This window comes from Kineococcus rugosus, from assembly GCF_050871975.1.
Lineage (GTDB): Bacteria > Actinomycetota > Actinomycetes > Actinomycetales > Kineococcaceae > Kineococcus.
The window spans coordinates 57672-102418 of record NZ_JBJLSJ010000017.1; the positions used below are offsets into that span (position 1 = coordinate 57672).

The window sequence follows — 44747 nt, forward strand, 5'->3', positions numbered from 1 at the left end:
CTACACGCCGGAACCGCCGTTGGCGCACGCAGCGCCGTGCTGCAGGAGAGCACCGCAGCCTGGAGTGAGTAAGCAGGCCGACGTCGTCCTACACGACCTCAATACCCTTGCCTTCACTCTGCGGCAGGACCCGTCGCTGCAGCTGGCGTACTCCGAGAACGGCTCCTCCGTCGACACCGTCGTCGCCGAGCAGGTTGTCGTGCACGGCGGGCAGCTCACAACGCTGGACGAGGCGGCGTTGCGCGCGGAGCTGGCCGAGCGAATGGCGTAGATCACCGCGAGACAGGAACACCTGGACAGCGTCACGGCGTCTTCACGGAGGCGTTCACGGCGATGTACTGGCGGGCGATGGCGGAGGAGGCGAGCGTCAACCGGTTCAACGGGGAAGGTTGGCTGGTGTGATCCGTGCGGTACCGCGGTGGTGAAGCACCGCGGCACCATGCTGGTCCCCAACCCTTAACGGACTGCAATAGGTCTCCTATTAAGATCGACGCTCTAGGGCCGCTGAGCGCTGGTGCTCCCAAGAACCGGAAACAAGAGAGTTCAACTTATCTTTGTCCACGGCAACCCCCAGGGCCTCGGCGAGGATGTGATAGCCGAGGCGCGGCGGAATCGCGTTTCCAATCTGTTGAGCGATATCCTTACCAGACCACGGGAAGTCAAGCGGGAATGTCTGCAGCTGGCCGGCCTCAGATGAATCAAATCTGCGAATCTCCACGCCACTCTCATCAACGATTCGATTCCTAAGAATCTTACCTGTAACAGTTGCGGCCGGCTCATCGTGCCTGCGTCGACCTCTAGCCTTCGGATCACCCCCTGTTCCATAATTAGATACCACAAAAAAGGGCGTCGCAATTTTCAAGCTATCTTCCATCGACACGCAATCAAGCAGATCTTCATCAAAGGTACCCTGGATATTGCCTAGGTCCCTTGACGAGCGAGTTCGATACTGTTTGTGAGTACGCTTTGGAAGGCAGGGCTGTCGTTCGAGGTGAGCCACCAAGACGGCCCGGCGCCTGGTTTGAGGAACGCCAAATTCTTCGGCCTTGAGCACACCCGCAGCTACCTTGTACCCGATCGAGGCCAGCGCCTCTCCCGTCGCATCCCAGATCGGAAGGACGGCTGGAACCTGCTCCAGCACGATGGCTTTGTAAGGGCGACCTTCTTTGTGAGCCTTCAACGCCCACCTAAGTGGCTCCAGCACCAATCCAGTCCGGTCGTCGTCCAGTGCCTTGAGAGCGCCGCTCACGTCATTGTCGGCCGCCATCTCCTTGACGAGTTGAAGTATGTGCTCGAGAACTCGGCGACCTGCACCGCCGCCGGCCACAGTGAACGTCTGGCACGGAGGGCCGCCCGCGAGAATCGTTGCGTCTTCCCATAGATGATGATTGACCCCCTCGCTGGGGCCATACTTTCTGACGTCTCCTTGCTCGGTCGTCAAACCCGCTTCACTGCGGGTCTTGCAGGCGTTCTTATCCCATTCAATGCCGACTACTGGCACACCTAGCCACTGTGCGGCAACATCAAGTCCACCCGGTCCAGCGAAAAGATCAATGATCTTCTCCTGACCGGCCTCGAGGGCGCTCACGTGCTCAGTGGCCATAGGAGGGGATCCTAGAACGCCGCTCCGACATCTCGGACACTCACACGCCCACGAAGGCCGCCGCAACAGACCGTCCCAGCGCGGCAGCGAGCGGTGGGGGTGTCGCCTCCACCACTTGAAGGTAGCGGGCGGTCTTGAGCCCGGCGATCATCCAGTCGTCCGGGAAGCCCGGGAGTCGCGCGATCCGCTCAACCGTGAGCTTCACGAGACCGGCGCGGTCGAGCGCAGGGTTCCGGAGAAAGTTCAGCCCGGGCGGCTCGTCGGCCATGGTCCCGCTGTCGACGCCCAGCCGGGACCACACCCGCTTGGACCCCGGTCAGTCCGAGGTCCGTCCCTCCTCGATCCCACGACCCGCCGGCGAGCGTCGATGCAAGGCTGGAGGCCGCCAGCACCCATTCCTCCACCTGGCTGCAGCCGCGCGCACCCATCGACTCGCGCAAAGCCGCCCCACCGCCGGAAGACGCTGCAGTGACGGCGCCGGCGCCTTGAGCCGGCGCGTCGCCTCCGGCTCGGCGGCTAAGAAGCCGTTGCAGAAGTTGGTCCAGAGCTCTGGCGCGTCGCACTGCGGCAGGCGCAGCCTGGACGCCATGGTCACCACGACCGGCAGGCCACCGCGTGAGCTGATCAGCGACGAGCTCTGACAGCTGCTGGCCCCGCTGATCCCACTCCCACCGCCGGCGGTCCACGGGCGCACCGGCCGGCCCCGCCGCGATGACCATGCGGCGCTTGAAGGCATCGTCTTCGTGCTGAGCACCGGCATCAGCTGGGCGAGTCCCCCCGCACGCGGGAGGTGCCCTCAGCCGCCCAACCTGGGCCACGGATCGGGCTGGACGTGCTGGCGGCGCCTGCGGGTGCGGCAGAAGGCGGGCGTGTGGGACGACCTGCACGCAGCCGTGCTGGATCGGCTGAGCCAGCAGGGGCTGCTGGACTGGTCTCGCGCCAGCGCCGACTCTGTCAGCGTCCGGGCGAAAAAGAGCGAGCTGACGGGTCCGAACACCATGGACAGAGCGAAACTGAGCGCGAGGTACCACCTGCTCGTCACCCCTGACGGACTGCCGCTGAACATCGTGCTCTCCGGCACCAACCGGCACGACACGATGTTCCTGGCCCCGCTGCTGGACGGCCAGCGCGCCGTCAAGGGCACCGGGCGGGGCGGGCCGCGGCGTCGACCGGTCAAGCTGCACGCGGATAAGGACTACGACAACTGGCCCTGTCGCGCCTACCTGCGCTGGCGCGGGATCGCCGCGCGCATCGCCTGCATTGGCATCGACTCCAGCCAGCGCCCTGGCCGGCGCCGCTGGGTCGTCGAACGCACCATCGGCTGACTGCTGTCCCACAAGCGCCTCACGCTTCACTACGACCGCACAACGACCACGACCACCGCGCTGGTACGGTTGGCGGTCGCGCTGACCTGCGCCCGGCGACCACCCCTAGCGGACTAATGCAACGGCTTCTAAGCCCGAGAAGGGCCGCTACATCCACCCCGAGTGGTCGACAAACGAGAATCAGGCCCACCGTGCGCTCACGCATGCCGAGGTTGCCGCGGTCCGGGGTTCCCACGAGTTCCACACCTGGGTGGCACCGAGGTCGAGATGGCTCGCCAGATCGGCGATGCGGTCCCGCCGCCGTTGTCCCGAGCCGTCGCTCTCCCGGTCAGACGACGCCTGCGCGCTGGATAGCCGCGTCGATCGCCTGCTGAATCGCCTCGACCGCGTCCAAGACGTGCTCGTGCTCCCAGACGCGAACTGCGGTCCAGCTCTCTGCTTCGAGCGCCGACACGATCTCCGCGTCTCGTACACGCGCCGACTCCGCACGGCGCCCCCAGTAGCCCACATCATTGCGTGGCGTGGCGCCGTGCTCTGGGCACCCGTGCCAGAAGCAGCCATCGATGAAAACCGCGACCCGCTGCTCCGGGAACAGCACGTCCGCAATGATGCGCCGACCAGCAAGCGGACGAGACTCCACCTCGAACCGCATCTTTTTCTCTTTCAGGGCTTGCCTAAGGCGGCGCTCCGGCTGGGTGCCGGACGCCGCAGCGTCCAGCCCCGGCGTCTTCTGAGGTTTCACGTCGTCTCACCGCCGGCAGGGCGGGACCGATCACGACGAGGCGTCTCGGCGAGCAGTTCGGTCAGGAGCCGTTCCATGGCGTCGATCGACTCCTGCGGGATGTCGCCGTCATCAGGACCGTCGGGGAGGTTGTCGACGACGGTCAGCGGGTCGAAGTCCCGGATGGCGTGCTGCCAGCCTCGCAGGGCCTCGACGTCCTGGGTCTCGTCAGGCGCCATCAGATCGAGCACAAGGGTGCTCGCTGCTGCGTTGGTCGCCTTGCTGAGCGCATTGGCCGCGTCACCGGGGCGGTCCCTGATGGCGTGGATCACCTTGATGAACGCCTGAGCAGTCGGGCGGTGGTGGGAAGGGGCGATCCGGATGAAGTTGTTAGGGATGTCCTGGACGGCCATGGCGCGCCCGACCGGGTCGTAGTCGGGGCCGTTGCGGAAGATCTCCGCGGCCCACCAGAGCCTTGCGAGCGCGTGCTTGTCGTCACGGCCAGCGAAGCGCTCCAACCGCACGGGCTTGGGGTCCTCCCCCGCGACGACGGGCTTGCTGAACCGCCACCGGACGAAGTCTGGCGCCCAGACGAGACCCATCCAGCGCCACAGGCCCTGGTCGGCCGCCTGGTGCCGATCCAACCGAAGGGCAGCGTGCAAGCACGGGGCGAGCCAGGAGTCGGCCGCCGAGGGGTTGGCGTCGTACTTCACCATGGCCTTGTCCAGCAGGATCCGGACGGCGTCGAGATCGACACAGAGGTCGGGGCTCGTGGGCACGAGGTACGGCGTGAAATCGACACTCTCGAGGCCGAGGAGGAATGAAGGAGTGGCCTTGCGGAGAGCCTCGTAGGCGAGGCGGTGAGGCTGGGTGGTCATGCCGGGTCACCTTCCACGGTCGGCAAGTCGGACAGGAGGTCGAAGCCCATGCGCATCAACTTGGGCATCTGCGCCTGGGCGGAGGCGGCGCGAACGAGATCCGCGTGGAGCCCGGCCGCTGCGTCGGGGGACGACATGGCGGCGAGCGCCTCGACAAGCGCGTCGTTGACGCCGCGCCCCGGGTACAGGCGGGGCAGCAGCAACTGGAGAACCGTGACCATCCACTCCGGAACGGGCCACGAAATCTCTCCCGTGTCCTCGTCGATCTCGGCGTGGGCCAGGCTGGCGAGGAACAGCGCCTGCCAAACGCGGCTGGCGATGTCGCTGCGGGTGAGGTTGTAGACTGAGCGCACGGCACCGCTCCGGCGGCGAGCGTCGCTCAAGACCGGGTAAAGGCCGTCAAACCCCTTGTTGAGGTAAAGGATCGGACCGTTCTCCTCGATGACGAGGTAGATCGGCTCCTTGGAAAAAGCGCGGAGATCAGGTTCGCCGTCGGTAGGGTTGGCGAAGTCCACCCAAGCCATGCTGAGAGCGTCGTAGGCCTGACTGCGCGGCTTGTCCTCGAATCGGAGCGTCCACGGGTCGGAGGCGCCGATTCGGCGAAACGGGACACCGTCCACTGTCGCCGTGGCGATCGCGGTCATGGTGGCGACCCCGGCGAACGACGCCCGCTCGAGCCGGATCGAGGCGTGCCAGACACCGTCGGTGTCGGGATCGGCCTCCATCGTGACTGCGAGGCGCGCATTGCTGGAGCCGGACTGGATCATGATCGAGAGAGCGGGGTCGCTCCAGGGACTGTCGGGCGCGTTGATCTCCACCGCGGGAGCCGTCGCTGTGACATGCATAGTGACCGATGACCAGGGCGAATCGTCGAGCGGCGCGAGGCTGACTTCCTGCCGCGCGGTGTCGAAGTAGCCGGCGGCCATCTCGCGTCCGTCGATGGACGCCTCGTCGATGGCGAGTGCGATGAAGCCGGTAAGGGTCCGGTAAGGGTAGATGAACTTCATCACGCACCGACCCGGTACGTGCGGACGTCGACGATGACCTTGGCGCGCTTGGATCCCACGGGGTGCGAGGCGGTCTTGGTGCGCCCGTTGAACGAAGCGGTCCGCGCATTAGGCGTCGAGGACAGCCGGCCGTCCGCCCCCAGCGTGCAGTTGGACATAGGCTTGATCTCCTCCCATTCGACGGGAATCGGGGTACCGCTCTCCGTACCGAACTTTAGAACCGGGTCGAAGACCCACGGCTCAGCACGACGCGGGAGCGTGACGGTCACTTCGACTTGCCAGGCGCCGTGCTCGTCCAGCGAGCCGCTGGCGTCTCGGACGCGCGGCCGGGGATCGGGTCCGAGCTTCGGGGGTGTGATGCGGAGAAGCTCCTTCAGGCCCTCCGGGCCATCGTCGGTGACGCTGACGGGCTGCCGAACGACGTCCTTGACGGTCTTTCCGACCGCGGCGAGGAAGTCGTTGATCCTGGTCTTCGCGCCGCGTGCGTAGACGCTGGAGAAGTCACCGGTCGGCTTCGTCCAACTGTTGTGCTCCGGGTTCTCGGCTGCGCGGAGGAAGCGCTCGGCTGCGCGGTCGCCGGCCGACTCACCAGCCGCGTGGCCAGCGAGCACGACTGCCCGGAAGGGCACGGCGCCCAGCGGCAGCCCGTGCAGGGGCTGATCAAAGATGGTCATGAGGCTGCCGCGCATGTACTGGATGCGGTTGGCGTCCTTGTCGCCCGAGTTGGCGGGTCCGACGAGGAGGACGGCCTCATGCTCGATCGCGTCGTGCCCGCCTCGCGGGTCCTTGCGCTTCGGGACGGTGAGGGACACCATCTTGAGCGTGGCGGTCTCGCTGTCCTCGAAGTCGTCAGAGACGTCCCCCGAGCGGTACTTCTTCAGCATCTCGACGCGGGCGGCGAGGTGCTCGTGGGCACTGGGATCGACGACGCTGTCGCGCACCAGTTCGTCGTTTCGCATGGCCGCCACGGAAGCGCGGAGGGAAGCTGGCTCGGCGTCGGTTTCCACCATGGCCGCCCAGAAGTTGTCAGCGAGCGCGTCTACGAGGACCTGGTGCATGTCTTCGATGGAGGACCCCTTGTCCTCGGGGTCGTAGGCGCCAACGATGAGGAAGGACGTTCCAGGCCGGGCGTCGCTGCGGTCGAGGTTGAGGTCTTTGAGGAGCGCCTCGTTGTTCCAGTAAGACACGGCTACTGCGCCGGGATCCTCCTGCTTTCCAAACCACGCGGGCCCAGCGAACTCGGATCCGTTGTCCTCGTGCCACGGCAGTTCCATGCGACCGATGAACCGACCGACGCGGTTGCCGTCCTCGGCTGAGGAGAGCGTGCTGTTGATCAGCACCAGTCCGAACTGGGAGACCGCCCACATGGTCGCCTTGCCGAGGCCGAAGGAGCCGCCGGCAACCTCGCTCTTGTTGCTGTCGAGCGTGTTGCGGGCGACGGCCGCGAAGTTCCCCCGGCCGGACTCCGGCCCGACCAGACCGACGGCGTTGTAGTCGTCCACCCGAATGAGCACGAGCCGGTTCCGCTCACGGAGGTCCTCCAAGCCCTGACGGATGACGGTCCCCGCCTTCTGGTCCATGTCCACCGCCGCTTCGAGGTGCCCCTCGAGTTTCGACCACTGCAGCGCGGAGAGGAAGCGGTCGAGGTGGTCGCCAGTCAGTTCGATGATCGTGAACTTCAGGAAGACAGTGCTCTCACCGGGCAGCCTCGCGTCGCATGTGTTCTGGCCGACCTCTCGCCCGAGGGCCACGAGGGAGGGCGCGAAGGCAAAGACCGCGGCGTTGCCGAGTTCGCGCCCGCCATCCTCAGGCGCCGGCCGGAAGTACCAGCCGGTCTCCAGCGCGTACTTATCACGCAGGAAGACGTACTTCGCCTCATCGAGGAGGGGGGAGCGGAGGAGGTCCCCGTACTCGAGGTACGAAGGGCCCACCCCCAGAACGCTCGCGATCTTACCGGTGTTCTCGCGCGACGGGGTCTTCGTATTCGTGCACCAGGCGTTTACCGTGGCTCGTGATACGCCCACAGCCTCAGCGAGTCGACCTTGTGTCAGCCCCATGCTGCTCATGCCGCGGGAGATCCGCTCGCCCATCGTGTCCGTCATCCCGAAGTTCACCTTTCTGCCTTCTAGTCCCCCGCACCACGCGGCTTGTCAACTTCTAGACGACATGTTGCCAGCCGACAAGAATGGTGTCAACTCTTAGGCGAATCCAGGCGCCTGGCCTGCCTGGTGTCGTCGGAGAGTTGACACCACGGGGCAGTCCGCAGCGGGCGGGGTCCATGGCTCGCTGTAAGACCGCCGCCGCACCAGCGCCCCAGAGGACGGGCCTTGACCCACTACAGCGAGCGCTGTGGTCGGCGCGCGCTACTAGGCCTTTTCCATCCCGGTGACGCGTAGGGTGGTGGCCAAGATGAGCGAAGCTCCTGGTAAGACGGGGGTTGTCGAGAACATCCGCATCACCAGGGGTTTCCTGTGCTGTCCACCCGCCCGGGCTGCCGGTGTCCACCCGCTTCCTGAACCTGCTGGTCGAGGCGCTTCGCCAGCGTCGAGAGCGCCTCGCCCCACCTTGGCGTCGCCTGAGCGCGGGGCATCAGGCGCTGCTGGTGCTTGGCGCACCTGCGCAAAGGAGAGCGTTACGTGGGCCTGGCCGCCGGCTTCGAGGTCGGCATCGCCACCGTGCGCCGTGACGTGCACGAGGCACTGGACGTCCTGGCCGGGCCGACGCCGCCCCTGGCACAGGCCGCGGCGATGGCCGCGGCCAAGGCCTACGTCGTCTTGGTCCCCCACTGCGCGGGAAGTGCCCCCAGGCACCTTGCTGCACATCTACCGGGTCACGATGGCCAGCAAGGGCGATCGCACCTACGACTCCGGCAAGCCTCCCCCGGAGGGAGGACTCCTAGACGGACGGTTGAACGTGCAGACCGTGGCCGATCCGGCCGGGTGGCTGATCTGGGCTTCAATGGCGACGCCGGGCTCACGCCACGACATCGCCTGCGCCCGCGACCACGGCCTGCTCACCGCACTAGCTGGCACCGGGGTGTAGGTCCTGGCCGATTGCGGCGACCAAGGCGCCGAGCGCGAGTGCCCCAGCGTGCGGGTGACGCAGCCCTCACGCCGCAAGGACCGCACCAGCGGCAGGCTGCGGGCGCTGTCGGTGAACCAACGCGCGGTCAACCGCGCCCACGCCGCGCTGCCGACGCCGAGCGAACGGGCCAACGCCCAGCTGAAGAACTGGCGCATCCTGACCAAGATCTGCAGTAACCCCAGCGCCGCGAGCAATCTGGTCGCCGCCGTGCAGACCCTCATCCTCGCCGGCTGACTCAAATGGAAAGGCTCACGCTTCCGTCCGCAGGCCACCACCACACGTCGAGCAGCGGCTCACCGTACCGGTACCTCGCCCCGACACCGCAGGCGCTGGCGGTTCAAGACTCTGCCCAGAGACGCCACCCATACGGTGGCGCCGGCGACGCGCCGAACCGTCCGATCCAGGAAAGTGCCCACTTCGACCTCGACGCGTCGCAGGACCGCAGCACCCGGCGCGCTCGGGGAGACTGTCCCGTCCGGCCCGACCTCGTTGGCGGAGGCGGTGCTCGCCCAGGTGCGGCGCGCACCGCTCTCCACCGCCCGCGAGATTGCCCGCAGCCTGGCGGGTACCGCGTGGGCGGCCGATAAGAGCACGGTCAACTCGGTGCTGTACCGGGGCCTGGGCAGCACGTTCGTCAAGGACGAGTCCACCCGTCCCCGCTGGTCGGCCGCCGGAGGCGAGCAGGGCTCCGCCCCGAAGACGGCTTCGACGCCCCCGAAGCCACCCCGACACCGCACGGACGCCCGTGGAACCAACCCTGCGCCGCAGCCGACCGCCGCGCCAGCGGTGTCGGCGATGGAGGAGCTGATCGCCTCGCTCCGAGAGCGGTGCTCGACGGACGATCTACCCGCTCCGGCTCCGCGCGTCACACGCACGAGGGCCGTCGAAGCACCGGCTACCTGGGGCCTGTCCCTGCACCCTTGGCAGGACGAAGCGATGCGCGCCTGGTACGGCCAGGGGTGCCGGGGCGTCGTCGAAGCAGTGACCGGTTCGGGGAAGACGCACCTGGGCCTGGCGGCCGCGGCTCGTGCCACGGCAGACGGCATGGCCACCACGGTGCTGGTTCCCTCCGTGGAGCTGCAGCGGCAGTGGGTCCGCCGCTTCGCCTCCCACCTCCCCTGCCTGACCGTCGCCACCGTCGGCGGGGAGGTCACGGGTGACAGCTCGCGCGCGGACGTCGTCGTCGCCGTCGTCAACAGCGCGGCACGACGTCCGCTGCTGCGCGGCGCGGCGGGGGACCTGATCATCGCCGACGAGGTGCACCGGTACGGCGCAGGCACGTGGTCTACCGCGCTGCGCGAGGCTTACACCCGACGTCTGGGCCTGACGGCCACGCTCGAACGCAGCGACGACGCCGTCGACACCGTGATCCGCCCCTACTTCGGGGCGAGCGCGTACGAGTACACCTTCGAGCGGGCGATCCGGGACGAGGTCGTCTCTCCCTTCCGCCTGGTCCTGGCCCCGGTCGGCATGACGGACGAGGAACTGGCCGAGTACGACGTCCTGAGCGCGAAGATCGGTGACTGCCTGCGCCGGCTCAGGAGCCAGGGGGCGCTCGCGGGAACCTCGGGAGCGTCGCTGAGTCAGAGCTTGCGGCGGATCGCGGGAACCGGCGGCGTCCTCGGACGGACAGCGCAGGCGGCGGAGACGGCGATGCGCGCCCGGCGCCACCTGCTCGCCGAGCTCGAGGGCAAGGTCGACGCGCTCGGCGAGCTCTCGCCCCTGGTCGACGTCTCCGAAGGCACCGTGGTGTTCACGCAGAGCAAGTCCAGTGCGGAGGCGGTCGCGGACCGCCTGCGCGAGGAGGGCGTTCCCGCAGCGGCGCTGCACGCCGACATGGACGCGAGGGAGCGGCACGAGAACCTCGAGGCGCTGGAGCGTCAACGCCTCCTCGCACTGGCCGCCCCCAAGCTGTTGGACGAGGGCATCGACGTCCCCACGGTGGACCTCGGCATCGTCACCACCGCGAGCCGCAGTCGGCGCCAGATGGTTCAGCGCCTGGGACGGGTCATCCGACGGAAGCCGGGAGGTCGGGTGGTGACGTTCGTCATCCTCTTCGCCGAGGGAACGGTGGAGGACCCCACCGACGGTGCGCACGAGGGGTTCTTCGACATGGTGATGGACGTCGCGGCCGACGTCCGCCTGCTGGACGACGACTGGACGGCCGAAGACTTCCTGGGTGCGTGACGAGCGGGCGCGGCCCGCTCGTCACGCTCACCGGGAGGCGCGCCTTCCAGTGGAACGGATGCGATCGCCGAACCACTCGGTGGCTCCGACCGTGGTCACGTACACGGTACGGCCGTCGACGAAGCTGCTCACCGTGCCGGTCTCGTCGACCCAGACGCGCCCAGCGGCTCGCACCGCACGGATGCGGTCGAGCACGGCCGCAGCGGTCGGGCGCCCGACCACGTCCGCCAGGACGCGTTCGGTGGTCATGTGGACGATGTGTCCGTCGGCTGTCACGCGAGCGCGATCACCTCTCGGGTAGCCGGGAAGCACTGTGCCGGGTGCGAACGCGGCATCGGGCGCCCATCGCGTCACCGCCAGCTCCCCGGCCGTCGCGTCGACGAGGCTTCGGACCGACCGGAGGTCGACGGGTCGAATCGCTTCCAGAGCGCCCACGGCACGGATCAACTCCGACGAGGACTCCGAGGTGTCGGCACGACGCCGCAGGACCTGCTCGAGCTGCCGCAGCGGAAGGGGTCGCTCATGAGACCCGAGCTCCTCGAGCAGCGAGGCCATCGCCGCCACGATGTCCCGAGCCCGTCCGACACCGGCATCGTCGAACTGCTCGTACCGCGCGCACTCGAAGCGGAGGTGCAGCACGTCGTCGACCGCGTCGACCCCCATGATCTCCCGGAGCGCGTCATCCGACAGCACGTCACCGAGGAGCGCCGACGCTCGCCGCGGGTCGATCCCCGGGCGTCGTCGGAAGACGCTGTCCCCCACACGTCCCCACCACGGAGAGGCGTGGCCGCAGCGCTCGTCCAACTCCTCGAAGACAGCGTGACCGAAGTACGCGACCGCCACGCGCACGGCACAGGTGATCGGATCACCGCCCGAGCGCGGAGGTACCGCGACCAGCTGACGACGTCGATGCGACACGGCTCCTCCCACGGTCCGACCCATGAGAGAACGGCGCGTCGAGGTAGCTACACGATCTTCCGCTCGGGTGACGTCCCTTCGGGTGACGGACCCGTGGTGGACGCCGCGGGCTCCCGTCCACGCACTGCGGCCTCGACCTGCTCGGCGGCTTCTTGAGGGTCCTCGTGCTCCCAGATGCGGATCACTCGCCAGCCGGCGTCGCGGAGGCGTGCCGTCGTCTCGAGGTCCCTGCGACGGTTCCCGTCGACCTTCCCCGCCCAGAAGTCGGCGTTGCGCTTGGCAACGGTGTGATGGACGGGACACCCGTGCCAGAAGCAACCGTCCAGGAAGACCGCCACCTTGACCCGGGGAAACACGAGGTCAGCCGTCCGCCGCAGTTCCTTCAACGGTCGCCGCGACACGAAGTAGCGGAGCCCGCGTGCGTGCACCGCTCGGCGCAACGCCAGCTCCGGCGAGGTGTCCCTGCCCTTGTTGCTCCGCATGCTCGCGGCCACCTGCGGAGAGGACGCCCACGACGCTCCAGACACGGTACGAGCGTAAGCGCGTTGCTGAGTCATCACCCGACGAGCTCGGTTCAGAGGAGCCGATCGACGAGGTGCTCGGCGATCGCCCGCGCCAACGGCGGCGGCACCGCGTTGCCGATCTGCCGCGCGATGGACGCCTTGCTACCGCACCACCGGAAGTCCGCCGGGAAGCCCTGAAGGAGCGCTGCCTCGTAGTGGGTGATGGCGCGATGCTCCTCGGGGTGCAGGTAGCGACCCTTCTCCGGCTTGAAGAACTCGGTGCGCACGGTGACGGACGGCTTGGTCCAGTGCAGCCGACCCATGACGTCACCGGCTCCGGCGAAGTCGCCCTGCCAGCACGGCAGCCGCAGCTCGTGCGGCAGGTCGTGCCGGTTACCCCCCGGCGGGACGGCCTCGAAGCGGCGGCGCCAGACGTCGGAGACCGGGCGGGTGACGTGCAGCTCATCCATGGCGTAGCTGCCTGCGACGACGGCGCCGTTGACGGTGCGTGAGCGTCGCGGCAGCTCCGCCGGCTCCACCTGTACGGGGACACCGACGAGGGCAGTGGCCAGGTCGATGGGCGGGGTCTCCAACGCGGGCGGGGGTCCGAGCTCGTCCAGTCCCCGGCGCCGGCCGACGACCACGGCACGCCGGCGGGACTGCGGGACGCCGTAGTCGGCGGCGTTGAGCAGGTGCGCCTCGAGGTGGAAGCCCGCCAGCCGACCACCGGGTCGTGTCTCGTCCTGAAGGAGGCCGAACTGCCCAGACCGCAGGAAGGGGGGCACGTTCTCCAGGACGAAGAAGGCCGGCCGTACGCTCTGGAGCACGCGCACGTACTCCTGCCAGAGCACGTTGCGCGGGTCGCGCGGGTTGCGAAGACCGAGCCCGGAGAATCCTTGGCACGGCGGGCCGCCCACCACCACGTCGACCGGTGGTCCTCCGCACCACCTCCAATCGGCGATGTCACCGACGTGCACGTGCTCACCGAAGTTGACCGCGTAGGTGGCCGCGGCGTGCGGGTGCAGCTCCACCGCCCCGACGGGCTCAAAGGCACCCGAGGCGACGAACCCGCTCGTGAGGCCTCCGCACCCGGCGAACAGGTCGAGCACGCGGAAGGTGCGGCTCCGACCACCTCGTGCGCGGGGGGCGGGGACCGCGAGTGCCACCGTGGTCACGCGAGGAGTCGTCCTCCGAAGTAGCCGATCGACGGGTCGTCCAGGGTGCCGACGAGCGCAGCCCGGTCCAGGTGCACGTTCTGGCGCTCACAGCTGGTCTCCGGCAGGACGACGCAGGCGTGGCAGGCGGCCATGTTGAGGCCGTCGGCGCCGGTGGACGTCGCCTCGATGCACACGGGGTCGGAGGAGCACCAGGAGGCGCGGCGCACCGCGGAGGTGATGACGCCCTCGATGCGCTCCGGTGCGCTCTGCGCGGCGAGACCGCCGAGGCTTCCCGCGGAGTCCGACGACGCGGTGTACAGGAGCACACCCGCCTGGTCGTCGGCGGCGTACACGCGTTCGCGCAGCGAGGCCACCGGGTAGCCGGCGTCGAGGCTCAGCTCGTTCAGGAGCACGTGCGCGAAGGTGTGCAGCAGCAGCTCCCGAGCGCGCACGACGACGACCTCGCGGAGCTTCCATTCCTTCGCCCGACGCTCCTCGGCCTGCTGGACGACGGCGGTACGGCGGCGGGCGAAGTCACTCTTCTCCCACTGCGCCAGGCGCTGCGGGTCGAAGCGGAGGAAGATCCCCTCCCCCAGCACCTCCATGGCAGGCAGCCAGTCGGCGGTCGCCAGCGAGAGCCGGGCCCTGCGATCCCGCTCCTCCTGCGGGTCGTGCGGCTTCACCCGCGTGAAGCCGTCGAGCGCCCGGACCTCCCGCAGCCGCGCCACCTCGGAGACGAGCTCGAAGTCCTCGACCGTCTCGGGCTGCGCCCTGACGGGGCGTACGACGAACTGCTGGTGGACGGATGCGTCGGGCTGGCCGGCCGACAGCGCCTTGTACTCGTCGCGGCGCAGGTCCTCCTCGGTGGGTGTCTCGGCGGCCTCGCCCGAGCGGCGCGCCTTGACGGCCGCGACGAGGTCGTCGACGTCGATACCGGGCAGCGCCAAGTCCTGCACCAGGGCCGGCAGGGAGTCATCGCCCGCGTTGCGCAGGATCTTCCAGTGCCTGTCCACCAGGCGCTGGACGGTGTGCGACCACGGCGGGATCGACAGCGCCGAGCGGAGCGAGGAGAACCACACGTTGGACGACCCGCGCTGCAGGGTCCGCAGCGTCTCCGAGCAGTCCTCGTCGGTCGCGCCGTTGAGCCAGGGCCGCTGCCCGCGGCAGGGCGCGAGCTTCTGCAGCGCGTCGAAGTCGAAGGAGCCGGCCATGGAGACGTCCTGGACCCCGCAGCTGCAGGAGACGGAGATCGCCGCCAGCGAGGAGCTGCCGCCACTGCTGCGCAGGCGCATGCGGTGATCACCCGGGCGCTGCTGATCGCGCTGGCCGGCGTGCACCCAGGCGAAGTAGGGGAAGTCCTCGATGTGACCGCGGGGGCAGCAGGCGACGAAGCGGGAGGGTACGAGGGTGCTGTGGCAATCCGGGCACTCGTGCTCGTCCCAGGAGCAGAACCGCTGCAGCTCGTCCAGACGGTGACACTGCGGGCAGGAGTACCACCGGGGGAACCGGATGACGGGCACGCTCGGCCCCTTGGTGCCACCGTTGGGCGGGGTGCGGAAGCCATGAACGCCGAGGGCGCGCGCCAGGCGCGGTTCGGCGATCTCGGTGCCGTCCTGGTCGGGCCACTCGCTCAACCCGAGGACCATGAAGCTCTCGTCCAGGGCGGGGAACAGCGCACCGACGCCGTACGTGGAGACCAACTGGGTGGTCCTGGCCGATGCGACCTTCTTACTCGCCACGGGCGCGGTTCCTCTTCTCTCGGCGCAGCTGCAGGGTGGTTTCGGTGTCGACGTCGCGCAGGCTCGTCAAGGTGGACCAGGGCGGCAGGTCGACCGGAAAGAGGGTCCTCTCCCGATCTGTGGCGGAACCCGACGGGGCGAGCAGGGCCTTGCGGGCATCGCGCCACCCCGCGTAGTGCTCGACCTGCTCGTCGTCGGCAGCCTGCTGCCACATCTCGACGAGCTTCTCAAGTTGATCCTCGACGTCGTCCGCCTCGGTCTCGTCCACGCGTCGCGCCCGCTCCACCAGCACTTCGACCGCAGCGTCCAGGTCGTCCCTCCAGCCGTCGACGGCGCCGGCGCTGTGGTCGTCGGAGGCGTCCGCCACGAGCAGGCGCACCAGGGCGACCAACACGCCGTGCAGACCGCGGTCACGGGCGCGTGCGGCGAACGGCGTGGCACCCGTGGCCTCCACCTGCCGGTAGAGGCTGCGGTGGTAGGTGGCGAAACTCTCGTAGTGGGACAGGTCCCGGGTGCGGGAGCCGTTGTAGAGCACGCACACCAGGCCGGGGTGCTTGCGACCCACCCGGCTCGTGGCCTGGATGTACTCGGCGGTGGTCTGCGGCTGCCCGACGACGGCCATGAGCCCGAGCCGATCGACGTCCACGCCGACGGAGATCATGTTCGTGGCGAGGACGACGGGTGGGCTCGCCTCGTCGGGGTGGGCGGTGCCGAGGGTTTCCAGCTCCCGGGGGATCTGGCTCGACGGTACGCGCGAGGTCATCTCCCGCGGCGTGGTGATGCGGCGGGACTCGACGCCGTGCCGTTCGGCGAGGACCTTCAACCGGTCGGGAACGTCGTCGATGACCTGCATGTAGGCGCCGCCGAGCACGCGCAGGCTGTTGAAGTAGCCGAGCAGCGTCCAGTAGGCGTCGCGCACCTCGTCGGTGGTGTCGAGCTCTTCCGCGGCCTGCAGCAGCGCAGCGAAGGAGCGGATGAGCAACGTCGCCTGGCTGACGCCGGGGGCGAGGACGCCGACGTACTGCCGGGTGCCCTTCTCCTGCGGGGATGCCTGGACCGCGAAGAACGAGTCGTCCGCGCCGATGCCCGAGGGCGGGAACTGTTGAGCCTCGCGGGCGAACACGGCCCGCACCTGGCGGCCGGCGCGGCGGATGGTCGCGGTGGAGGCGACGACCTTGGGCTTGTGACCGGTGCGGGCGCAGGCGGCGTCCACGGCCGTCTCGTAGAGGCCGACCATGGTGCCGAGCGGACCGCTGATGAGGTGCAGCTCGTCCTGGACGATGAGGTCGGGCGGGGAGTTCTGCCCATCCGTCGAGAACAGGGCGCCGGCCTCCTCCTTCCACGCGAGCATGGCGAACTTGTCGACCGTCCCGATGACCAGGGACGGACGTTCCCGGTAGACGTCCTCGTCGACGACGAACACGGGCAGGGCGTCGGCGAAGGCGCACTCGGCGTTCGAACACCGCACGGTCAGCCGGCTGTCACCGGTCTCCACGACGTACTGCTCACGGCCCAGTCGGCCGCCGCACCACGGGCAGCGCAGCAGCTGCACGGGACTGCCTTCGTCGTCCTCGGGGGCACGCCGGTTGGACTCCCGCAGGGCGAGCCGGGCCTCCTTGACGGTGTTCGGCGTCGCCGCCCGTCCGACCCACAGCCCGAGGCTGATGCCCCGCGAGGCGGGGATGGACTCGCGGCGCACCTGCTCGAGGGCGCAGATCAACCCGGCGGCCCGCTCGAACTGCTGGATGGTCAGCAGCCGCAGCGTGTAGCGCATGAGGACGGACACCCCGGCGTCCTGCGAGTCGCGCAGCCGGCGGAGCAGGACGGTGTAGCCGACGAGACCGAGGTAGGCCTCGGTCTTGCCGCCGCCGGTGGGGAACCACAGCAGGTCGGCCGTCTCGCGCTCCGGGGACTCCGGATCGGTGAGGCCGACGAGGTTGAGCAGGATGAAGGCCATCTGGAAGGGGCGCCAGGTGTGTTGCTTGGCGCTCGGCGTCGAGGCGCCGGAGCGGATCATGTCCTGGCGACTGCGCTGCAGCTGCATGGCGGCGTTCATGCCGCGGAAGGCGCTCATCGCCTGGGGGTCGCGCTCCAGCAGGTCGATGCCCCGCTCGATGCGGTCGGCGGCCTGGCGGGCGGCGGTCAGGTGGCGGACCGCGGTTTCGAGGAGCGCCTCCGGCAGGCCGCGCGCCTCTTCCTGCTCGTCGTCGATCCACGAGCGGTAGGCGGCCAGCAGAGCGCGCAGGCCCGCGGTGTCACCGGTGTCGGCGAGGTGCTGCATGCGCAGGCCCTCGGCGTCCGGCCCACCGGCCTGGGACAGCGGGACGTCGTGGCGGGGGATGAAGGTGGTGGTCACCTCAGTGACGACGGGGGCGTCGTGCCACTCCACGGCGCAACCGTGGCCGACGGCGACGTTGCGCACGTCGCGAAACAGCAGGTCGTAGGACTTCAGATCCTCGTCCTCGACACCGGTGGGTCGCGGCCTGGGCCGTTCTGCGAAGCCGCCGGAGACGGTCCGCACCCGCAGTCGTGGTTGGAACCAACTCGCCCCGTCCTGTCGCTCGGGGTCCGCGGGCAGCGTGTTGACGAGGACGACGGTGAGGTTGACGACGTGGTCGGCCGGGGGGCGGGCCACGACGTGCAGGTCCAGTCCGGGGGCGACGGGAACCGGCTCGCTGCGGGGCGGATTGATCGGTACGTCGAGGTCCGCGACCGTCAAGGGCACTCGGCGCCAGCGTTCGTCGCGGCGGCGCGGTGAACGGCCGCGCTCGATGGCGGCGGGTTCCGCGACCGCGTCGCCGGCGTCCTCCTGCACTCCCTCCTCGAGCCGGTAGCGGGCGGCCTCGACGGAGACGGTGACGGAGTCGGTCTCCCGGACGTCCACCGCGAACGTCAAGCCCATGGACGAGGGGTAGCGGGTGCGGGTGAGCGCGACGGCCGGGTCGTACACGGCGTCGGCGCCGCCGACCCCGTCCTCCGGGGTGTCCTGCTCCTCGGCCGACACCTCCCCGGCGGACCGGGGACGCAGGATGCCGACGATGAAGCGGTCCAGTGGCGCCTCGGTGAGGAGCTCGTCCTCGGGTCCACCGAGGAGGTCGGCCTCCAGCGCCCGCACCACCTCGGCGCGCGCCTCGTACCACGGGTCCAACCGGCTCACTTGCCCTCCTTCGGCCACTGCAGGTCCACCAGTCCGCTGACCCTGATCCCCGTCCACAGCCCCCACCGCCCGACCGCGGGAGCCTGAGGCGTCACCGCCAGCTGTGGCGTACCCGCGACGGTGACGACGCCGTCGACCGCGGCGACGCCCAGGTCCGGCCAGGGGCGCCCCGTCCTGCGCGGGCGGATCCGCCGCGTGAAGGTGTCGGCGAACGACTCGCCGGTCCTGCCCACGAGCAGTCCGTCGTGGTGGATCGAGTACGCCGGCCGTTCGGCGGTCGATCGGCGCGGGTCGAGCGTGAACGTCAGCTCGTCGCCGACGTGCACGCGCGTGCGCAGGTGCGTCTGGACGGCCTGGAGGTCCCCGAGGTCCTCGCCGGGCGGCACCTCGGTGGAGACGTCGGACCCGGCCAGCTCGAGACCGAGGGTCATGAACTTCTCCCGGCCACCCACGTACCAGCGGTCGATCCGACCGTCGTGGCGCAGGCGCCAGTTCCACGGCAACGACAGGACGGCGAGCCTGCTGCGCGCACGGCTCACCGCGACGAAGGTCGTCCGCACGCGCTCGCCGGGGTCCTGCCCCTCGGCGGCGATCCAGCTCTCCGGGCTGATGAGGACGACGTTGTCGAATTCCAGGCCCTTGGCCCGGTGGACGGTGGAGACCACCACGGACGAGGTGGGTACGGCCTGCAGCTCCACGGGCACGATGCCGGCAGCGAGCCGGCGCGCCAAGGTGGGTACGTCGAGCTCGGCGCCCCTCCCACCGGCCGAGGACTTCATCCAGCCCCACGCGGCGGGGTCGACCCCCAGGCGTTCGAGGTCGGGCAACACCTCGTCGCGGGAAACCGTCGGTCGTGCCCGTTCCGCCAGCGCGTCGGCGATCCACCGCGCCGGTGCCTGCTCCTGTGCGGACCGTTGCTGCACGACGTCGACGCCCAGGCCGCGCAGCGACCGCGCCACCTCCAGGGCCTCACCGTTGGTCGCGGACAGCACGGCCGTGCGCCCCTCCCAGCGCGGCAGCAGACGGCGCAGCTCGTCGAGGGAACCGATGAGCGGAAGGCGGTCGACGAAGCCCTCGACGATCGCGGGCTGCTCGGCGACCGGCGCGGTGTCGAGCCGACGTCCGAGCGCGGTGGCCTCGACGGCTTCGGAGCTCGCGGCGCGGTACTGCCCGCGCAGGACCACTCGGCGCACTCCCCGCCCGGCGAGGACCCGGTCGAGCAGCTGCGCCGACGTCGTGTCCGCCGCACCGCGGAGCTGGAAGTCGTAGATGGCCTGCTGCGGGTCGCCGAGGAGGGTGAACCCGGCGTCGTCCTCGAGCACCTCGAGGATCGCCAGCAGGAACTCCGCGCGCACCCCGACGACGTCCTGGACCTCGTCGACGACGACGTGCCGCAGCGCCTCGAGCTCGTCCGACCCGTCCTCGCGCAGGACCTCGGTGGCACGCTGGATCCTCCTGTCGAAGGACCAGCGGCGCCACTCCTCCGGCTCTCCCGACTCGTCGAGCAGTGAGGAGGCCAACGAGTCCAGGGTCCGCACCGTGACGAGGCGGGAACGCCCGGACTCCTTGCGGGACCTGGCCTGGACCGCGGCGACCGCCGCCCGGGAGAAGCTGATGACGAGCAGCTCGTCGGTCGCCTCGACGTCCTCCTCCTCGACGAGGTGGCGCAGCAGGCTCGCCACGACCTCGGTCTTGCCGGCCCCGGGACCGGCGGTGACCACCTGCCGCACCTCGGGCTCGACCTCCGCGGCGAGCCGCTGCTCGGCGTCCAGCTCCACGGTGCCCGTCACCGTCCGTTCCACAGGTAGTCGAAGTCGTCGAACGCCAGCCGGTCGCCGTACTGCTGCAGGTTGTCCCGCACGTTGACGATGAGCACCTCCTCCGAGCCGCCGTTGAGCGGTCCGCGCAGGCCTCGACCGATCATCTGCTGGTAGAGGTTGGTGCTGAACGTCGGCCGGGTGACGTAGACGGCACGGACGGCGGGCGCGTCGAAGCCCTGGGAGAGCACGTTGTAGTTCGTGATGACGCGGATGCGGCCGGCGCGGAAGTCGTCGATGCTCTGCCGACGCACCGCGGCGTCGGTGTCGCCGGAGACGGCGACTGAGGGTACTCCGCCCAACGTCAGCTGAGCCGCCAGGACCCGGGCGTTCTCCACCGAGGTGGCGAACAGCAGTGCGGTCCAGTCCTCCGGCAGGGCGGTGATGGACTCGACGATGCGGCGGTTGCGGTCCCGGTCCTCACCGAGTCGGGTCTCGACGCTGCGGGGCAGCGTCCCCGCGCTGAGCGGCCCGAGCCGGTCGATCTCGGCCAGTTCGGCGGCCGAGAACGAGACGGTCGCGCCGGGGAGCTCCTGCTGGCGGACCCGAGCCAGGACACCGCGTTGCTGGAGCACCGCGTAGGGATCCCCGTCGAAGGCTCCGTCGTCGAGGCGGTGCCGGTCGTAACGACCGACCAGGCGTTCGGTCTCCTTCTCGTTGGTGTTGCGGAAGGGCGTGGCGGTCAGGCCGATGAGCGGTCGGCGGTCGGCGCGTGAGCGGCTCTGGCGGCCGAGCCACTCGAGGGTCTTCGTGTAGGTGGGGCTGATGGAGGTGTGGGCCTCGTCGATCACCACGACCTCGGCCTGCGTGATCCACTCGTAGACGGCACGTCCCACGGCCCCACGGAGCTTGTCCTCGGTGGCCACCACGAGCTGGAAGGAGGACGGGTCCTCGGAGACGTCGTTGCTCCCCCAGAACCGGCTGATCGACAGCTTCGCCCCGGGACCGAGCGCGCGCCACACGTACGCCCACGTCTGGACCGCCTGCTCACACAGCTCGGCGCTCTGAGCGATCCAGATGACGGGACCTCGCAGGCGCCCTTCGCGGACCACCTCCACCAAGGCCTGCACCGCGACACGCGTCTTGCCTGCGCCCGTCGGCAAGGAGACGATGCCGCGAGCCGGGCCCTCCCCGTCGAGGAGGCGCCGAATGCGTTGCAGAATGGTCTGCTGGTAGTCGTGCAGGGGGCCGAGCGATGCCGGCCCCTGGACCTCGAAGACGGCAGGAGGTTGAGCGGACGGCAAGCCGGCGTACTCGATGGGAAATCCCAGGTCCATGACGAATTGGCGAGCCTTGTTCAACCCCGCCCAACGCACAGGCGGTACCAGGCCTTGGTCGTCGAGGACGCGTTGGAAGTGCTGGAGCGTACCCGTTCCGTGAACGGCGCGGACCATCGCCGCCAGCTCCTGCTCGGTGAGTGGTCGCCCGGAGGACTCCTCAGCCTCCTGCAGCGCGAGCTGCGGAACGGCACGGCGCAGGGCGTCCTCGCCGACGGCCACGGCCAGTCGGGTGTCGTCGTCCTGGGCGGCACGGATGCGGGCACGCAGCTGCCTCGTCTTCAACTGCTCCTGGGTGTCGAGGACGTGGCGGACGTCGGCGGCCTGGAGACCGAGGTCCAGGACGTCGGAGACCCTTCGCAACACGTCCACGGGATCCGTCGCGGTGAGGACCACCCGCCCTTCGTGCAGCAGGGACGGGATGGAGGTGACCACCTGCCCCTTGGGCGTCGGCGTGATCTGGCTGATGGCCGTGCACGTCTGCAGTTCGACGTCCGCGTGCTCCGGGCGCAGGTAGTTGCGCAGCGTGGGGAACGCGTCGGCGAGAGCGACGGGTTCCCCCGTCGGTTCGACGACGAGTTCGCGCTGCAGGAGGCGAGCCCCGCGGACGAGCCCCCACCGCTCGACGAGGGCCTCGAGGTCTCCCTCGTCCTCCACGTGCAGCGCCGGGCTGCCCTGCGCCAGGAGCGACTGGTAAGTCAGGGCATCACCCACGACGGCCACCTCGTCGGGAGACGTGTCGACCGGCCGGGAGCCGTCGTTGACGCGGATGGTCGCCGGTCCGTCGATGAAGTGCACCGCCCACGTGTAGAGGGTGGTGCGGCGCGCTTCGTCCGACCACGACCGAGCGACCTGCAGGAGCGCGTTCCACACCTCGGGCGGGAAGGCGCTCGGTTCCTCGACGAGCCCGAGCCGCTTGGCCATGCGATCGCTGACGTCAGGTACCGGGAAGACCTCGCTCGGCCACTGGTCGGAGGCGACGAGGCACCGGTTGACGGGCCACGGTCCGACAGGGGTCCGGAGCATGCCGTGCTGCAGCAACCACCAGGTGGCCGGGCTCTTGTAGCTCTTCTTCCCGTAGCCGCTGTTCGTGAGGTGGCGGACCGTCCACGACTCCCCGCCGTCGAGCATGAGGACCTGCTCGGTGACGACGACCCGGCCCTCGGGGCTGAGGTCGGGGAGCGCCTGGAGGGGCCACGGCGGGCGCGGGCCGTCGGCGTGCAGGCGATCGAGCGCGGGCTTGCTCCCGGTCGCCGACTTGGCGAAGGACTTGGTCACCGTCTCGCGGTACTCCCGCAGCCACTCCTCCTCGGGGGAGTCGTGCTTGAGGACGGGCTGGTTGACGGCGCCGAGGCGGGTGAGCAGCTCGACGTCCTGCTGGTGGTGCTGCGGATCGACCAGGAACTCCCTGTCGCGCCGGCCGTCGACCGGCACGACCGTCCCGCCCAGGAAGGTCGACGACGCCGGACGCCACCTGCCCATAGCGGTGCGCACCTGCACCCAGCGCAGAACAGGGTGAGGTACGCACTCGCGGAAGATCTCCTCGGCCAGAGCGGTCGGAACCTGCCGGCTGCGGCGCCACACATCCGCCCAGTCGGTGCCGGCCCGGGTCGCCACCCCCTTCAAGGCGTGCCGGAGCTCCCCGCTGCGGTCGAGCACCTTAATGCCCAACCGGTTGAGCGCTGCGACCACTCCAGGGAGCTCGGCGAGCCGCTGGTCGATGAAGGAGTACCCCGTCTCCTCCGGGCTCGCCCGCAGGAAGACGGCTCCGGGCTTCGGCGCCACGAGGCTGCCGTCCTCCAGCCGCAGCACACGGGCCCGCACAGCCTCGATACCCAGTTCAGGACGCTCACGGACGATGCGGGCGACCAGGCGCACCGCCGCGGCGGAGGCGTCGACCGTTCCTGGTGTACACAGGGATTCGATCCACTCGACGACGTCGGCGGCTCCCCGATCATCGGCGGTGAGCAGGCGCTCGGCCTTGAGTCGGCGCTCGGACGTGCGGTCGACGTCGTGGTGCACCCATCGGTGCTCCTCCGCGGTCGCCTCGCGCCAGTCCTCCAACCACGCCTCGTCCAGACCTCTGGGATGCAGCCGGACCTCGTTGGGGGCACGCAACGTCCCGGTCTGATCGGGGACGCAGGGGCCGGTGCGCAGCTTGGCGAAGAGCGGCTCGTTGACGGCTCCGTCCGCCCAGCTGCGGATCTCACCCCTGCCGCGCGCAGGCAGCAGGTCGAGGAAGGCCGCCGGGTCCTGCTGGTCGAGGAGGCCGGCGAGGGAGCGGGCCAGCAGGTTCGGCAGTACCTCCGTCAAGAGCTCCTCGTTGAATGCGCCGGGCAGGAGGTTGAGCCGGTCGTCGCTCACCTTCCACGAAGCGTTGACGATGCCCGAGAGCGTGGTGCGCGACTCGGTGGGGAAGAAGGCCCAGAACTGGCCCAGCGAGCTGACCCCCTTCAAGGGGACCGCCCACTGCAGCTCGACCTGCTCGCGTCGTGCGAGTTCCCCGGCGTCCTTGAGGGCCGCCGCACTCGGCCGGTGCTTGGTCCGCAGGATCCTCCACCGGCTGACGTCACCACCGTCGCGCAGCTCGAGGGAGCCATCGGGCAGCGTGTTCAACCGGAGGTCCTTCGACGTCTCCTCGGCCAGGTTGGTCAGACGGAGCCGACGCACCTGCGGGACGAACAACATGAACTGCTCGGGGAAGTTCGCGATGTCCTCGGCGACGCGCGCGGCGCCGTGCTTGAGAGGCAGCCGCACCACGGTGGTCGCCCACCCCATGAGACGGGCCAGGATCGGGTCGACGGCAGAGTGCTCGGTCGGTTCGAGGGGCTCCGCCAACCGCAGGACGGGGCACTTCGGCGCGGCGGGGACCACCTCTCTGATGCGGGCCGCAGCGGTGTGGCGGTCGAAGCCGAAGGAGCCCGACCGGCTGAAGACCTGTGGTGAGTCGCTGATCGCGGTCACGGACTTGAAGCCGAGCCCGAAGCGACCGATCTCGTCCGCCCGCTTGCGCGAGAGGTGCGAGGCCATGAGAGCGGTCACGCCCTCGTCGCTGAGGGGGCGTCCCTCATTGGCGACGTAGAGGTGCTCGGCCGTCAGGACGACTTCGACCTCACCGCCGGTGTCGTCACCGCCGAGCGCGTCGGCGGCGTTCTGGATGAGCTCGTGGACCTGCTTGCGCCCGTAGCCTCCCTCGGCCGTGGAGATCTCGATGGCCGCGTCGGACTCGACGCGGTGCGGGTCCTCCCGGTAGGCCGCCAGACACCGCCTGGACTGCTCGATGACGGCGCCCGCGAGGCCCTCCGTCCTCGTCGCCCATCTCCCCACCGCTGGTCCCCCCACGGGCCGCTACCGTCGAGAGGCAACGACCCCTCGCACCTGCGCGCGGTGATGGCCACTGGTCATGACTTCACCGAGCGACTACTGAGAGCTCATCATGACAGCAGTCTGTGACGTTCGAAGGGTGAATGTGTCGAAAGCAGCACTCGGTCCCGCAAGGGACTCCGTCGCTGAGCCGGAAGCATTCGGGTCGTACGGACCGCCCTGGACACCGCCCACCCTCAGAGGTCGTGCAGCCCCACGTGGTGCACCACGAACCGCGCCGGGTCACTCTGGTAGGCGAAGTAGATCCGCCCGCACTCGCTCCACCGCTTCGCGTCGCCGAGCTTGACGTGGGGCACGCCGTTGAGCCGCGCGCCCTCGAACTCGAAGGACGCGCGACCGGACTGCGTCAGCGCGAGGTCGGTCGTGGCGACGTCGAGGCCGAAGCCGTCGCGGAACCAGTCGGTGAGGCGGACCGTGATGGTGCCCTGCTGCTCGGCGAACTCCACGGAGGCCTGCCCGAGCGTGAGCAGCGCGGAGCGCATCTGCGCGGGGTGCAGGTAGCCGGACTTGCGCCACGTCCGGGCGGCGGTGGCGGTGAACCGCAGGTGCCCGCGGCTGCGCTGCTCCAGGAACTCCAGGAGGGGTTCGGCGTCGTCGGGGGTCAGCGCGGGGGCGTCGTGCCAGTCCACCGGGACGGGCGCGGGCCGGCGGCCGACCTGGCCGAGCGCGATGGTCAGCGACGACACGTCGTCCTCCAGCCGGTGCGCCTCCTCGACCCACTGGTCGATCTCGGCGCGGGCCTCGTCGAGCTGCCGGCGCAGCGCCACCACCTCCGCGTGCTCGTCACCGCGGGCGACGGCGGCCTCGACCTCCTGCTGCCGGGCGAGGGCGGCGAGCGCCCGCCCGGCCCGCTCCGCCGTGCGGAACGGGACGTCGATGCCGCGGGAGACCACCGACAGCGGCGCGATGGTCGACAGGACGTCGGCCACGAGGTCGGACTGCGGGTCGAGCGACCCGTCGTCGTAACGGGGGTGGGTCAGCGCCTCGAGGTGCGGCCACACCAGCCGGGCGCCACCGAGCGGGACCTCGAGGTCGATGCCGCGGGAGACGGCGCCGACCGCCCCCTTGGTGGACAGGCGGACGACGTTGGCCAGCCCGGGCAGCTCGGCCGCTGCGGCGTCGACGACGTCGAGCTGGGAGCGGTGGGTCGGGGCGACGAGGAGCACCGGCAACCGGTCGACCCGGCGCAGGGCGTCGACGAGGACCGCGGCCGCAGCGGGGGTGCTGATGTCATCGCGCCGGCCGTCGACGCGCCGCCCGTAGGCGGTGACGACGAGGTCGGGGTCCTCGACGATGCGGCGCACGACGGCGGGCCGGCGCAGGAAGGACTGCGGGGTGGGAGCGATCCAGCCGCCGTGGGCCTCGCGGCCGGTGACGACGCGGACGGTGGCGATCTCGCGGGCGTGGTCGAACGCGAGGGTGACACCGGTGACGTGGGTGGCGGGGACGCCGCGGACGGGGACGCGCAGATCGATGCGGCGCGCCGCGGCCGTCGGGGTTCCGACGTGGTGCCAGGACAGCCGCCGGGGACCGTCGCCGGACAGCGACGCCATCCCGTCGCCGAGGTCGCGCCGCACGAGCAGGCGCTCGCCGTCGGTGGGCAGGGCCGCGAGCTCGGGGACGCCGTCGTGGGCGAACTCCAGCCACTCCTGCACGTGCCGCAGGACGGCGGCGTGCGCACCGGCCGACGTGGGGTCGGCCGTGGAACGGACGACGAAGTCGACGACGTACTGGACCTGCACCACGGCTCCTCTCGACGGGCTGTCGTCGAGGAGGATCGGCAGACGCACCGGGCACGCTGACCAGGACGCCCGGATCGGAGCAGCGCTACGGCAGCTGCACGCCGTAGCGCTGCCCGACCCGTTCCAGCACGGCCTGCCGCTCGGCGAGCCACATCCGGCTGAACTCGGCCGCCTCCCGGTCACCCCGGGCGACGGCCTGCTTCAGCGACGCCGCCGCCCGGTCCCGGTTCTGCACGACCATCCACACCCACGTCGGCACGTCCGACCACCTCCTGCGCGCAGGGTGCCCGAGGGGTCCGACACGAGCGCCGCCACGGGGAGGCGGGGTCAGGACCGCGGGTGCCCCGGGCTGGTCAGCCCGGCGCGGTCGGCGTCGGTCCAGGCGTCGGAGGTCCCGAGCTGGGCGCGCAGCCGCGCCCAGCTGAGCACGTCGGTGCGCGGGCGGGACGGGTCGATGCTCCAGTGGCTGATGGGGTTGCCCCGCCAGGCGCGGCCGGTGCTGGGGCCGATGAAGTGGTGCACCTCCCCGGCGGACCGGAGGCTGCGCAGGGCGTGGGCGATGCGCTTGGACGCGGAGTTCCCGGTGGAGCCGAACATGCTGTGCCCGACCTCGGCGACGTGGCGGGCGAACACGGCGGGGGCCACCTCCCGCAGGCGGTGCTCGACGACCCCGTACTCGAGCCAGCCTTCGTCGTCGCGAAAGCAGGCCCGCAGCGGGTCGACCAGGTCGGCGGTGACACCGGTCGCGGGGCGCGGGCGGGGGCGGGTCATCTGTTCCTCCAGGGACGGGTCGGGGATGGAGTTCGGGAGCGGCACGAGGTGGAGCAGGCGGACGGCGCGGCGTTCACCGCAGCGACCGCACGCAGACGTCGCCGGGCCCGGCCCCGGCTCACGCACTCGGTGACGCAGGCCGCGCACAGGTTTCTGCGCGTGAAGCCGTGGCCGCAGGGCAGGACCAGCCAGACGCGGTGCGTCGCGGCGGGCCGGCGGCCCGGTCCATGCCGGACCTCGCAGGTGGGCGGGGCGTCGGTGGCGCGGTGGGTCAGGGTGATCTCCTCCTCGAGGTGGGCGGGGAACCTGCGGTGTCCGGGTGTTTCACGCGGTCAGCACGGCCCCCTGGCCGACCACGCCGGGCAGCCACCCGCAGGAGCCGGGCAGGAGCTCGGCGCAGTCCTCGAACGTCAGCCACCCGAGGCGGCCGGCGACGGCGCCCCAGTCGACGCCGTGCCGGTGCGGCAGGTGCTCACCGAGCGCGGCGGGGTTGCTCGTGTACTCGCGGTGCAGCCAGCCGTACAACCGCGAAGACGGGTTGCGGCGGAAGGTGCCGGGCGTCAGCAGCACCAGGCAGGTGCGGGCGGGGTCGCGCCGGGCGAGGGCGGGGCACAAGCCGGGGTTCGCGTCGAGCAGGACGTCGACGGTGCGGGCGATCTGGTTGCGCAGGACGTCGTGGGTGGTGGTCGGCGAGGCGTCGGACAGCACCTTCGCCTCGAAGGCCACGGCGAAACCGGTGTCCGCGAGGAGGATGGCGTCCACCTTGGTGGCCTGTTCCAGCCGGTTCCCCTTGCCGCGCGCCTCGGCGAGCAGGGTGGGCGTGAGGACCCGCTCGTCGAGGTGGTCGGCCAGCCAGTTCCGGTAGGAGACGGGCGAGGGGAGGTTTGCTTCCAGGTACAGGTGCTGCTCGCTCCCGAGGGCGTCGCGCCAGGTCGGGAAACCCGCGACGGCCGGGTCGCCGAGGCAGCGGTCGAGCAGGGCGGTCAGGGCGGCGGTGCGGTCCGCGGCGTGGAAGGCGTGCAGCAGCGCCGCCGCGCCCCAGAACCGCTCGTCCCGTTCGATCTGACGGGCGAGGCGTCGCGCCTTCCCGGCGTCCCCGGGCGCGGGCAGCGGGGCGAGGCCGGTGGCGTGGGCGATGCTCTCGCGGTAGTGCTTCAGGTGCCGGTCGGGGTCACCGCCGGAGGCGACGGGCGCGAAGTGGTCCCGCACCTGGTCCTCGGTGAACGGCAGGTACACGGGGTGCATCGGTCGCGGCGGGGTGTCGGACACGGGAGTTCCTCCGGGTGGGTTTCAGTTCCAGTGGGGCAGCGCGGTCACGTCGAGCAGTTCGACGAAGCTGCGATCACCGCAGCGCCGGCAGATCGACGAGCGCAGCGCCCCGCCGTGGGCGAGCGCCCGGTCGAGGCAGGACCGGCAGATCCGGGCGGACAGGTAGTCGTGGCCGCAGGCGCGGGAGTGCTCGCTGCGGTGCGTGGCGAGCGGGACGGGGTCGTCGTGGCCGGCCATGACGCACCGGGTCGGGAAGTCGATCTCGTCGGTCGTGGTGCTCTCCTCGTGCGGTTCTCGGTCAAGGGTGGTCAGCAGCCGCAGGCGCCGCTGGGGGTGATCTCGTAGTTGCACTCCGGGCAGACGGGGCGGGCGGTCTCGGTCGCGGCGGTGGCGCGCCGCGAGGACCCGGCGCCGCGGGCCGGGCCCCCGACCCGCCAGTCCAGCGCCGTCGCGGCGTGGCGCAGCACCGCCTCGCGCGAGCGTCCGCAGACCGGCTCACGGACGACCAGGTACGTGGTGGCGGTGGTGGGTTTCCTCAGCTCCGCCCCGGGCACGTCGACCAGCGCGGCGTTCGCCAGTTCCGGGCGGACGGCGATCTCCAGGCGGTGGCGGTGGGCGAAGACGGCGATGGCGCCGACCGGGGAGGGGCTGACGCTCACGTAGCCCTGCTGCCGTTCGGTGCGCAGGGTGCGCGTGGTGGCGAGGTCGCGGAGCAGGTCGGCGACGAACGGTGCGGCGCCGAGGTCGTCCAGGTGGTTCTCGAGGGTCACGGTGTTCTCCGGGTCGTTCAGGCGAGGGCGGCGCGGACGACGCCGACGAGGTCGGGCGCGATGCGGTAGACGGTCGTGTCGCCGAGGGAGTGCGCGAGGCCGTTGTCGCGCTGGAAGGGCTGCGGCGTGCCCGGGTAGTGCTTGTCCAGGTGCCGGGTCAGGGCCCGCCACGTGCTGCGGAACTCGTACGGGTCCAGGACGAGGAGGTCGCGGATGCGGGTGGAGGTCCACCACTCGGCGGGGTCGCCGGCGAGCATCGCGCGGGCCAGGTCCGCGACGCGGGTCGTCGCCTTGTGCGGTTTGGCGAACAGCTCGCGGAACAGCGGGACCAGCGGGTCGTTCCCCGTCGTCGGCGTCGCCACGGCCGTCGTGGCCGGGGCGGGTCCCTGCTGCATCCGGCGGGCCAGCCACTCCAGGGCTTCCGGATACAGCTCCGCGGGAACGTGCAGCGCCAGGTAGGACGGCGGGGCAGGGACGGACACGGGGCTCCTCGGGGTGGTGGGCGTGGTCCCACCATGCGACGGCTCGTCCCGTGCGGGGAAGAGAACGGCACACCAACCACCCGTATGCCGCACACGGGCACCGTGTGTCCACCGGGCAGGTGCTCCGTCCAGGTGGTCCCCGCAGCGGCCCGCACCCTGCTCCGACCAGTGGATGTGTTGCTCAACAACAGGTCTCCGCGCACGAGCACTTCGGGAACGGTGGTCTCCGCGTCCGCCACACCCGGCAGGATGGGCACCGACCGCCCGCCACACGGGACACACGGAAGACCCGGCGATGCCGCCGCTCCCCCCAGACGAGAGGAAGACCGTGCCCACCACGCACACCACCGGCGACCTGTTCGCCCTCGACCTGCCCGCGCTCGCCCACGGCTGCAACACCCGCGGGTCGATGGCCGGTGGGATCGCCCGCCAGTTCGCGGACCGCTGGCCGTCGATGGAGCAGGAGTACCGGCGGCGCTGCCGGGCCGGGGAGTTCACCCTCGGGGACGTCCTGCCGTGGGTGACCGACGAGGGCGTCGTGGTCTACAACCTCGCCACCCAGGTGGAGCGCGGCGCGGACGCGCGGCTGGACGCGATCGGGGCGACGGTGCGGGCGGCGCTCGCGGACGCCGCCCACCGCGGCCTCGACCGGCTGGGGGTGCCGCGACTCGGCGCGGGCATCGGCGGGCTGGGGTGGGCGGACGTCCGGGAGGTGCTGGAACAGGCCGGGCAGGAGTCGGCGGTGGAACTCGTCGTCGTCACCCGCCCGGGCGCCGGGCGCGGCTAGCGCGGCGCCAGCAGCTCCCGCGCCTCCCCCGTCATCAGCGGCTCGACCCGCTCCCACGGCACCACGTACCGCCGCACCCCGTGCCCGCCGAGCTGGTAGTCCTGGAAGGAGAACGCGAACCCGTCCGCCCCGGACTGCCACGTCGCCCAGTTCGCCTCCTCAGGGGCGAGCCCTTCGGGGGCGGTGACGGGTTCGCCCTGCGCGGCGGCGATCTCCTCGACGACGGGGGCGAGCCCGGTGAACGCCGCGGCCAGGTCGGTGAACACGTCGTCGAGGGTCACGGGTTCGGCTGTGCGCACGTCGACGACGGTGGAGGCGACGGTGGTGGTGGGGTGGGCGGTGCCCTCGGTGCTGTCGACGACCTCCAGCAGCACCTGGACGGTGCGGCCGTCGTCGGTGGTGACGGTGCCGCGCCCGGTGATGGTGCGGGGCGGGTCGCCGTCCTGGACGGTGGCGCGGGCGTCGTCGAGGACGTCCTCGGCGGAGGCGGTGACGCGCCGGTTCACCTCGTCGGCGACGGGCGCCCCGGTGAGGCGGGGCACCACGACGTCCCAGGTGAGGGTCTGGTCGTCCCCGGTGAGGTGGGTCTCGGTCCACGCCGACGCCGGCGTCGAGGTCGACGGGCTCGCCGTGACGGTGACCGTGGTGGCCGCGGGGGCAGGCTGCTCGGCGCCGCAGGCGGTGAGGCCGGCGACGGCGAGGACGGCGACGCGCAGCGAGCGGGACGGGGACACGGCGGGGGCCTCCCTCGACGACGGGTTCGCCAGCCTACGGAGGGGCCGCGGCCCGCGCGGGCCTTTTCCGGCGGGCGTGCACGACCCCGTGCACCCGGTCCGCGGCGGCAACAGGGTCCTCGTGCTCCCACACCCGCACCACGCACCACCCCGCAGCGGCGAGCGCCGTGTCGGTGTCGCGGTCGCGGGCGGTGATGCTCGCCAGCTTCACCCGCCACCAGTCCGCGTTCGCCGTGGGCCGGTGGACGTGCACGGGGCAGGAGTGCCAGAAGCAGCCGTCGACGAAGACCGCGACACGGGCGCCGCGGAACACGAGGTCGGCGCGGCGGCGCCGGTTGGTGCCGGGTGGGGTCCTGTCGACGAGGTAGCGCAGGCCGCGGCGGTGCAGTGCGCGGCGCAGCGCGAGTTCGGGGCGGGTGTCGCGGCGGCCGGTGCGACGCATGATCCCGGCGACGGCGGCGTTCGAAGCGGGTGGGGCGGGGCCGGGTTCCTCCCACGCGCTCACCGCGGCACCGTACGGGGAGACGGCGGGATGGGCCGGTCGCTGTCCACAGGTGAGGCGTTCCCCGCCGGCGCGGCACCGCAGCCTCTCGGACGCTACCTCCTGGCGGGTTCCCACGCTCCCATCTGGCGACGAGGCGCTGCCGTCCCGCGCTCCCCGGAGACGGCTGGTTAGGGTCGAACCCCGACCACCGAGGAGGCCACCGTGGACCGCTCGCACCGCGTGATGGGAGCCCTCGTCGGCTCGGCCGTCGGGGACGCCCTGGGCGCCCCCTTCGAGTTCGGCCCGCCGCACGCCTTCTCCGCCCGCTTCCCCACCGCCGCCCGCGGTGTCGCCACCGAGATGTGCGGCGGCGGCTCGCTGGGCTGGGCACCGGGCGAGTTCACCGACGACACGCAGATGGCGCTGCTGCTCGCGGAGTCGCTGGTCGAGAACGACGGGCTGGACGGGGCCGACGTGTTCGCGCGGTTCGGGCGGTGGGCGCAGGCCGGGCCGCCGGACATCGGCGTCCAGACCTCCGCGGTGCTGGGTTCGGGGCTCCCGTGGGACCGCGCGGCCGTCGAGCACGTCCGCGCCGGGCACCGCGCCGCCGGCAACGGCTCCCTCATGCGCACCACGCCCGCCGCGATCTTCTTCGCCCGCCACGGCCGCGACGCCACGGTGGACGCCGCCCGCCGGATCAGCGCCCTCACCCACGGCGACCCCGCCGCGGGCGAGGGGTGCGCGCTGTTCCACGAAGCCGTCCGGGCCCTGCTCGACGGCGGGGACGCCGACGCGGCGATCGCCGACGCCCTGCCGCTGGTCGCGCAGGAGCACCGGGAGAAGTGGGCCGGGAACTGCTCCCCGACGTGGACCCCCGCCGACGCCACCGAGTCCAACGGCGCCGTCTGGCCGACCCTCGGCTCGGCGTTGTGGGCGCTGCGGAACTCGGTGACGTTCGAGGAGGCGGTGCGCCTGGTCGTCGACCTCGGCGGCGACACCGACACCGTCGCCTGCGTCACCGGCGCGCTCGCCGGGGCCCGCACGGGCATTACCGGGATCCCGGTCCGCTGGACCTCGCCCCTGCACGGCCGGGTTCCCGGGTTCGGCGACCGGACGTGGGAACTGCGGCACCTGCAGTGGCTGGCGCTGCGGCTGGACGGGTCCACCGACCCCCTGCACGAACCGCGCCCCACCCAGGGCCTGGAACCCCGGGAGGTCGCCCCCGGCGTGTGGGCGTCCGACCTCGACGGCGCGCGCCGCAGCGACCCCGGCTTCGCCGTCGTCTCGCTGTGCCGCACCGGGGGACGGTTCGGGCACGAGGTGCAGCGCTTCGCGTACCTCACCGACGACGACAGCAACACCGAACTGCGCACCGTCCTGGACGACGTGCTGGGTGACATCGCCGCCCTGCGCGCCGACGGCCGCCGCGTCCTCGTGCACTGCCACGCCGGGGCCTCCCGCACCGGCCTGGTGCTGCGGGCGTGGCTGGTGCGCTCGCAGGGGGTGTCCGCGGCGGAGGCGACCGAGCGGGTCGGCGCCGCGTGGCCGCACCTGAGCGAGTGGAACCCCGCCTTCACGGCGGCGCTGCGCGAGGTGGCGGCCACGCCCTGAGCACGCCGCTGCTCCGGACGGGTGGTTCCCCGCGGCGCACCCGCGGCGGCGGCGCGGAACACCCGCTACTGCCGCAACCGGAGACGGCGGCTGAACCCGTGCGGGGACCGTGACGTCGTGTCGGACCCCGACGAGACGTTCCCCTCCTCACGGGAGGAGGACGTCATGACCAGCAGGGGCCGCCGGCGCGCGCAGGTGCGCCGCGTTCAGGTGGTGCGGATGCGCCGCTGCCGCTGCGGGAAGGTCCGCAGCGGCAGTCGCGCCGAGGCCGAACGCCTGTACCTCGTCGCCAGCATCAACGGCGGGCGCCTGGACCGCGTCCGGTTCTACGTCTGCGGTTTCGGCAGCTGGCACTGGACCCGCCAGATCTCCCGCCCCACCACCGAGAAGGCAGCACCCCCGAAACCTCCGGGACCCGCGAGACCTCCGGAACCCGACGACGGCCTGACCCCCGACCAGCGGCTCTGGCTCGCCGACCTGGCCGCCGGCGCCTCACCCGCGACGGGTGACGGCCTCCCGGTGCGCGGCGGCGAGCGCCACGACGGTGAACAGGACGGCGCTGCCGAGGACCCACGCGACGTGCACGCCCAGCGGCTGGGTGTCCAGGCCGGTGAGCCAGCGGATGTCCGCGTCGTCGGCGACGGCGTGCAGCACGATCTGCCCGAAGTGGTAGCTGGGCAGGTACTGCGCGGTCTGCCCGATGACGTCGGGCAGTTCGGACAGCGGGACGAAGAACCCGGACACGAACGACAGCGGCAGGAACAGGACGTTCGTGACGACGACCGCGGTGCGGGGCCGGGCCAGGTAGGCGATGGCGAAACCGAGCGGGCTGAACGCGAGGACCCCGGCGACGAGCAGCGCGCCGAGGGTGGCCCACTGCCCCGCGCTCAGGTCGACGTCCCCGACGAGCCCGGCGAACAGGCACAGCGCGGTGACCATGAGGATCCCGTGGACGAACCCGGCGCCGAGCTTGCCGAGCTGGTACGCCCCGGCGGGGACGGGGGTCGCGGCGAGGGTCCGCAGCCAGCCGCGGCCGCGGTCCTTGGCGACGTCCTCGCCGAACACGACGATGCCGAGGGTGAGGGCGCCGTAGCAGCCGATGCCGGCGAGCATCACCAGGCCGGTGTCGGTGCCGCCGGGCAGGGTGGAGTCGGCGTTGGGCAGGCCGAAGATCGCGTAGAGGATCACCGGCAGCGTCATGCCGAGGACGGCGAACTCGGGGCGGCGCAGCCCGGCGCGGGCCTCGGTGAGGACGGCGAGGCGGGCGAACGCGACCCGTGACCCGGTGCGGGGCGGGGTGTTCGGGGCGAGGGTGGTCATCGCTGGTCTCCGGTCGTGGCGAGGGCGTCGGTGAGGGTGAGGTACGCGGTCTCGAGGTCGCCGTCGCCGGCGAGCGCCTGCGGGGTGCCGTCGGCGACGCAGCGCCCGGCGGCGAGCACGACGACGCGGTCGGCGACGGCGGCGGCCTCGGTGAGGTCGTGGGTGGCGAACAGGATCGTCGCGCCGGCGGCGGTCGCGGCGCGGGCCTGCGCCCAGAACGCGCGGCGGGCCAGGACGTCCATGGCGGCGGTCGGTTCGTCGAGCAGCAGCAGTTCCGGTTCCCCGACGAGGGCCAGGGCCAGCAGCAGGCGCTGCCGTTCCCCGCCGGACAGGGCGGTGACGGTGCGGGTGGCGCGGGTCGTCAGGCCGGTGCGCTCCAGGACGTCCGCGACGGGCAGATGGTGGGGGTAGGCGTGCCCGACGAGGCGCACGAGCTCGCGCACGGTGACCTGCTCGGGCAGGCCCGCGGACTGCAGCATCGCGCCGACCCGGGCCCGCGCCGCCGACGGCGGCCCGCCGAGGACGCGGACGGTCCCGGCGGTGGGCCGCACGAGGTCCAGCAGCAGTTCGAAGGTGGTGCTCTTGCCGGCGCCGTTGGGTCCGAGGAGGGCGACGACCTCGCCCTCGCGGACCCGCAGGTCGAACCCGTCGACCGCTCGCACGGCGCCGTAGGTCTTCACGACCCCGCTCATCTCGATGACGTCCACGTCCGCCTCCTCCGGGTCGGCAGCCCCGGTCCGGGGTTGCGCGGTGCTCCGACGCTAGGGACGGGGCGGTGCCGGGCCGAAGTGCCGGAGGTCACCGGCTGCACCCGTGACTCCTGGCACGGGTGCCGCGGGGGCGGGTCCTCCTACGATCACCGGGTGTTCACCGGGGCCCAGGACCGCGCGACGGCGGTGACGGGGTACGTCGCGATCGCCGCCGTGGGGGTCATCGCGCTGGTCGGGGGCGTCTCGCCGGGGACCACCGGCTGGTGGTGGGTGGCGTACGGGGTGTTCGTGCTCGCGTTCCTCCTCGACGACCTCGCCGCGTCGGGACGCCTGGGCCCGCGACGCCTGCCAGCCCGGTCCCTGCTGGCGGTGGGGGTCGCCTCGGCGCTGGTGACGTGGTGGCTGGCCCCGCAGGCGAGCTGGAGCGCGATCCTGTTCGTGGTGACGGTGGTGCCGGCGGCGATGACGTCGCCCCCGTCGCTGACGGCCGCGCTGATCGCGGTGCAGACGACGGCCGTGGTCGCCGGCGCCGCGCGGGTGGGCGCGGCCCCGCACGAGGTGGTGGCCCTCGGCGCGCTGTACGGCGCGTTCCAGGTGTTCGCCGCGGTGGTCGTCGTGGCCGGGCGGCGGCAGGGTGAGCAGCGGGCCGCGCTGGCCGCGGCGCACGCGCAGCTGCGGGCCGCGTCGGCGCTGCTGGCCGCCTCCAGCCGCGACGCGGAACGGCTGCGGATCTCCCGGGAGCTGCACGACGTCGTCGGGCACGGGCTGACGGCGCTCGCGCTGGAGCTGGAGGTCGCCGCGCACCGCGCGCAGCCCCCGGCCGTCGAGCACGTCGACCGGGCCCGGTCCATCGCGAAGGGCCTGCTGGGGGACGTGCGGTCGGTCGTGGGGGACCTGCGCGGGGAGGTGCGGGGGCTGGAGGGCGCGCTGCGGGAGGTCGTGGACCGGACCCCCGGCCTGCAGGTGGTGCTGACGGTGCGCGAGGAGGTCCCGGTGGGGCCCGAGCGGGCGCTGGTGGTGGTGCGCTGCGCGCAGGAACTGCTGACGAACACGTTGCGGCACGCGGGGGCGCACCGCTTCACCCTCGACGTGGTCGCCGACGACGGCGGGGTCCGGTTGCGCGCGAGCGACGACGGCGCCGGCGCCCGGCGGCTGCAGCCGGGCAACGGGCTGACCGGCCTGACCGAACGGGTCGAGGACGCCGGCGGGACGGTGCGCTTCGCGACCGCCCCGGGCCGGGGTTTCACCGCCGAGCTGGAGGTCCCGGCGTGAACGGCCCGATCCGGGTCGCCGTGGTGGACGACCAGACGCTGGTGCGGCAGGGCATCCTGCGGCTGCTGTCGCTGAGCGAGGAGGTGACGGTCGTCGGGGAGGGCGAGGACGGCGACCAGGCGCTGGACCTGGTGGCCCGCGGCGGCGTCGACGTCCTGCTGCTGGACCTGCGGATGCCGCGCCGCGACGGGATCTCGGTGCTGGAGGCGTTGCGGGACAGCGGCAGCGAGGTCCCCGTCCTGGTCCTGACGACGTTCGACGACGACGAGCTCGTCCTGGCGGCGCTGCGGGCGGGAGCCCGCGGGTACCTGCTGAAGGACGTCACGCTGGAGCAGGTGCTGGCGGCGATCCGCACCCTCGCCGAGGGCGGCACCGCGCTGCGCCCGGCGCTGACGGACCGGTTGCTGCGCGCGGTCACGGCCCGGCCGTCCACGCCGGCCGGCCCGGCCGACCTGGGGGCCCCGGCGCTGACGCCGCGGGAACTGGACGTGCTGCGGCTGGCCGCGGCGGGCTGGTCGAACAAGGAGATCGCGGCCGCGCTGCACCTGGCCCCGGGGACGGTGAAGAACCACGTCACGGCGGTGCTGCTGAAGCTGGGGGTGCGCGACCGCACCCGGGCGGTGCTGCGGGCGCTGGAACTGGGGCTGCTCGACGGGTGAACCCCGGCGACGCGACGGCTCCTGCACGGGCGCGGGGGCCGACCTACGCTGGAGGAGTGAGGCCGCTGCTGCGCCACCGACGCGCCCGGCACGACCCGCGCCCGGCGATCGCGGAGTTCTGGTCGTGGTGGCTGGCCGAGGGCGCCGGCGCGTGCGCCGCGGCGCTGGACGCCGGGGACGTGCACGCGGTCGCGCCGCTGCTCGGCGAGCGGGTGGAGCGCCTGCACCCGTCGCTGGCCTGGGGCGTGGGCGCCGGGCAGTCGGCGACGGGGCGGCGGCTCACGGTCACCGCGAACGGCGACCCCGCCGCGCGCTCGACGGCCCACCGGTGGTTCCTGGCCGCGCCCCCCGACACGGCGGACTGGTCCTACCGGGACCAGCGCGGACCGGCGCTGCACCTCGACTTCACCGTCGACGCCGTGGGCCGCACCCTGGCCGCGGAGGACGTGCGGGCGGCGTGGGAACCGCACCCCGACGGCGAGCACGTGGACGTGCGGCTGACGCACCCGGCGTTCACGGGGCTCGACGGGGAGGCGGCGGCGCAGCTCGCGTTCGACCTGCTCGACGCGGCCGTGGGTGAGCGCGCGGTGGAGCTGTGGGTGGGGGCGGTGACGTGGGGCCCCGACCCGGCCGCCGGCTCGCGCGCCGGGGGGCTCGCGGAACTGCGGGCGGCGGTGGAGGCGGTGGCCGCGGAGTTCACCCCCGCGCTCGCCGCCGACGCGGTGTGGAGGCTCGCCGAGGGCGTCGACCGGCACGGGCGGCCGGTGCTGGTCTCCACGGTGGTGCCGCTGTCCCCCGCGGCGTTCCCGCTGTTCGACCGCCACCTCGCCGTGGAACTCGGCTACCCCGGCGCCCTGCCGGGAGCGGCGGACCTCGCCGCGCTGCGGGGTTTCGAGGACCAGCTGGACGCGGCGGTCGGGCCGGACGCCGCCGTCGTGGCGCACGTGACCGCCGGCGGCACCCGCACCGTGCACCTGTACGGCGACGCGCTGTCCGACGTGGAGGACGCCGTCCGGGCGCAGGCGGCGCGGTGGACGACCGGCCCGCACGCGGTGTCGGCGCACGACGACCCGGCGTGGGAACGGGTCGCCGACCTCACCTGAGCCCGGGGCTCACGCCGCCCCGCGCACCCGCCGCTCCACCCGCAGGCTGCCCGCGAGCGCCGCGACGGCCTGCCGCACCGCGCCGACGGACGTCCCCGCGAGCGCGGTCCCGGTGAACGTCGCCAGCCACACGCTGTCCGGCACCGGGACCGCGAGCTGCGTCGTGGACCACGGGCCGCCGGTGGGCCCGGTCCCGGTGCGGTCCACCCGCACCCCGGGGCCGACCCCGGTCGGCACCTCGGGTGCGGACCGGTCGGCCTCCAGCACGAGCCGGGCCAGGTCCAGGTCGGCGCGCAGGGGGGCGGTGCGCGTCCACGACACCGTGACGACCCCGGTCTCGGGGTCCCCGCCGGGGGCCGTCGCGGACCGCAGGAAGGTGGCGATCGCCCCGGACGCCGCGGCGGCCTGCGCGACGAGACCCAGCAGGTTCGCCAGGCCGCGGCGGCGGCGCGCGTCCAGCCCCGGCCACACCGCGGACCGGGTGACCACCGCCAGCAGGTCGTCGTGCAGTTCCCCGGGCGCCGAGCGCAACGCCTCCCACCCGTCCGGGGCATCGAGGGAGAAGCCGAACGGGGGACGGACAGGGCCGATCGTGGGGTTCACGGGTCCATCGTCGGCGCGCGCGGTCGCCGGGCCCCTAGGGTTCGGGCCGATCCCCACCGTTCGGTGCATCGAGTTCACCCAGGAGGTGCCGTGGTCCCGTCCCAGGACGCGCTCGACGCGGCGCAGCAGCGCGCTGCCGCCCTGCGGTCCCTGCTGCACCGGGTGCGGGACGCGGCCGCCGTCGTCCCCGCGCTGCACCGCCCCACCGGTGTCGTCGGCGCCGCCGGGGCGTGGACGGGCCGGGTCGCCGACCGGCTGCACCGCGACGAGCTGGTTCCCGCGGCGGGCCGCCTCGACCGGTCGCTGCGCCGCGCCGTCGACGCCGTGGAGGACGCGCTGCGCGACGCGGAGGGCTCGGTCCGCCACCTCGCCGAGCGGGTGGCGTCGGAGGAGCGCGACGAGGCCGGACGGCTGGCCCGGGCGGCCCCGTGAGCGGGCTCGTCGAGATCGACCCGGACGCCGTGCGCGGCGTCCACCGCGACCTCACCGCCACCCGCGACGCGATCGCGCAGCGGGTCCGGCCGTTGCGCCGCGCCGCGGCGGACCTCGGTGTGGACCTCGGGGGTTTCGCGACGTCCTGGCCCTGGGCGACCGGCTGGACGCGCAGGTCCTGCCCGTGGTGCGCGACCACCAGCGCCGGGCGGAGGAGCTCGCGGGTCTGCGGTACCGCGGGCGGTTCGGGGAGGCGATCCCCGTCGTCGACCGGGAGGTGTCCCCCGCGCCGCCGGCCCTGACGCCCCGGTTCGGCGACGAGGACGGCCTGACCCGGGTGTCGTGGGCGGCGGCCCCGGAACCCGAGGAGATCGCCGACGAGGAGGGTTTCTCGGCCTCCCGCAGCGTCTCGGACTGGTTCTCGCACCGCTGGGACGACGTCACCGCCGCGGTCGACGCCGGCACCGACCGGGTGTCGCGGGCCGCGGTGGACCTGTGGCAGGGGGCCGGTGACGCCCTCGGCGCCGGCCGGGACGCCGTGGTCACCGCGTGGGACGGCGCCACGGGCGCGTCGGGTGAGTGGGTCGACGAGAACCTCGCCGGGATGCGGGAGTGGATCGGCGACCACGTCGGGGTGTTCCGGTGGCTGGCGAAGGCGCTGCGGGTCGTCGGGTGGGTCGTCGTGGCCGTCGGCGCCGTCCTCACCGTCGCGCTCGGGGTCATCGGCGCCCTGGGTGGGGCGACCGCGGGTGCGGTGTTCGGCTTCGGGGTCGGCGCGGTCCCGGCCGGCCCGGCGGGTGCGCTGGCCGGGGTCACGGCCGGCCTGGGGGTCGTCGGCGCCGGGTTCAGCCTCGTCTCGGCCGGTGACTTCCTCGACGGCCTCGCCGACTGGGGTGAGGGGGAGATCGACGGTCAGGAACTCGTGCAGCGGGGCGCTGCCGAACTCGCCCTGGCGGTGACGTCCCTGATCGGGATCGGCGCCGTCGTCAAGGGCGGGAAGGAACTGCTGGGGCACCTGCCGCCGTCGTGGGCGGCGGGGGCGGAGGAGTTCCTCGGCCGGCTGTTCTCCCGGGACCGCGCGGAGCGGGACGAACCCGGCACCCCGGACGTTCCGGGCAACGCCCTCCCCCTGGACCCGAACCGCCCGTGGACGTTCGACATCGCCCGGGACGAGGCGCGGTTCCCGCGGGCGCACACGACGGACCGTCACGGCGCGGACATCCCGTTGCGGCGCGAGGACGCCGGACCCGGCGGGAAGAGCATCGAGGGCCGCATCCACGGGGATGAACCGTGGGCGCGCCGCGAGAACACGTCCAGCCGCTGGTTGAGCGACGAAGTGATGAACTCGACGATCGACGGGCACGTCCGGCAGCACTGGGGAGATCGTCGACCGGCTGTCCACGGGCCAGGCCTACAAGAGCACCTTCGACGCCGGGCACCCCGTCGGTGAGGGTTTCGTCAACGCCGGCAGGGGCACCGGCGGACCACGGCGAGCGGTGTACGGCACCACCGACGACGTCACCGTGGTGGTCCGTGTCGACGAGGCGACCGGAGAACCGTACGTCGTCACGGCCTCCCGAACCTGACGCACCTGTACCGGGGATGAGAGAGTGACTTCGTGCGTGATGCAGACCAGTGCGCCACCCCGCTCGAACTGACCACCTACCTCTTCCACCACTTCCTCGACGACACGGACAGCGACGAGGAGGCCATCGAGGACCTCAGGAACTGGGGATCGCTGAGCCCCCACCTGCTGCGCCGGCTGGAGCGGGGTTTCGAGCAGTACCTCGCCGAACGCCCCCGCGACGGCTCCTCCCTCACCCTCGTGGAGATCCACGCCAACGTCAGCCTCGACGAGTACACCGAGGACGCCGCCTGGGCCTTCATCGACGAGTTCGCCCACGCCTTCCGCACGGTGGTCCACGACCTCGAAGCAGCCGGGAAACTGCCCCGTGCCTGACACCCGCACCGGGACCCCCGACGACCGCGCCGTCGTCCTCGACGTCCTGCACGCCTACTACGCCGACGCGGACTCCTGGGCCGAGGCCGAGTCCGGTCTGCGCGCCACGACCCGCCGGCTGCCGGCTGCCGTCCGGCCCACGAGCCTGGCGGTGGACCGGTTCCTGCGCGACCGCGCGGACGGCCGCGGCCTCGCCGACCTCGTGGTCCGCGAGGCCCGCTGGGTCCTGCCCGATCCCGGTGACGACGCGGCGGCCGGGTTCCTCGGGGCGATCGCCGACCTGCTGCGCACCCTGGACCCCGACGACCCCGACGACCCCGACCCGGCCCTGCCCGCGACCGACCCGCACGCGACCCGCACCCTGGAGGGCGCGCTCCACGGCGACCCCCGTGGCACCGCCCGCACGTCAGCGCCAGCCGCTGGCTCACCCCCGACCTGGTGGACCGGACGGTGAACGCGCACGTGGCCGCGGCCTGGCCGGTCATCGCGGGGACGCTCGGCGCGCGGGGCCGGTACGTCGCCACCTTCGACGCCGCCGAGGTCGTCGGGGAGGGTCTCGTCAACGCCTCGCTGGGCCGGGCCCCGCGCCCCGTCCCGGTCCTGACGCGCACGTCGACCGTCCGGGTCGTCCTGGACGTGGACCCGGCTGAGGGCCGCCCGTTCGTCGTCACCGCCCACCCGTTGCTGCCGCTGCCCGGACCCGACGAGATCGCGCCGGCCGGCTGAGCCTCCAGCCGGGGACCGCGGACGTCGCCCTCGACGAGTTCGCCGGCGACCGGTGCACCCACCCGGGTGATCTTCTTCAAACCCTCTGGAACGCGCTCCGAGACACCGGTGTGGGCATCGCCGGGGGTGGAGCGCAGGAGCAGGCGCGGCGCGCGACGGCGCGGGTCGCGCAGCTGCGCCGCGAGCTGACCGCGGCGGAACGGTCCCAGCACGCCTGGTCGGCCGGCGCGGAGGGCGAGCGCCTCGTCGCGCAGGCCCTGGACGGGCTGGACGGGCACGGCTGGCGGGTGCTGCACGACGTGCACTGGCCGGGCCGGCGGTACGCGAACCTCGACCACGTGGCGATCGGCCCGGGCGGGGTCGTCGTGGTGGACGCGAAGAAGTGGTCGGGCGACGTGCGGCTCGACGACGGTGACCTGCGCCAGAACGGGTACCGGCGCGACCGGGAGCTGGACGGGGTGGCCCGGGCGACGGCCGACGTCGCGGCGCTCCTGCCGCCGCGGCACCGGTCCGCGGCGCGGGGCGTGCTGTGCCTGGCGGACCAGCCGCTGCGCCCGGCGCGCACCCGGTCGGGCGTGCGGGTCGTGGGCCGCACGCACCTCGCGGGGCACCTGCGGTCGCTGGACCGCAGGCTGACCCCCCGCGAGGTCGGTGAGCTGACGGAGTTCCTGCGCGGACGGCTGGACGGCGACCGCAGCCCCGAGCTCCCCACCACCGCGGCGGTCGGCGCCCCCCGGTCGAGGCGGACCGTCCGCGAGGACCTGCTGGCGCTGCTGCTGGCGCTGGTGGTGCTGGTCGTCGCCTCGATGCTGCTCACGCACCTCCTGGCGCGGACCGCCGCACCGCTCGGCGCAGGCGGCTGAGGACCCGGGCGAAGGCCCCGCGCGGCGCGACCCGCACCAGCGGCAGCTCCACCTTCGCCCGCTGCGCGGCGGACAGCTCCTCGCGCAGCACCTCCACGAGGACGCGGGTGTCGTCGGCGGCGTCGTGCGGCCGCAGCTGCTCGATCCCCCAGTGCGCGGCGAGCGTGGCCAGCTTCAGGTTCGGCACGGGCAGGTCGAGCCGGCGGGCCAGCTTCCACGTGCACAGGCGGTGCCGCACGGGGAGCCGGACCCCGGCGGCGCGCATCTCGGCGGCGATGAACTTCCAGTCGAAACCGGCGTTGTGGGCCACGAACACGCGGCCGTCGAGGAGGGCGGCGACGGTGGGGGCGACCCGGTCGAAGGTGGGGGCCCCGACGAGCCGCTCGGCGGTGATGCCGTGCACGTCGACGGGCCCGGGGTCGCGGCGCGGGTCGACCAGGGAGGACCAGGACCGCTCGACGACGCCGCGGGCGTCCACGAGGCAGACGGCGATCTGGACGATCCGGTCGCCGGTGTCCGGTTCCCACCCCGTCGTCTCGACGTCCAGCACGGCGTACCGGTGCCGGTAGCGCCGGGCGACCGCCCGCGGCAGCGGTGGGGTCGGGTCGATCACGGTCATCAGGTCTCTCCTCGCTGGTGGAACGGGGAGAGCGTGGCAGAGGCCTCGGACACGCCGTCCGCGGACCCGCCGCGTTCGAACGCCTCGAACAGGCGGCGGCACGCGGTGGACGGCGTCCCGGGTCACGCGGGGGCGAACCGCCGGGGGTCGACGAACCCGGCGTCGAGGAAGGGTTCCTCGCCGACGACGAGCTGGGCGACGAGCTCGCCCACCCCGGCCGCGTGCTTGAACCCGTGCGCGGAGTCCCCGCCCGCGACGACGACCCGGTCGGTGCCGTGCGGCCGGCCGATGACGAACTGCTCGTCGGGGGTGTTGTTCACCATGCACGGCGTCGCCTTCTCCGGCGTCGGGTCGACCCCGGGGAAGGCGCGGGCCACGGCCGCGCACAGCTCGGCGCTGTCGCCGGCGTGGATGAACCGGTCGAGGGAGTCTGCGTCGGTGGGGGCGAAGTTCTCCCCGTCCGGCAGCAGGCCCAGCTTGATGCCGTAGTCCTCGGCGGACCCGTGGCCCCAGACCTCGGTGCCGTCCGGCAGGGCCCGGGTGAAGGCCGGGAACGCGTCGAGCGCGTAGTCCCGCTCGTGGCCGGGCCGGGCGCGGAAGAAGAACATCGGCATCCGGCGCGGGTCCAGCGGCAGCTGCGGGACGAGCGCGCCGAGCCAGGCCCCCGTGGCGACGACGACCTGCCGGGCGGCGATCGTCGCCGTCGGCGTGCGGACCAGCACGCCGTCCCCGGTGGGTTCCACGGCGGTGACCGTGGTGTGCTCGAACAGCTCCGCGCCGAGCCGGACCGCCTCCGCGACGTGCGCGCGGACGTTGCGCTCGGGGTAGCAGATGCCGGCCCAGGGGTCGAGGACGCCGAGGTCGTCGTCGTCGAGCCACGCGTAGCCGGGGTACGTCTGCCGGACCTCGTCGGCGTTGAGCGTCTTGACCGGCACCCCCGCGGGGGGGGGGGGGGGGGGGGGGCGGGGGCCGGGGGGGGGGGGGGGGGGGGGGGGGGGGGGGGGGGGGCCCCCCCCCCGGCGCGGCGGGCGACCTCGGCGGCCGCGGCGAGGCGGCGGGCGCGTTCGGGGACG

The 44747-nt window shown here is 72.4% G+C and carries 42 protein-coding genes and 1 pseudogene (1 of these 43 only partly in view); 16 read left to right on the forward strand and 27 right to left on the reverse strand.

What is annotated here, in order from left to right; translation table 11 throughout:
* Both ACRYM6_RS11645 and ACRYM6_RS11650 read left to right on the forward strand, forming a co-directional pair.
* Positions 1–72, forward strand: the 3' portion of a protein-coding gene (locus ACRYM6_RS11645) for a hypothetical protein (RefSeq protein ID WP_432543037.1). The gene continues 84 nt to the left of window position 1, outside the view; the window shows 72 of its 156 coding nt (coding positions 85–156); its start codon lies off the left edge, out of view; the stop codon is at positions 70–72.
* Complete coding sequence (locus ACRYM6_RS11650; RefSeq protein WP_432543038.1) at positions 65–271, forward strand: hypothetical protein; 207 nt, start codon at positions 65–67, stop codon at positions 269–271. Before ACRYM6_RS11645 ends, ACRYM6_RS11650 begins: the two co-directional genes overlap by 8 nt.
* A 210-nt stretch (positions 272–481) precedes the next feature.
* Here the strand turns inward: ACRYM6_RS11650 and ACRYM6_RS11655 are convergent, their stop codons facing one another.
* Together ACRYM6_RS11655 and ACRYM6_RS11660 are read right to left on the reverse strand one after the other, a co-directional pair.
* Complete coding sequence (locus ACRYM6_RS11655) at positions 482–1588, reverse strand: DNA cytosine methyltransferase (protein WP_432543039.1); 1107 nt, start codon at positions 1586–1588, stop codon at positions 482–484.
* Positions 1589–1643: 55 nt separating this feature from the next.
* Positions 1644–1871, reverse strand: a complete 228-nt coding sequence (locus ACRYM6_RS11660) for a DNA cytosine methyltransferase (RefSeq protein ID WP_432543040.1) — start codon at positions 1869–1871, stop codon at positions 1644–1646.
* Between the two features lie 376 nt (positions 1872–2247).
* Between ACRYM6_RS11660 and ACRYM6_RS11665 the strand changes: the two are divergent.
* Positions 2248–3045: pseudogene (locus ACRYM6_RS11665) on the forward strand (IS5 family transposase).
* Positions 3046–3256: 211 nt separating this feature from the next.
* Here the strand turns inward: ACRYM6_RS11665 and ACRYM6_RS11670 are convergent.
* The 4 genes from ACRYM6_RS11670 to ACRYM6_RS11685 are packed head-to-tail and all read right to left on the reverse strand — an operon-like array spanning position 3257 to position 7636.
* Positions 3257–3670: a very short patch repair endonuclease gene (locus ACRYM6_RS11670; RefSeq protein WP_432543041.1), complete on the reverse strand. Its 414-nt coding sequence runs from the start codon at positions 3668–3670 to the stop codon at positions 3257–3259.
* Complete coding sequence (locus ACRYM6_RS11675) at positions 3667–4527, reverse strand: DUF6339 family protein (RefSeq protein WP_432543042.1); 861 nt, start codon at positions 4525–4527, stop codon at positions 3667–3669. The genes ACRYM6_RS11670 and ACRYM6_RS11675 overlap by 4 nt, the downstream gene beginning before the upstream one ends.
* Positions 4524–5537, reverse strand: a complete 1014-nt coding sequence (locus ACRYM6_RS11680) for a hypothetical protein (RefSeq protein WP_432543043.1) — start codon at positions 5535–5537, stop codon at positions 4524–4526. Before ACRYM6_RS11680 ends, ACRYM6_RS11675 begins: the two co-directional genes overlap by 4 nt.
* Positions 5534–7636, reverse strand: coding sequence for a helix-turn-helix transcriptional regulator (locus tag ACRYM6_RS11685; protein ID WP_432543044.1), 2103 nt, complete (start codon positions 7634–7636; stop codon positions 5534–5536). The genes ACRYM6_RS11680 and ACRYM6_RS11685 overlap by 4 nt, the downstream gene beginning before the upstream one ends.
* 994 nt (positions 7637–8630) lie before the next feature.
* Here ACRYM6_RS11685 and ACRYM6_RS11690 point away from each other — a divergent pair.
* Together ACRYM6_RS11690 and ACRYM6_RS11695 are read left to right on the forward strand one after the other, a co-directional pair.
* Positions 8631–8852, forward strand: a complete 222-nt coding sequence (locus ACRYM6_RS11690) for a hypothetical protein (RefSeq protein ID WP_432543045.1) — start codon at positions 8631–8633, stop codon at positions 8850–8852.
* 267 nt (positions 8853–9119) lie between these two features.
* Positions 9120–10805: a DEAD/DEAH box helicase gene (locus ACRYM6_RS11695; protein ID WP_432543046.1), complete on the forward strand. Its 1686-nt coding sequence runs from the start codon at positions 9120–9122 to the stop codon at positions 10803–10805.
* A gap of 27 nt (positions 10806–10832) precedes the next feature.
* On the opposite strand, the gene ACRYM6_RS11700 is transcribed toward ACRYM6_RS11695, so the two are convergent.
* From ACRYM6_RS11700 to ACRYM6_RS11765, 14 genes are all read right to left on the reverse strand, one after another.
* Positions 10833–11654: a hypothetical protein gene (locus tag ACRYM6_RS11700; protein WP_432543047.1), complete on the reverse strand. Its 822-nt coding sequence runs from the start codon at positions 11652–11654 to the stop codon at positions 10833–10835.
* A gap of 116 nt (positions 11655–11770) precedes the next feature.
* A complete protein-coding gene (locus ACRYM6_RS11705) occupies positions 11771–12205 on the reverse strand; it encodes a very short patch repair endonuclease (RefSeq protein ID WP_432543078.1) in 435 nt (144 codons plus the stop codon).
* 92 nt (positions 12206–12297) lie between these two features.
* Positions 12298–13335 carry a DNA cytosine methyltransferase gene (locus ACRYM6_RS11710; RefSeq protein ID WP_432543048.1) on the reverse strand — a complete coding sequence of 346 codons (1038 nt, stop codon included), beginning with the start codon at positions 13333–13335 and terminating at the stop codon, positions 12298–12300.
* Positions 13336–13397: 62 nt separating this feature from the next.
* Positions 13398–15122, reverse strand: a complete 1725-nt coding sequence (gene drmB / locus ACRYM6_RS11715) for a DrmB family protein (RefSeq protein WP_432543049.1) — start codon at positions 15120–15122, stop codon at positions 13398–13400.
* On the reverse strand, positions 15112–18279 hold the full coding sequence (locus ACRYM6_RS11720) for a helicase-related protein (RefSeq protein WP_432543050.1): 3168 nt from the start codon (positions 18277–18279) through the stop codon (positions 15112–15114). Before ACRYM6_RS11720 ends, drmB begins: the two co-directional genes overlap by 11 nt.
* Positions 18276–20069, reverse strand: a complete 1794-nt coding sequence (locus tag ACRYM6_RS11725; RefSeq protein WP_432543051.1) for a UvrD-helicase domain-containing protein — start codon at positions 20067–20069, stop codon at positions 18276–18278. Before ACRYM6_RS11725 ends, ACRYM6_RS11720 begins: the two co-directional genes overlap by 4 nt.
* Complete coding sequence (locus ACRYM6_RS11730) at positions 20066–24700, reverse strand: sacsin N-terminal ATP-binding-like domain-containing protein (RefSeq protein ID WP_432543052.1); 4635 nt, start codon at positions 24698–24700, stop codon at positions 20066–20068. Before ACRYM6_RS11730 ends, ACRYM6_RS11725 begins: the two co-directional genes overlap by 4 nt.
* A gap of 233 nt (positions 24701–24933) precedes the next feature.
* The gene (locus ACRYM6_RS11735) at positions 24934–26547 is read right to left on the reverse strand and encodes a hypothetical protein (RefSeq protein ID WP_432543053.1); all 1614 of its coding nucleotides are present in this window, start codon (positions 26545–26547) and stop codon (positions 24934–24936) included.
* 37 nt (positions 26548–26584) lie between these two features.
* Positions 26585–26758 carry a hypothetical protein gene (locus tag ACRYM6_RS11740; protein WP_432543054.1) on the reverse strand — a complete coding sequence of 58 codons (174 nt, stop codon included), beginning with the start codon at positions 26756–26758 and terminating at the stop codon, positions 26585–26587.
* A 68-nt stretch (positions 26759–26826) separates the two neighbouring features.
* Positions 26827–27270: a hypothetical protein gene (locus tag ACRYM6_RS11745; RefSeq protein ID WP_432543055.1), complete on the reverse strand. Its 444-nt coding sequence runs from the start codon at positions 27268–27270 to the stop codon at positions 26827–26829.
* Positions 27271–27594: 324 nt separating this feature from the next.
* The gene (locus ACRYM6_RS11750; protein ID WP_432543056.1) at positions 27595–28539 is read right to left on the reverse strand and encodes a hypothetical protein; all 945 of its coding nucleotides are present in this window, start codon (positions 28537–28539) and stop codon (positions 27595–27597) included.
* A 21-nt stretch (positions 28540–28560) separates the two neighbouring features.
* Complete coding sequence (locus tag ACRYM6_RS11755; RefSeq protein ID WP_432543057.1) at positions 28561–28890, reverse strand: hypothetical protein; 330 nt, start codon at positions 28888–28890, stop codon at positions 28561–28563.
* Positions 28848–29309 carry a hypothetical protein gene (locus ACRYM6_RS11760; protein ID WP_432543058.1) on the reverse strand — a complete coding sequence of 154 codons (462 nt, stop codon included), beginning with the start codon at positions 29307–29309 and terminating at the stop codon, positions 28848–28850. The genes ACRYM6_RS11755 and ACRYM6_RS11760 overlap by 43 nt, the downstream gene beginning before the upstream one ends.
* Before the next feature lie 17 nt (positions 29310–29326).
* The gene (locus ACRYM6_RS11765; protein WP_432543059.1) at positions 29327–29791 is read right to left on the reverse strand and encodes a hypothetical protein; all 465 of its coding nucleotides are present in this window, start codon (positions 29789–29791) and stop codon (positions 29327–29329) included.
* A gap of 328 nt (positions 29792–30119) precedes the next feature.
* On the opposite strand from ACRYM6_RS11765, the gene ACRYM6_RS11770 reads away from it, so the two are divergent.
* On the forward strand, positions 30120–30578 hold the full coding sequence (locus ACRYM6_RS11770; protein WP_432543060.1) for a macro domain-containing protein: 459 nt from the start codon (positions 30120–30122) through the stop codon (positions 30576–30578).
* On the opposite strand, the gene ACRYM6_RS11775 is transcribed toward ACRYM6_RS11770, so the two are convergent.
* Complete coding sequence (locus ACRYM6_RS11775; protein ID WP_432543061.1) at positions 30575–31312, reverse strand: hypothetical protein; 738 nt, start codon at positions 31310–31312, stop codon at positions 30575–30577. The two genes, ACRYM6_RS11770 and ACRYM6_RS11775, sit on opposite strands and share 4 nt — an antisense overlap.
* A 34-nt stretch (positions 31313–31346) precedes the next feature.
* Entirely contained in the window at positions 31347–31754 is a 408-nt protein-coding gene (locus ACRYM6_RS11780; protein WP_432543079.1) for a very short patch repair endonuclease, read from the reverse strand.
* 264 nt (positions 31755–32018) lie between these two features.
* On the opposite strand from ACRYM6_RS11780, the gene ACRYM6_RS11785 reads away from it, so the two are divergent.
* Positions 32019–33407: an ADP-ribosylglycohydrolase family protein gene (locus tag ACRYM6_RS11785; protein WP_432543062.1), complete on the forward strand. Its 1389-nt coding sequence runs from the start codon at positions 32019–32021 to the stop codon at positions 33405–33407.
* A gap of 492 nt (positions 33408–33899) precedes the next feature.
* On the opposite strand, the gene ACRYM6_RS11790 is transcribed toward ACRYM6_RS11785, so the two are convergent.
* Both ACRYM6_RS11790 and ACRYM6_RS11795 read right to left on the reverse strand, forming a co-directional pair.
* On the reverse strand, positions 33900–34727 hold the full coding sequence (locus tag ACRYM6_RS11790; protein ID WP_432543063.1) for an ABC transporter permease: 828 nt from the start codon (positions 34725–34727) through the stop codon (positions 33900–33902).
* On the reverse strand, positions 34724–35434 hold the full coding sequence (locus ACRYM6_RS11795; RefSeq protein ID WP_432543064.1) for an ABC transporter ATP-binding protein: 711 nt from the start codon (positions 35432–35434) through the stop codon (positions 34724–34726). The genes ACRYM6_RS11790 and ACRYM6_RS11795 overlap by 4 nt, the downstream gene beginning before the upstream one ends.
* A gap of 156 nt (positions 35435–35590) precedes the next feature.
* Between ACRYM6_RS11795 and ACRYM6_RS11800 the strand changes: the two genes are divergently transcribed.
* From ACRYM6_RS11800 to ACRYM6_RS11810, 3 genes are read left to right on the forward strand one after another with little or no spacing between them, the layout of a single operon-like run.
* On the forward strand, positions 35591–36709 hold the full coding sequence (locus ACRYM6_RS11800; protein WP_432543065.1) for a sensor histidine kinase: 1119 nt from the start codon (positions 35591–35593) through the stop codon (positions 36707–36709).
* Positions 36706–37368 (forward strand): response regulator, encoded by a 663-nt coding sequence (locus tag ACRYM6_RS11805; protein ID WP_432543066.1) that lies wholly within the window; start codon positions 36706–36708, stop codon positions 37366–37368. The genes ACRYM6_RS11800 and ACRYM6_RS11805 overlap by 4 nt, the downstream gene beginning before the upstream one ends.
* A 56-nt stretch (positions 37369–37424) precedes the next feature.
* Entirely contained in the window at positions 37425–38471 is a 1047-nt protein-coding gene (locus ACRYM6_RS11810) for a hypothetical protein (RefSeq protein WP_432543067.1), read from the forward strand.
* A gap of 9 nt (positions 38472–38480) precedes the next feature.
* Here ACRYM6_RS11810 and ACRYM6_RS11815 read toward each other — a convergent pair whose 3' ends face one another.
* Positions 38481–39074: a hypothetical protein gene (locus ACRYM6_RS11815; protein WP_432543068.1), complete on the reverse strand. Its 594-nt coding sequence runs from the start codon at positions 39072–39074 to the stop codon at positions 38481–38483.
* Positions 39075–39164: 90 nt separating this feature from the next.
* On the opposite strand from ACRYM6_RS11815, the gene ACRYM6_RS11820 reads away from it, so the two are divergent.
* The 6 genes from ACRYM6_RS11820 (at position 39165) to ACRYM6_RS11845 (ending at position 43055) form a co-directional block, all read left to right on the forward strand.
* Positions 39165–39506: a hypothetical protein gene (locus ACRYM6_RS11820; RefSeq protein ID WP_432543069.1), complete on the forward strand. Its 342-nt coding sequence runs from the start codon at positions 39165–39167 to the stop codon at positions 39504–39506.
* 184 nt (positions 39507–39690) lie between these two features.
* Positions 39691–40956 (forward strand): hypothetical protein, encoded by a 1266-nt coding sequence (locus ACRYM6_RS11825; RefSeq protein WP_432543070.1) that lies wholly within the window; start codon positions 39691–39693, stop codon positions 40954–40956.
* Positions 40957–41124: 168 nt separating this feature from the next.
* On the forward strand, positions 41125–41466 hold the full coding sequence (locus tag ACRYM6_RS11830) for a hypothetical protein (RefSeq protein WP_432543071.1): 342 nt from the start codon (positions 41125–41127) through the stop codon (positions 41464–41466).
* The gene (locus ACRYM6_RS11835; protein WP_432543072.1) at positions 41459–41920 is read left to right on the forward strand and encodes a hypothetical protein; all 462 of its coding nucleotides are present in this window, start codon (positions 41459–41461) and stop codon (positions 41918–41920) included. Before ACRYM6_RS11830 ends, ACRYM6_RS11835 begins: the two co-directional genes overlap by 8 nt.
* Positions 41917–42192: a hypothetical protein gene (locus ACRYM6_RS11840; protein WP_432543073.1), complete on the forward strand. Its 276-nt coding sequence runs from the start codon at positions 41917–41919 to the stop codon at positions 42190–42192. Before ACRYM6_RS11835 ends, ACRYM6_RS11840 begins: the two co-directional genes overlap by 4 nt.
* 110 nt (positions 42193–42302) lie before the next feature.
* A complete protein-coding gene (locus tag ACRYM6_RS11845) occupies positions 42303–43055 on the forward strand; it encodes a nuclease-related domain-containing protein (RefSeq protein WP_432543074.1) in 753 nt (250 codons plus the stop codon).
* Here the strand turns inward: ACRYM6_RS11845 and ACRYM6_RS11850 are convergent.
* Both ACRYM6_RS11850 and ACRYM6_RS11855 read right to left on the reverse strand, forming a co-directional pair.
* Positions 43006–43674, reverse strand: a complete 669-nt coding sequence (locus ACRYM6_RS11850; RefSeq protein WP_432543075.1) for an exonuclease domain-containing protein — start codon at positions 43672–43674, stop codon at positions 43006–43008. The genes ACRYM6_RS11845 and ACRYM6_RS11850 overlap by 50 nt on opposite strands.
* 122 nt (positions 43675–43796) lie before the next feature.
* The gene (locus tag ACRYM6_RS11855) at positions 43797–44609 is read right to left on the reverse strand and encodes an FAD-dependent oxidoreductase (RefSeq protein ID WP_432543076.1); all 813 of its coding nucleotides are present in this window, start codon (positions 44607–44609) and stop codon (positions 43797–43799) included.
* Positions 44610–44747 lie beyond the last annotated feature (138 nt).

Bases quoted from the DNA above. Each gene is read 5' to 3' on its own strand.
- ACRYM6_RS11675 (WP_432543042.1), bottom strand. From the start codon at position 4,527: ATGACCACCCAGCCTCACCGCCTCGCCTACGAGGCTCTCCGCAAGGCC.
- ACRYM6_RS11745 (WP_432543055.1), bottom strand. From the start codon at position 27,270: ATGACCCGCCCCCGCCCGCGCCCCGCGACCGGTGTCACCGCCGACCTG.
- ACRYM6_RS11660 (WP_432543040.1), bottom strand. From the start codon at position 1,871: ATGGCCGACGAGCCGCCCGGGCTGAACTTTCTCCGGAACCCTGCGCTC.
- ACRYM6_RS11705 (WP_432543078.1), bottom strand. From the start codon at position 12,205: ATGCGGAGCAACAAGGGCAGGGACACCTCGCCGGAGCTGGCGTTGCGC.
- ACRYM6_RS11850 (WP_432543075.1), bottom strand. From the start codon at position 43,674: ATGACCGTGATCGACCCGACCCCACCGCTGCCGCGGGCGGTCGCCCGG.
- ACRYM6_RS11685 (WP_432543044.1), bottom strand. From the start codon at position 7,636: ATGACGGACACGATGGGCGAGCGGATCTCCCGCGGCATGAGCAGCATG.
- ACRYM6_RS11790 (WP_432543063.1), bottom strand. From the start codon at position 34,727: ATGACCACCCTCGCCCCGAACACCCCGCCCCGCACCGGGTCACGGGTC.
- ACRYM6_RS11780 (WP_432543079.1), bottom strand. From the start codon at position 31,754: ATGCGTCGCACCGGCCGCCGCGACACCCGCCCCGAACTCGCGCTGCGC.